The sequence below is a fragment of the Pseudomonas putida genome (assembly GCF_002906855.1).
GTDB classification, from domain to species: Bacteria; Pseudomonadota; Gammaproteobacteria; order Pseudomonadales; family Pseudomonadaceae; genus Aquipseudomonas; species Aquipseudomonas putida_N.
Genome location: NZ_MINI01000028.1, coordinates 111,168 through 168,838 on the forward strand (window position 1 = coordinate 111,168; position 57,671 = coordinate 168,838).

A 57,671-nucleotide genomic window follows, 5' to 3' on the forward strand; every position below is an offset into this window, starting at 1 on the left:
GGTGTTGAAGTTTTTGGATGTCAGGTGTTCCTAGTCGTTCCAGATATTTAAAGAAAGGGTTCAGGGATACAACAAATCGGTGGGCTGAGCTTTCTTGAGCTTTGCGTCGGCTGTCCCGGCCGCGTGTTAAGTAGCAGAATGCAACTTCTTTTATTGTCCCTCGATAAGCTTCAGGATAGATTCCAAATTGAATCGAGGATGAGTATTTTCCTATGTTGGTTGGGGTGTTGTTAAAGTGCCAGGTGTCGTCGCCGAAGCGACTTAAAATAACTAACTCGCCGTCAATCACTACGGTGGATACTATTAGGCGGTTCTGGTAGTCAATCGAGGTTTTGCTGAAGTCTACTGGTTTGGGGGAAAATGTCTCGGCAGGGGGGGTAATAGATTTCATTATGCAATTACCTCTAGGGTGGGGATTGTATCAGCGCTCCAAAATGGATGAGGGTTTTTTTGAGCTAGAGCTTTAGCTTCATCAATCTGGCGCTGCTTGAAAATACCTCGGCGGAGGCCTTCCGCGATTACATAATTATCAATGAGCCTGGGTATGTGGGAGAGTTCCTTTTCCCAGCGGTGCTTTGAGATTTTATTACGCTCACTGTATATTCGAAAGTAAAAGCTGAAAAGTTTGTAGAGATCATTGGCGGTAATTACAAAGTGCCTACATCTTAAACAGTTAAGAAATGAAGTGCAGATCACTTGTTTCTCGTTCGGAGTCGGGGTGTTGCTATCATTGGAGCACTTCGCAACGGGAGTTTGGTGATAGGTGGCTCCAATTGTTTTTGTCAGCAATTCGTTCACCAGGATTTCCCCCATAAACCGCCATTTCTTTTTGCTTTCCAGTGATGCTGCCAAATAGTTAGTATCTGTTACCCTAGCGGTATTTCCTAATGCGCTTGCGACCCCATAAATATCACCGTCTAGAATTTCATAAACCCGGTTCGCAAATGTCTTCCTGAAACGGCTGATATTTAGTCTGAGGGGGTCGCCATTTGCGTCGGTTAGTCCATGCGTTGACACTAGCTTTGTGGTCGCCGAGCTTATTGATTGGGGGGAAAGCCGCTTGGCAGTGCCCACGGTTTGATATTCTTGGCTATGATACAACCAAATGCAGTCATCGAATTCTGGATGCTGATTGCGAAGTAAGGCAGTTCTGAAAATGACTTGCCGTATTAAACGCTCGACACTGAACCTAATTGAAGTCGTTGACTCCGTTCCTCCTTCGCCATCCTTGTTGCTTTGTAGAATCACTTTGCTCGTATTGTGTCCGCGGTTCTTCCAGAGAGATAGAAAATATGTATTATCTTTAGGGTGCGGCTTGAGGCAGTCGGAGGTCATCTCACGTAGCGGTGTCGTGTTTCGCCCTGTGTGAAACGCAACTACCAACAAACAATAGCTAATCAGATCGCTTGTGAGTGGTTGGTGAAGATCCCAAATCGGAAGAATTGCTGCTCGCAGTGCTTTAATGGCTGCTTTTTTTTCTTTGTTGGTGAGTGGTGTCTCGCCCTGCTGAAGTTTGTTGCTGTTCGGGAAGGGGTTTGTTGGAAAGGTCTTGTCTTTTCCATGAGTAACAAGCTCTATGATGCCACGGCGTCCCAGTGGTACCAATAAGCACTTGACATGAGCGTAGTGATTACGGTGAGAGGTGATGGCCCCTCCGTGGCTTGAGAGGTGGCGAATGAACTCATCGAGAAACTGGCGATTGATATCTTGTGGTGTGAGGATGCTGTTTAGGGCTGTTGCTCGTAGCGCCGCAAAATCAAGCATCCTCGTAATTGAGGTGTAGACTGAGCATACTGTATATACTTCCAGTTCCTTGTCTTGTTTGGCAAAAAAACGAAGAATTTGGACGTGGCAGATATAGGTGATTGCATCAATTTTTCCGCCGTACCATTCCGCAAAGCTGAGGCTTGCCCGTTGGAAGGTGTTTGGCGGTATTTCCACAATCGGATTAGCAATGAGTTCCTGAATGCTTGGGTTCTTGAATTTGACGCTACCGTCTATCTCAGGAATGGATATGTCGGTAGTGCTGAATTTCTTTTTTCTACCCATCGGCTGATCCTATTTCATTCAGTTCATCGTCATACTGGAGTACAGCATTGTCGACGTAGTCATTCGCAAGGTGCAAATAGATTCTGGTTGTTTCTATAGAGCTGTGGCCAAGTTGACTGCTCAGATAGATTAGTGGGTCTAGATCCTGTCGGGACCGCTGCAAAGAAATCAACGTGTGGGTGGCGTAAGTGTGTCGCAGCATGTGTGGGTGTACATCCAACCCTATTTTTTTTCCGATGTCACGCACAATTTTTTCTAACCCTTTTCCTTCATTGGCGTAAGGCTGGCCATTTTGGTTCAGAAACAGTCTTCCGCTGTCGCCGGCACTAAGTGAGCATCTTTCGCCGCGATGCTGAGTAATGTATTGGTCAACTTGAACTAGGAATTTTCGACTCACGTATACATTTCTAACTGTACCTCTTTTAGTTTTCATCCCAAGCCCGTCAGATGGATCAAGGCGGAGGAAAATATTTCGAGTTTTTCCCAGGTCGCGCAATGCTTTTTTGATGTAATCAATAGGGATGGTGGCAAGCTCCATCCGGCGGAGACCCGTGCGCAGCGCAAAGCTTACGAGCATTCGGTGGTGTACGTTTTGAATGGAGCTAATGAGTGCTTTGATCTGGTCTATAGTTAAATATTTTGGAAGGGTTTTAATCTTGCGGGGCATCGCATCGTTAGCATTTACCTTGTTGCCGCGCGCGTCAACGTGAGCGAAGAACCCGCTTCCGGTCTTTGCGGATTTAACTTCGAAGTCATGGGGTAGGTTTGAAATCCATTTCCTGTTAAACGCATATTCATAGAATTTACATATGTAGTGCATTCGGTGTCTGACCGTGTTTCTCCCGTGATTGTGCTCAGTGAAGCAATAATCGCGATACGCGCTTAGTAGTGTCTTGGATTCCTCTCTATCGACGTCCCACCAGTCTAGATTGTGGGCCTGTAAAAATGAGAAGAAGTCGTAAAGAGCCTGGCCAGCTGCATTCAATGAATCACCTGAGGTAATTTCTGCTCGTGAAAGATGACTTCTGTAAAAGTCATTTACAGGGGTGCAGCTCTCCATCGTGTCCCATAGGAGAATTGGCATCCCGGCTACGGGACGGCCTGAGAGCTGATAATCCTCGGTTGCCCAGATCAGGTGCATGAGTAGGTCCTTTCGAGAGCAGATTTCGCGGGGGGCGGCTGGGGCTAGCCAGCTGAATGGGTGGGAATGAGGAGATGCTAGCACTTCACCTAACAGATGGTACGCCCCATAACATCATGTATACCTCCGGCACCACCGGCAAACCCAAGGGCATCGTCCGCGAAAATGGTGGCAACGCGGTCGCGCTGTGCTACGCGATGCGTCATATCTACGGCATGCAGGCCGGGGATGTGTGGTGGGGCATTTCCGATGTCGGCTGGGTGGTCGGCCATTCGCTGATCGTCTACGGGCCGCTGATGAACGGCTGCACCACGGTGTTCTATGAGGGCAAGCCAATCCGCACACCGGATGCCTCGGCGTACTGGCGGGTGGTCGCGCAGTACCAGGTCAATGCCTTGTTCTGCGCACCGACCGCCATGCGTGCGATCCGCAAGGAAGACCCGGAGGGCGAACTGATCCGCAAGCATGACTTGAGCTCGCTGCGCCAACTGTTCCTGGCTGGGGAAAAGCTCGATTCCAGCACCCATGAGTGGCTGGAACGGGTCACCGGCAAACCGGTGCACGACCACTGGTGGCAGACTGAGACCGGCTGGCCAGTGACCGCGCCTTGCGTGGGGCTGGAGGGCAGTGCGGCGCGGCCGGGATCGAGTAACCGCGCGGTGCCGGGTTATCACGTGCGCGTGCTGGATGATGAAGGGCATTTGCTGGGCCCTGATCAGCAAGGCTCCATCGTCATCGCCCTGCCGCTGCCGCCCGGGTGCAGCCAGACCCTGTGGGGCGACCATGATCGCTACCTGCAGGCATATCTGCAGACCTACCCGGGTTACTACCACACCGGGGACGGCGGCTACCTGGATGAAGAGGGCTTCGTCTACATCATGGGCCGCACCGACGACGTGATAAATGTCTCCGGGCATCGGCTGTCCACGGGTGAGATGGAAGACCTGGTCGCCCGCCACCCGGCGGTGGCCGAGTGCGCGGTAATCGGTGTGCATGACGAGATCAAGGGCCAGGTGCCGCTGGCGCTGGTGGTGCTCAAGGATGGCGAGGGCATTGCCGAAGCACAGTTGCTGGTGGAGCTGGTGGGCAGCGTACGTGAGGAAATTGGCGCGCTGGCGTGTTTCAACCGGGTACGGCTGGTGAAGCGCTTGCCCAAGACGCGGTCGGGGAAAATCCTGCGGGCGGTGCTGCGCAAGATTGCCGATGGGCAGGCTTATGTGCCGCCTTCGACCCTGGATGACCCGGCGGTGCTGGGGGAGATCGAGGCGGTGCTGGCGGATTTGCCACGGGCTGGCTGATGCGGTGACCTCTCTGGCCTCTTCGCGGGGCAAGCCCGCTCCTACAGGTACAGCACATGCCGTGAGAACGGTGGTGTACTTGTAGGAGCGGGCTTGCCCCGCGAAGAGGCCGGGTCAGGCAATAAAGCTTTCGGGTCCAGCCTGATGCAGTTGCCCTAATCGGCTCCGTGTCCGCATCAGGTCAGCCAGCGGCCCGCCAAGGCTTTCTTCCAGTGGCCGCTTGCCGATCACGGTCACCTGCCGATCCTGGTCATACAGCACATCCACCAGGTTGACGAAGCGCTGCTGCGCCGCCAGCGAACACTCCGACAGATCATCCAGCCCATCGATGATCCACTCGTCGTACTGGCCGGCCAGCACCAGGTAGTCGATGACTGCGGTGGCCTTCTCGCACAAGTCGTCAAAGGCCAGCACCACCCGCCGGCCATCGATGGCCAAGGCGCGCAGCGGGCGTTTGTTCACCTCCAGCATCACCGGTTGCTCCTCCGGCACCTTCAGCGCCTGGCGCTGCGCCGCGTCCCCCGGCCACACATAGTGCCCTTGGGTGAAGCGCTGGTGCTCGCGGTTGGCCGGCAGCCTGCGAAAATCCGTATCGCCACCGACTTCGAGCACTTCCATCGAGCTGTTGATCAGGCGGATCACCGGCAGGAAGCGCTCGTGGTACAGCGGGTTGGGCAGCAGCCCTTCAGGTGCGTAATTGGAGGTCACCAGCAGGAAGATGCCGCGGGCGAACAGGGCATTGAACAGCCGGGTCAGCAGCATGGCATCGCCGATGTCATGCACGTGGAATTCATCGAAACACAGCACCTGGCAGTCGCCCAGCAGCTGGTCCAGAGTGGCGCCCAATGCATCGTCCAGCAGGCGGTGCTGGTGCATACCCTGATGCAGGCGGGCAAAAAAATCGTGGAAGTGCAGGCGCCTTTTGGCCTCGACCGGCAAGGCCTGGAAGAAGCCATCGAGCAGCCAGCTCTTGCCACGGCCGACCGAGCCATGCAGATAGAGGCTGCGAGGTTGGCCTCCCTCCAGCAGCTGCGCAAGTTGCCTGGCCATGCTGTCGATGACCCGGCGTTGGCCATCGCTGAGCTGGTAGCCGCGGCTGGCGGCCTTGTCTTCGAACCAGCTGAGCAGCTCGCTCTGTTGAGGTGCGACAGTGCGCAGGCGCTGGCTGAGCTGGCGCAGCGGGGCAGGGATCCAGGCGGACAAGGCAAAGCCTCCTTGGGCAAATGCGGAGCTGCGCGCAGCTTGCCCGAGGCGAGCGATTTTGACCAATACAAAAAGTGCCAGGCATCTATCGCCTGGCACGATGTTTTCAGGCCTTGCGCTCCAGTTGGCGCTCGATCATGTACTTCACGGTCAAGCGGCGTTCTTTCAGATGGCGCAGGTCTTCGTCGACAAAGTTGCCGGCCGAGATCGATTCGGCGGCCAGCACCTGGTTGTCGATGTCCATGTACTCGTCGAGCAGGCGGTCCAGGGCCTTGTCCTGCTGGCGCCGCTGCTGAACGATTTCGCGCGGATAGTGCAGGTCCTGGTAGAGGTCGTGGGATACGGGCATGGGGTCCTCCTTGGTCAATGCAGTTCGCTTATCTGGTTGGAAGGGAGGAATGCGATTGTGTTGAAGCGAGGCGGTGGAAAAACGACGGGTGGTTGCCCTGCCGGGCCATGAAAACGGCTCGGAAGCACTAACTTGCTGTTTTAAAGCATTTTTTTTCACGTTGGGGGTTTACAGGGAAAATCTATGTGTTAAAGTGCCGCGCATTCCAAGACAACAACCCAGTTGTCACTCAGTTGGAATTGTCAGAGCAGCATCAGCTGCATCCGATACAGGGGCGTCGCCAAGCGGTAAGGCAGCAGGTTTTGATCCTGCCATGCGTTGGTTCGAATCCAGCCGCCCCTGCCATTTTCTCTCTTCATAAATACCTATTCCTGATTCAGTGCAGATGACAATCGGCGCTGGGTTTTGCCGTTTCTGTCTCCTGCACCGGCCTATTCACGGCGGTTCGGCGCGCCGATAAAACCGCTCCCACAGGAGTGGAGCGGGCAAGGGTAGGTCTATCCGGCCACCCGCAGCAGTTCATTCAGCACCCTGGCCAGCTCATCTGCCTGCACGGGCTTCTGCATCACCAGGCTCCCTGGCACTTCCAGCCCTTCCAGCTCCGCATACCCGGTCAGGAACACCACCGGCAACTGCGGGTAGCGGTCGCGCGCCGCCAGGGCCAGTTGCCCGCCGTTGAATTCGGGCATGGCAAAGTCCGTCAGCAGCAGGTCGATGTCGTCGTCCAGCAGGGCCAGCGCCTGCTCCCCGCTGTGCGCCTGGCGCACCTGGTAGCCATACTGGCGCAGCACGTCGCCGAGCATGTCGCGTACCAGGTGATCGTCATCCACCAGCAGCACCGTGTGGTCATGGCCACTGTCATCGCTCGGCAGGGCGGCTGTCGGCGCTACAGGATCGATGGCCATCTCCTGCTTCACCGCCGGCAGATACACCGCCACCTGGGTGCCATGGCCAGGCTCGGTATCGATGCGCACACCGCCGCCGGATTGCTTGGCAAAGCCGAACACCTGGGCCAGGCCCAAGCCGGAGCCTTTGCCGATGTCCTTGGTGGTGAAGAACGGCTCGAATACCTTGGCCAGCACCTCATCGTTCATGCCGCAGCCGGTGTCACGGATGCTCAGCATCACGTACTCGCCGGGCTCGGGATCTTCCGGGCGTTGCGGCCGGGCCTTGATGCGGGTGTTGCGGGTCGACAGGGTCAACTGGCCGCCTTCGGGCATGGCGTCGCGGGCGTTGATGGCCAGGTTGAGGATGATCATCTCGGTCTGGGTCGGATCGGTCAGCGCCTGCCACAGGCCGTGGTCCAGGTCCAGGCGCACCAGGATGTTGCCGCCGAGGGTGCGGCGCAACAGTTCTTCCAGGCCGGTGAGGGTGCGGTTCAGGTTCAGTGGCACCGGCTCCAGGCGCTGGCGGCGGGAGAAGGCGAGCAATTGCGAGGTCAGCTTGGCGCCGCGCTCACCGGCTTCGCGGATATGCGTCAGGCGGCTGCGGGCCTTCTCCAGGTTACCCTTGGCCAGGTCGCGTTCAAGGAAGCTGGCGCCGGTGAGGATGACCGTGAGCAGGTTGTTGAAATCGTGGGCGACTCCGGCGGTGAGCTGGCCGACGGCCTCCAGCCGCTGCATCTGCTGCAGCGCCGCCTCGATGCGTTCGCGCTCGGTGATCTGTTCGCGCAGGCGGGTGTTGGCCTCGGCCAGGCCCAGGGCCGTTTCGCGCTCGCTAGTGATGTCCCGTGCCACCACGTAGAGCAAGGTGTCTTCCGGCACCACCACCCAGGACAACCAGCGCAACTGACCACCGGCATGCTGGATGCGGCCGACGAAGCGGGCGCTGGTACGGCCATGGGCGAGGGCCGCCAGCTCGGTGAGCAACGCCTCCTGATCCACTTCGGGCAGCAGGTGCAGCAGCGAGGTCTGGCTCAGGCGCTCGCGGGAGAAGCCCAGGCTGGCTTCCCAGGCCGGGTTGAGGGCCACCGGGGTCAGGTCCTTGTTGAGCACCGCGAGCAAGTCCTGGGACAGCTCCCAGGCACGGTCCCGCTCACGGGTGCGGCGCTCGACCCGTTCGCCGAGCATTTCGTTGAGCTGCCTGAGCGCCTGGGTCGCCTGGCGCTGGGTATGGATGTCCTGCAGTACCCCGGAAAACCGCGTGCACTGGCCGTCGACGAACTGGCACTGGCCGCTGCTGAGCAGCCAGCGCGGCTCCAGGCCGTTGGGTTGGGCAATGCGGAACTCGACCCGGTACAGCCCGTCGCTGTCCGGGCGCATGGCCTGCTCGACGGCTTCGCGGACCTTGGCCTGGTCGTCGGGGTAGATGCCGGCATAGAACACCTGCAGGCTCATCTCGGTCTCGACCGGCAAGCCGAACAGGGTCTTGCAACGGTCGTCCCAGACCAACTGGCCCTGTTGCGGCCGGAAGTCCCAGGTGCCCATGCCGGCGGCATCGATGGCGATGCGCGCGCGGGCCTCGACATCGGCCAGGGCTTCTTCCGCGCGGCGCCGGCGCTGGCGCTCCTGCACTTCGGTTAGGGCGCGGCGCACGGCCTTGGGCAGCAGCGGCAGGTTTTTCTTCAACACATAATCGGTGGCGCCCAGGCGGACCATTTCCACCGCATGTTCTTCACCGTAGATGCCCGAAAGAAAGATGAATGGCGTGTCGGGCGCCAGGCGCTGGGCAATGGCCAGCACCTCGGTGCCGGAAGAACCCGGCAGCACGCAGTCGCAAAGAATCAGGTCGAAGCTGGCCTGGTGCAGCGCGTGCTCGACGCCGACATGGTCGAACACCAGCCGTGATTGCACCTGCAACCCGCTGCGCTCCAGGCGCATCAGGGTCAGCTCGGCATCCATCGAGCTGTCTTCGACCATCAACAATTTGAGCGGTGTCGGCAACATCTTCGCGGGGGCCTCAGTTGCTGGCGCGACGGTTAAGGCGCAGCGAGCCGGGAGGTGGCTCGTTGAGTACTGCCCAGAATACCCCCAGGTCGGAAATCGCCGCGACGAACTCCTTGAACTCCACGGGCTTGACCACGTAGGCATTGACCCCCAGCTCATAGGCGCGCAGCAGGTCGGGCTCTTCGCGGGAAGAGGTCAGCATCACCGTCGGGATGCTGCGCAGCTCCGCAGTGGCGCGGACTTCCTTGAGCACTTCCAGGCCATCGACCTTGGGCAGTTTCAGGTCCAGCAACAGCACCGCCGGGTTGCCATCGTCGCGATTGGCGTAAGTATTGCGCCGCAGCAGGTAGTCGAGGGCTTCAGCGCCGTCGCGCAGGACGATGACCTCGTTGGCCAGCTGGCTGCGCTCCAGCGCCAGCAGCGTCAGCTCCAGGTCCCGGGGGTTATCTTCGACCAGCAGGATGGGCTTGAGCATGGTGATACGGGTACCTCAGTTGGTTGCGGGTTGACGGGGCAGGGTGAAGTGGAAGCTGGCGCCCTGGTCGACCTGGCCTTCGGCCCAGACTCGCCCATCATGGCGCTCGATGATCCGCCGCACGCTGGCCAGGCCGATGCCGGTGCCTTCGAAGTCTTCCATGCGGTGCAGGCGCTGGAAAACCCCGAACAGCTTGTTGGCGTAGGCCATGTCGAAGCCTACACCATTGTCACGGATATACACTTCGGTCTCACCCCGGTGCTGGCGGGCGCGGATCGCGATGTGGGCGGGTTCACGGCCACGGGTGTATTTGATAGCGTTGGCGATCAGGTTGTGCAAGGCCATGTTGATGAACGCCGGGTCGGCGATCACCTTGGGCAGTGGCGCGATGTCCCAGACGATGTCGCGGCCTTCATAATCGGGGGCCAGTTCTTGGCGAATGCTGTCGACCAATGTGTTCAGGTCGACATCCGACAGGCGCAACGCCGAGCGGCCCATCTGCGAGAAATTGAGCAGGTTGTCGACCAGGCTGCCGGCGAAGTGCGCGGCTTCATCGATGTGCTGCAGGAAGCGCTTGCCGCGTTCGCTAAGGCCCTGGCCCTCGATTTCACCGAGCAGCTCGGTGTAGCCGGCGATATGGCGCAACGGGGCGCGCAGGTCGTGGGACACGCTGTAGGAGAAGGCTTCGAGTTCCTTGTTCGAGCGGCGCAGCTCGTTGGCCAGCTGCGCCAGCTCCTCGGCCTTGCGCAGCACGATCCCCAGCACTGCCGTGCGCAGTTCGAGCACGGCTTCGATCACCAGCGAGTCCCAGGGTTGGCAGTAGCCGCTGATCTGTTCCTGCCAGCGATCGAAGCTGTTTCGCGGGTTGAGCGCACCCTGGGCGCCGATCTGTTTGTCGGGGCGCCCGGCCCAGTCGACCGTGCGCACCTGCTCGGGGCGGAACCACAACAGGTAGTGCGAGTGAATCTGCGAGATGGCCACTGCCAGCACGCCGCCGGCATGGGCAGCCAGCTCTGGCAGCTCATCGATGTCTCGGCGCAGGTTGTCGCTGTGGAACACTGCCTCCTCGCCGCGTTGCTCCAGCCAGTGCACCAGGCCCGTGACTTGCGCCGCAGGCGGGGTCTGGCCGATCAGGTCGCAGCGCTCGGCAGAGATGACCGCCGCGCCACTGGCCCCGGCGAACGCCAGCAGCACCTCGGGCAAGTCGCGCAGGCCCTCGCTGACGCTGTCGTGGTCGGCCATCGACGAGATCATGCGCACGATGTGCTGGCGCAGGTCGAGCAACTGGCGGGTCCTGGCGTGCGACAGGCGGGTCTCGATCTGCAGCGACAGCACGCTGGCCAGCAGTTCGCAGGCGGTGCGGGTGCGGAACTCGACCACGCGCGGCTGGGCGTGGTGGCAGGAGATCAGGCCCCAGAGCTGGCCATCGACCACGATCGACAGCGACATCGACGCCAGGGTGCCCATGTTGCGCATGTACTGCAGGTGCACCGGTGACACGCTGCGCAGGGCGGCGAAACTCATGTCCAGGGGCTTGCCGGTGCGCGGGTTGATGGCGGGCACTAGGGGTGAAGCCTGATAGTTGGCATCTTCGATCACGCGGATGCGGTTGACGCGGTACAAGTCGCGGGCCTGGCGCGGGATGTCCGCAGCGGGAAAGCGCAGGCCGAGGTAGCTCGGGTAACCGACGTCGGCCTGCTCGGCGAGCACTTCGCCATTGCCCTCGGCGTCGAAGCGGTAGGCCTTGACCCGGCCGAAGCCGGTGATGCGCTTGACCTGCACCACGCACTGCTGAAGCAACTCTTCGAGGCTGTCGGCATTGTGCAGGCTGCTGACGAATCCCCGCACCAGCGGGTAATAGTCGCCCTGGTCGGCCAGGTCTGCAGGCTGGCGGAAGGGCTCGAACTCGGCGAACAGCACCTGGTCGTGGCGGTGCGTCAGCAGGCGCAGCGTGTCTGTGCAGGGTGCCCCTTGGCGCAAGCGTAGATCACCGATATGAAACGGGAAGGCCTCGTCGTTGGGCAGCCGTTCGAGCCTGGCGCGCAGGTCGAAGCTTTCGCTGACCACGTCGGCGAAGGTGCAGCCCACCAACTCACGTGCTGGCAGGCCCAGCCACTGCTCGACGTTCTCGCTGGCCTGGAGGATGCGCAGGTCGTGCTCATCCAGCACCAGCAGAAAGCCGTGCGGCCGGATGCCGCCGGGTATCTGGATCGGCTCCTCGGCGCAACGCTCCACGGCGGCGGCGAGCGCGTTGTCTGCAGTCGTCAATGGAAAGGCTCCTGTGATGTTCGTCCATGCGTGCCGCGTTAGCGGCCCATGGCCATTGGAGGCATAGGATGCCCAAGGGTTCGACTTGGCGGGGAAATTTCTGCCCGTTTCGCTAGGGCTTTGTCGTTAACACAAAAGAATGGCACCCCGCCATCACGATTCGGCCACCTGCTGCTACGCTCAAAAGTACGGTAGAAGAACAAGGATCACCCAGTGACGGAACGCTTTCTGGCCGTGCTGTTGGGCCTGTTTTTGAGCGGCATTGCCGGGGCGGCGGACTTCCTCGTGGAAGTGCGGGTCCTGGTAGAGCGTGGCTGCATGCTGACCCACCAACAGCGTGATGCGGATGCACAGGCCCTGGGCGTGATCGACCTGGGCACTGCCGCACGCCTGGATGGGCCCGGCGGGCCATTGAGTGGTGTGCTGATCAACCAGCGCCCACCGCGCCTCGAGTGTAACCCCGACACGCCTTACCAGGTGCGGGTCGACGGCGGCCAGCACGGCGGCGTCGGCGAACTGCGGTTTCTTGGCAGCGACGATGGCAAGGCCAGGCCGATCCCGTATCGGCTGTACCGCGATGCTGCCTGGCGCGAGCCGGTTGTCGTCGGTGTGGCCCATGCCGCACGGGTACCGGACAGCGGTTCGGTTGTGCTGCCCCTTTACGCCCGGATCGACAAACTGGCCTGGGTGCCACGCGCGGGGCAGTACGCCGACCTGCTCAAAATCACGGTCACCTGGTAGCGAGGCCGCCATGCACAAGGACGTCACGCCATGAACCGCACATCGATCCTGTTGCTCAGCCTTGGCCCGCTGCTGCTGCCCAGCGGCGCAGTGCATGGCACCACCACCGGTTTCATCCAGGCGCGCCTGGTGATAAGCGCCGCCTGCCAGATCAACAGCGGCGACCAGCCGCCTGCCACCCTCGGCAACCCTGGCCTGATGGATTTCGGCCAGCGTGGCCCGAACTGGGACACGCCGCTGCGCAGCCGGGTCGACGAGGCGAGTGGCGAGGGTAGTTTGCAGATCAGCTGCACGCCCGAGGTCAGGGCGTTCAATGTGCGCATCAATGGCGGCCTGAATGGCGACGATGGCGTGCGCCGGCTCAGCAACGGCCGTGAAATGATCCCCTACCAACTGGCGGTCGACCCAGGTGGCAATAACCGCTACGGCATCGGCCAGGCCCGAGCCTTCACCATCAGCAGTTCCGAGCAGGTTCCTATTCCCATCTACGGTGTGGTGGTGGCGCAACCGCGTGCGCTGCCGGCCGGGCTGTACCGTGACACCCTGAGAGTGACTTTGGACTGGTAAACGACGCAAGGAGACTCCGATGCGAACGACTTTCACCCGTTGCATGCTCGCCGGCCTCGGCCTGGCCATGGCAGCTCACACCCAGGCCGCCACGGTGACCGGGACCATCACCTCGACCTTGACCCTGACCTCGGCATGCCAGGTCAATGGCGCTGGCGGCACCTCAGGGTTGAACTTCGGTGCCCTGAACTTCGGCACCCAGGAAGCCCTGTTCACCACGGCCAACGCCCAGGTGCTGGGTGGCGGCGGTGGCGCCATGAGCATCCTCTGCTCGGCCGGCACGGTACCGGCGATCCGCGTGCGTGCTGGGTCCCATGACGGCCAGTCGACTGGCGGTACGCGTGCGCTGGCCGACGGCGCCGGCAATTTCGTGCCCTACGACTTCTACACCGATGCCGGGCGCACTACGTTGCTGGCCATCGACGGCACCATCACCTTGCCGACCAGCACCGGCGTGGCGCAGACCGTCAACCTGTATGGCCAGGCGCGCGGCAAGGCCGGCCTGCCGGCAGGGACGTACACCGACACGGTGGCGGTCGAGCTGTCGTTCTGAGCCCGGTTCGCCGCCATGCGCGCCTGGCTCGGTGGTTGCCTGACGGGGCTCGGCCTGTTGCTGGCCACGCCTCTGGATGCGGCGACCAGCAGTACTTTCCAGGTGAGCGCGCAGATCGTTGCCGGTTGCCTGGTGGTGGGTGGGGTGACCAGCTATGGCGTGCTCGATTTCGGCACCCAGTCGGCGCTGTCCACCGGCATTCTCAGTACCTCGCTGGGCGGTACCACGGTGACCTTCCAGTGCACCCCCGGGGTGACCCTGAACATGAGCCTGGACGGTGGCCAGAACAGCGCCAGTGGTACGCGCAACCTCAAACGCACGGGCGGCACGCAGGTGCTGGCCTACCAGTTGTACCAGGACGCAGCTTACAGCCAGGCCCTGGGCATTGGCCAGAGCGTGGCGGTGAGCTACACCGACGCCACGGCCATCAAGTTGCCGGTGTATGGCCGTACCCAGTTGCCCGGCACCTTGCCGGCCGGGACCTACACCGATGTGGTGCAAGTATCGGTGACCTGGTGAACACACCAGCACCCAAGAAAAAGAGACCAAGGAGAGCGGTATGGGGGTAGGCGCGAAGTGGGCGCAAGGTGTGATCGGTTTGTTGCTGTTGGCGAGCCTGCCGGCGGGGGCAGCCACCTCGGTGCTGATCTGGCCGATCGACCCGGTGCTGGAGGCTGACCAGAAGGCCGGTGCGCTGTGGCTGGAGAACCGTGGCACGGCGCCGGCGAGTCTGCAGGTGCGGGTGTTCGCCTGGCGCCAAGGCGACTACCAGGAACAGTTCCAGGCCCAACGCGAAATCATCGGCAGCCCGCCTGTAGCCACCATTCCCCCGGGGCAGAAGCAACTGATCCGCCTGACCCGCACTGGCAGCTCGCCGGTCGGCCAGGAGCAGGCCTACCGCATCATCATCGATGAAATCCCTTCGCCATTGCCGACCGATGCCGCCAGTCAGGGCACCACGGCGGCGATCCGCCTGCAGATGCGCTATTCGGTGCCGCTGTTCGTCTATGGCGAAGGGCTGTGGGGCAAGGCCGACCCGCAAGGCAAGCGCAATGCCGACGGTGTCGGCAAGCCGCAGCTCAGCTGGCGCCCGGTGATGGTGCAAGGCAAGCCCTATGTGGAGATGCGCAATACCGGCCCGGTACATGCACGCCTGACCGATGTGGTGGTGCAGCACGGTGGCCAGGGTAAACCCTTGGCCGAAGGCCTGCTTGGCTATGTGCTGCCCGGTGCCAGCATGCGCTGGCCGGCACCGGTTGCGCCGAACGCTGGCAGCGTGATCAAGGGGAGGGTGAACGGTCAGGAAACGGCCGAAGCGATCCGGCAAGGGCAATGAGCCCGCCGCTGAATGAAGGGCAGGGGCCATGGAGGACCTGGCAATGGTCGGAATCCGTGTGTGAGATGGCTGTCGCGGGCTTCGCGCCGCTGGTGCCTGGGGCTGACCTTGTTCAGCCCCTGCCTGGTGCTGGCCGACGACCTGCCACCACCGCCCAGCGAAACCACTGCCATCGCCGACGCCACGCTGTACCTCGACCTGCTGGTGAACCAGATGCCCAGGGCTGAGCTGGTGCCCGTTCAGCAGCGTGCCGGCCGCCTGTTCCTGGACAGCGACGTGCTGCGTGGCCTGGGTGTCAAGCTGCCGGGCAACCCGCAAGGTGAAGTGGCGCTGGACGCTGTGGCAGGCTTGCACACCGATTACGACAGCCAGAACCAGCGTTTGCTGCTGCAAGTGCCACCAGCCTGGCTGCCGGACCAGCAGGTCGGTGACCGTGGCCTGTACCCGGCCAGCGAGGCGCGCAGCAGCTTCGGCGCCTTGTTCAACTACGACCTGTACCTCAACGACACTGATGATGGCGGTTCCTACCTGGCCGCCTGGAACGAACTGCGCCTGTTCGACAGCTGGGGCACGTTCTCGACCACCGGCCAGTGGCGCCAGTCGTTCAACGGTGCGCAGAGCGATGCCAACCGCCAGGGCTTCCTGCGCTACGACACCACCTGGCGATTTACCGACGAGCAGCGCCTGCTGACCTATGAGGCCGGCGACTTCGTCACCGGGGCATTACCCTGGACCAGCTCGGTGCGGGTCGGAGGCATTCAATTGTCTCGTGACTTTGGCGCGCGTCCGGACCTGGTGACCTATCCCTTGCCGGCCTTTGCCGGCGAAGCGGCAGTGCCAACCTCGCTGGACCTGTTCATCAATGGCTACAAGTCCAGCACCACCGAATTGCAGCCCGGTCCCTACACCCTGACCAACGTGCCGTTCATCAACGGCGCGGGCGAGGCAGTGGTGGTAACCACCGATGCCCTGGGCCGGCAGGTGTCCACTACCTTGCCGTTCTATGTCACCAGCAGCCTGTTGCAAAAAGGCCTGTCGGACTTCTCGGTGGCTGCCGGCAGCCTGCGCCGTGACTATGCCGTGGAAGATTTCGGCTACGGAACCGGCGTCGCCTCGGCCAGCCTGCGCCACGGCGTCAGCGACAGCTTTACCCTGGAAACCCACGTCGAAACCGCCGAGTCGCTGCTGCTCGGCGGCCTGGGCGGCAACATGCGCCTGGGCACTTTCGGCGTGCTCAATGCGGCCTTGGCGCAGAGCCGGTTCGAGGGGGAGCAGGGCCACCAGGTCGCCCTCGGCTACCAGTACAACAGCCAGCGCATCGGCTTCAGCTATCAGCGCCTGCAGCGGTACGGCGAGTACTCGGACCTGACCCGGGTCGACCTCCCCGATATGCAACTGAGCCAGCGCAGCGAGCAGGTGACCCTGAGCGTCAACCTCGACCAGTACGGCAGCCTCGGCGCCGGCTATTTCGATGTGCGCGCTGGCGACGACACGCGCACCCGGTTGATCAACCTGAGCTGGAGCAAGCCGCTGTGGGGCAACAGCAGCCTGTACCTGTCGGCCAACCGCGAGGTCGGCGACAGCAGCTGGGCGGTACAGGCGCAGGTGGTGATTCCGTTCGACTTCGGCAGCACCCTGGCGGTGAGCACCGAACGCAGCAAAGATGGAGAAAGCCTGCAACGGGTCAACTACAGCCGCGCCGTGCCGGTGGGCGGTGGCGTCGGCTACAACCTCGGCTATGCCAGCGGCAGCGACCGCGATGCCTACCACCAGGCCGACGTCACCTGGCGCCTGCAATCGGTGCAGTTGCAGGCCGGGGTGTACGGCAGCAGCGGCGAGATGACCCGCTGGGCCGACGCCAGTGGCTCGTTGGTGTGGATGGACGCCGGGATATTCGCCGCCAACCGCATCGACGATGCCTTCGTGGTGGTCAGCACCAGTGGCTACGCCGACGTGCCGGTGCGTTACGAAAACCAGGAAATCGGCCGCACCGACCGTAGCGGCCACCTGCTGGTGCCGTACAGCAGCGGCTACTACCGCGGCAAGTACGAGATCGACCCGATGAACCTGCCGCCTGATGTGTTGGCTGCCGAGGTGGAGCAACGGGTGGCGGTGCGCCGCGGTAGCGGCTACCTGCTGGAGTTCCCGCTCAAGCGCGTGCTGGCGGCGAGCATCGAGTTGGTCGATAGCCATCAGCAACCGCTGAAGCTCGGCAGTACGGTCACCCACCAGGAAAGCGACAGCCAGGCGGTGGTCGGTTGGGATGGCTTGGTGTACCTGGAGAACCTGTCGCCGCACAACCGCCTGCAGGTGGCGTTGGAGGGGGGCGGGCAGTGCCAGGTCGAATTCGATCTGCCGGAATCGGCAGGCTCGATTCCGCTGATTGGTCCGCTGGTATGCAGATGAAAGGCCTGTTGTGCAGCCTGCTGCTGCTGCCGGCTGGATCGGCCTGGGCGCTGTGCTCGTCGGTGGCAACCCAGCCAGCGGGATTCGGCACGGTCAACTCGACCCTGGTGCGTACCACGGTACAGAGCGCGTCAAGCACCAACGCCGGGTTGCAGTGCACCGGGTCGCTACTGAGCCTGCTCAGCTCCACCGACCACTTCTACGCCACCATCACGCCCGCCACTGGTGGACTGGTCGGCCCTACCGGCGACGTCATTCCGTACACCCTGTACGCCGACAACAGCACCAGCTATCCGATCACCCGCGGCGTTGCCTTTGACTTCGCCCGTAATGGCATCCTCGATCTGCTGGGGTTGCTAAATGGCACCACACCCAAGTCCGTGCCGCTGTACATGAGGACCCAGGTCGGCAGCAACGTCGCCGCAGGTTTGTACCAGGAGACCCTGACCATCGCCTGGAGCTGGAACTACTGCTCGGGGATCGGCGTTGGCAGCATCTGCCTGGGGCGCGACATAGGTTCGGGCAGCCAGACCCTGAGCGTAAGCCTGACGGTCAGCAACGATTGCCAGATCACCACGCCCAACATCAGCTTCGGCAGCGCGCCGGTAGTGGCGGGGTTCGGTACCGTGAGCCAAAGCGTGAGTCTGTCGTGCACCAAGGGGAGTGCCTACACAGTGGGCTTGAACGATGGGGAGAATGTGTCGGGCGGGCGGCGGCGGATGAAGTCCACGGCCGGCAACTACCTGGCCTATGACATCTTCAAGAGCGCCGGTACCGTGCGCTGGGGCTCGCTGACCACGGCCAGGCGCTCCAGCAGCGATGCCGATGTGAACCCCGGAAACGGGACCGGGACGGGGAGCCAGGTGTTCAACTACAACGCCAAGGTCTATACCGACCAGGCGACACCGCCAGCGGCGAGTTACCTCGACAATGTGATTCTTGATGTGCAGTTCTGAGGGGGCAGTCCTGTGCTGGCCTCTTCGCGGGACAAGCCCGCTCCTGCACGAGCCGCGTCGCCCTCAAGCGCTGCGCGGTCCCTGTAGGAGCGGGCTTGCCCCGCGAAGAGGCCGAACCTGCTCAGCGCAGGTCGTCGACCATCTTCAGCAAGGTCTCCAGCACCGCCCCGGCCAACGCCTTGGACCGCGCCCCTGACCACTGGGCCACCGGCTCCGGCGCATCGTCATGGTCCTTGAACGGCATCTCCAGGGTCAGCGACAGGCAGTCATAGGCCATCCCCACCGCATTGCACGCCAGCGTGGTATTCGCCTGGCCCGGCTCGTCCCGGGTATAGCCATGCACCGTCTGGAAGTCCTGGGTCACGCTGCACAAGGTCGTGCGGAACTGCTCTTCCAGCTTGGCCAGCCGCGGCGTGTACCCTGGGTTGCCCTCACAGGCCGCCGTGAACACATGGGGGATTTCCTCGTCCCCATGCACATCGATGAACGCATCCACGCCGTACTGCTTCATCTGCGCCTGGGCGAAGAACACCTCCGGGCTGAACTCGACACTGGCATCCTGCCACGCCCGGTTCAGGTCCTTGCCCTTGAAATTGGTGCGCAGGTGGCCGAGGAAGGCGCCGTCCGGGTTCATGTTCGGGATCAGGTACAGGTCGGCCTTTTCCAGCAGTTTCTGAACGGTTGGGTCATTGGCTTGCAGCCGGTCGATCACCCCTTCCATGAACCACTCGGCCATGTGCTCGCCCGGGTGCTGCTGGGCAATCAGCCACAGCTTGCGCTTGCCCGCCGCGCCGTCGCCTGCGCGCAGCAGCGGGATATCCCGCCCTTGCACGCTTCGGCCGTGGGCCAGCAGCTCGACGCCAGAGATCTGCTGGGCACGTTCGATCAGCTGGTTGTGGCGGGCACGCTGGTAGGGCTCGAAGTAGGCGAACCAGACCTGCTCCTGCTCGGCCTTGAGCTCGAACGACAGCGCCTTGCCATCGAACTGGCTCGGCACGCGGAACCAGGTCTGCTGGTCGTAGGAGGCCACGGCGTTGTAGCCGCTCCAGGCGTTCTTGTAGGAAGACTCGCTGGCGTTGTCCAGGCTGAAGCGATGGACCTGACCCGGGGTGAGGCCGCTGACCTTGAAGTGGAACCACTGGAAGTGGCCGCTGTTCGTGTCCGGGCGGATGGCCAGGTGCACCTGGGCCGGGTTGCTGGCATCCAGGACCTGGATGTTGCCGGAATCGAAATCGCAGTCGATTTGCAGGGGGGACAGCGTCACGGTCATGGGCGGGCTCCTTGGGATTTGTTGTGGGGGTACTGTACACCGCTTGAGAGGGACGTGTGGGGGTGAGTATTAGGCTCACGAAACTAGGGTGGTAGAAGTTTCCTACAGATATTTAGGGATATTCGCTCTGTATTTTGCCTTGTGCATCTTGCTCGAATACATCCTAGTTACTCCATTTGAAACTGAGGGTTGGCTATATGAATAGGCGAGGCGCTTCGCAGTCCACTAGGGATTATGCTTTATTGCTCCTCCTCATCACTCTTCTGGGTGTATTCCCGCTAGATGTCATTTTGCCCTCTGTCCCTTTGTTGGCCCAGCACTTTGGTGTCGATGCAGGATACATTGCGTATTCGATCAGCCTGTTCGCTATCGGTGTGGCCATTTCTCAAACCATCATCGGCCCGCTTTCTGACCGGGTGGGGCGAAAGCGACTACTGATTGCTGGTCTGGTGGTTTCCGTTGCAGGTGCGGTGGGGTGCATCCTCACATCCAGTTACGAAGGCTTCATGGCTTTTCGTTTACTACAGGCGGTGGGATGCGGGTGCTTCGTACTTAGCCAGGCGCTAGTGCAGGATAAGTTCAGTGGCCATCAGCGCAATGCGATGCGTATTTTGATGACCAGCGCAAGTGGCTTGTTTATTTCTTTGTCGCCGCTTGCAGGCAGCGTGCTCCAGCAGTATTTCGGGTGGGCAGGCAGCTTTCAGGTCTTTGTGGTGCTAGCCGTTGTTATGCTGGTGCTTGTCTTGAAGTTACTGCAAGAGAAGCCGATATCACCTGGCGGTGCAGGCGTATTGAGGAGTTATCAGGTTTTGCTCGAGGATCGCGCGTTTCTCGTAAGCTCGCTATTTTCGTGCATGGCATTCGCCTGCCATTTTTCATTTGTGGTCGTCTCCCCATTGCTACTCATCGAGCAACTTGGCCTGGCGGAGTTCGCCTTCTCCATGGTCTTTCTCGGATATGGGTTGGCCTACCTGATTGGCGGCTTCATTGCCAGCTGGCTGAACGGCCGCATCGCGATGCATGCGCAGGTGGGTTGGGGATTCGCACTCATCGGTCTGGCTGGGCTTGCGCTCTGCCTGGTTATCACCCTGCATGACCTTGGGGTTTTCAGCCTTCTGCTTCCTTTGGTGCTCTGTACCATCGGTACAACCGTCGTGCGGCCATCGGCAACGAGCCATGCGCTGGGGTTACACCCGGAGCGTGCAGGTGCTGCGGCCTCGCTCAGGCCCAATACCCGAATAACAGTAGGGCAGCCAAGCCCAAACCAACCGCCACCGAACACCCACCCACCGAAATCGCTGCACGCCCTTGCTGATACCAGCCATCCTGCCCAAGCTCCCGCGCCGGGGCGAGCAGGCTGCGCCAGCGCAGTTCGGTGTCATGAAACGCTTGCAGGTGCGCAGGTGCCGCATCCAGCCAGCGGCGAAAATCGATGCGCTCGCACGATGTCACGTCTGGGCTCTGCAACCGCACATACCATTGCCCGGCCACACTGGCCAACGCATCCCCGCGTGGTTGCGCCACTTGCAGGGCCTGGTTCATGTTGCGTTCGATGCTGAGCATCGGGAGGTCGAGGCGCTCGGCAATGCTGGCAAAGTCCAGCTGATCGAGGCGGTTGAGCAGGAACACTTGCTGCACGCGCCGGGGCAGGCGCTTGAGTGCGAACAGCAGCGCAGTCTCGGCAGCCTGCTCGCTGGAAGGCGTGGGGTGCTCAAGGGGCAGCAGCAGACGGCTCATGGACAGCTCCTTGCTCGGGGTAGGGGTGGGGGCATCGTCCTTGATGCAGAAACAGCGTAGTCAAAACGAGATTGATTCTCAAGTGCTGGTTCCGCAAAGATTTGTAATGAGCATTCACGCTCTGAAACACTTTTGCTATCATGCGCGCCATCAACGATCTTCATTAGCCTGAAGAGCCAAAAAAAAATGACCCGGCAAAAAGCCGGGTCAAAAACCGTGATTAGCCTGATGAGGAGATAATCTGGAGCGACCTAAGCTCCGGATTATCCAGCAGATCTTGCGATCAGCTGAGTGCAATAATAATCGTTATCATTTGCCAGTCAAATGAATTTTCATTTATCCGGTAAAAAAGTTTTACCGGTGCGCTTCCTGTCCCGGCAATCGGGGCCTCTCGCCGGTGCCTTTCCTGGCTAGCTGGCTATCACGTTTCTCCCTTCTTCTTGTACCTACAGCCCGTTCTGCAGGGCGCGTTTGTGCTCCAGCAGGGCCCTGGCCATATCGATCATGTGCATCAGCGCGAACGTCAGCTCGCGGGTGCTGCCTTCCTGATGGGTTGCGGTTTCGTGGGCGGTGGCGGCGGCACAGCGGAGTAATTCGATGGCGTGGTCCTGAGCCTGCTCGGCGGTGACGCCGGCGTGCAGGGTCCAGATCTGGTTGTGCGCGCTGGGGCGCGTGGGGTTGGGGTTCAGGTAGTAATCGAGGGCGCGGCGGGCCGCTTCGCTGTCGAGATCTGTTACGTCGTTTTTCGTTGGTTTCATCGCGATACCTGCTGAGTTCCTTTCCAACACAATGAATCCACAGGGTAGGTCAATCTGTACTATTTATCTTGATTGAGATAATTCAGGATGTGTATTGAAGCGGCTAATACAGTCCGTATTGTTTGCGCTCATGGAAAACTGGAACGCATTTCTCAAGCGCTACAAGCGCGAACACAACCTCAGCCAGCTAAAGCTCGCGGAGCGCCTGGCCATGACTCAAGGCGGCGTCGGCCACTGGCTGCGTGGAACCCGACGGCCGACGCTGGCGACCATCAATGAAAAGCTGGACAAGCTCGGGCTGGTGTACCTGGAGGCCCAGGTGATGGTGGTGGAGCGCGACATGGTGCGCGAACCTCAGGCTACCTATGCTGCCGAGAGGCCTTTGTCAGCTGAGGCGTTGCGCTATGCGAGCTTTCGTTTCCCGGTGCTGACGTGGGCAGATCTGCAGGGGCCATTACCAGAGACCAGCGAAATCAGCGAGCAGACCGACTATATGCCGGCGGGTAATGCTTTCTGGCTGGCGGTGGAAAACGATTCGATGAATGCGGCCAGTGGCAAGAGTGTGCCGGAGGGTATGCGCATTCTGGTTGATACCGGGCTGCCAGCGGAGCCGGGCAGGTTGGTCATTGCTCGACAGCCTGGGCGCTCGGCGGTTCTGAGGCAATTGATCGAGGAGGGCGGGGAGCGCATGTTGAAGCCGCTCAATACCCGTTATCCGACGGTGTTGTGCGAGGAGAGCTGCGAGTTTCTCGGGGTGGTGGTGCGGGTGCACGGGGCCTTCTAGAGGGTCGAGTAGGGCGTTGTGTTCAATTGGGGCTGGCAGGTGCATGCCAACAGATTTTCAGCGCCTGTGAGATCGAGCGCCGCCCGCGCGGCGCATCGCGAGCTGCGCTTGCTTCTACGTTTGTTTTTGGCCAGTAACGCCTGTGACAGCCACGCGCGACCGCCTTGTTTGTACGACGCGATATCGCGCCATGCGCCAAAGCGTTCGCGCGCAAATCCCCCAGCAATAATTGGCCCGAAACAATCGTAGGAGCGAGCGCAGCTCGCGATGCGCCGCGCGGGCGGCGCTCGATCTCACAGGCGCTACAGAAACCGCGACAGGCCCCCTCGGCCGTCACCCAACGCACCGCCTTACTCTGTCAATTCGACCAATACCGTCCCTTCGCTGACCATATCCCCTTCCTCACAGAACAGCGCCTTCACGGTCCCGCCATGGGGCGCGCGAATACTGTGCTCCATCTTCATCGCCTCCAGCACCACCAGTGCCGTTCCCGCCTCAACCACCTGCCCAGGCTCCACCAGCACCCGCACAATGCTGCCGTTCATGGGAGCCCCAAGCCCGCCCTGATGGCTGTGGCTGGCCTCGGCCTCGGCAATCGGGTCGAAGGCTTCGACGCCATGCACCTCGCCATCCCAGCGCAGGAACAGCGTGCCACCGCGACGTACCGCCAGATAGCGGCGACGGACACCGTCCTGGTCATGGCCCAGCTGTTCGCCATCCAACTGCCAGGCCGAAGCGGCGCTGCGCTCCAGGGCAACCGACTGGCTTTCGCCACCACTCACCAGATGCAGGCTGCTGCGCGCCGGCAGCCCCAGGCGCAGGCCATTGCGCTCAGCCCATGGTGAGCGTGCATCGTCAGCCCGTTGATGCGGCGCCTGGCCTTGTAGCCAGGCTTCTGCTGCGGCCTCCCAGAAGCCCGCAGGCAATGCCTGAGGTGTTGGCAGCAGTACGTCCTGATGGCGGGGAATGAAGCCAGTGTCCAGTTCCGCCGCTGCAAACGCAGGGTGGGCGAGGATGCGGCGCAGGAAGGCAATGTTGGTCTTCAGCCCACCAATGGCGAATTCATCAAGCATCGCCAGCAAACGCAGGCGCGCCTGCTCGCGGTCCCGGCCCCAGGCGATCAGCTTGCCCAGCATCGGGTCGTAGAACGGCGACACCATATCGCCCTCGCTGACCCCGCTGTCCACCCGACGGCCTTCGCCCGCTGCCGACTCGCGATACAGCGTGAGCGTGCCAGTGGCCGGCAGGAAATCGTTGGCCGGGTCTTCGGCATACAGCCGCACCTCGATGGCATGGCCGATCAGCGGCACTTGGTCCTGGGTGATCGGCAGCGGCTCGCCGCAAGCCACGCGAATCTGCCAGGCCACCAGGTCGAGGCCGGTGATGGCTTCGGTGACCGGGTGCTCGACCTGCAGGCGGGTGTTCATCTCCATGAAGAAGAACTCGCCACGGGCATCAAGCAGGAACTCGACGGTGCCAGCACCGACGTAACCGATGGCCTGGGCCGCGCGGACCGCTGCCTGGCCCATGGCCTGGCGCAGCTCGGCGGACAGACCCGGCGCGGGCGCTTCCTCAACCACCTTCTGGTGTCGGCGCTGGATCGAGCAGTCACGCTCGTTGAGGTACAGGCAGTTGCCGTGCTGGTCGGCGAACACCTGGATTTCCACATGGCGTGGCTTGAGCACGTACTTTTCCACCAGCATGCGCGCATCGCCGAACGACGACTGTGCTTCACGCTGTGCCGAGGCCAGGGCGTCGGCCAGTTGGCTTTCGTCCTCGACCACTTTCATGCCCTTGCCACCACCCCCGGCGCTGGCCTTGAGCAGTACCGGATAGCCAATGCGCTCGGCGGCGGCGCGGAAAGTATCCAGATCTTGCGCTTCACCGTGGTAGCCGGGCACCAGCGGCACCCCGGCGTCTTCCATCAAAGCCTTGGCCGCCGACTTGCTGCCCATGGCATCGATGGCGCTGGCCGGTGGCCCGAGGAAGATCAGCCCGGCCTGTTCGATGGCGCGGGCAAAACCCGCGTTCTCGGACAGGAAACCGTAGCCAGGGTGGATGGCTTGGGCGCCGCTGGCCTTGGCTGCGGCGAGAATCTTGTCGACCACCAGGTAGCTGTCGGCGGCCTTGCTCCCGCCCAGGTCGACGCGAATATCCGCTTCGCGGCTGTGGCGGGCATCACGGTCGGTGGCGCTGTGCACGGCGACGGTGGTCAGGCCCATGGCCTTGGCGGTGCGCATTACCCGGCAGGCGATTTCGCCACGGTTGGCGACCAGCAGGGTGGTCAAAGCGGGGCGGCTCATGGGCGCGGCTCCTTCTTGTCGTCGGTTTGCCAGGCCGGGCGGCGTTTTTCCAGGAAGGCGCGCAAGCCCTCCTGGCCTTCGGCGCTGACCCGGATGCGGGCGATGGTGTTTTCACAGTAGCGGCGCAGGGCCGGGCTGAGTTCGCCATCGTCCACTTCGCGCAGCAGGTCCTTGGTGGCGCGCAGTGCTTGCGGGCTGTTCTGCAGCATATTGTTCACCCAGGCTTCGACCTGTGCGTCCAGCTCAATGGCCGGGTACACCTCGGCCAGCAGGCCCAGCTCGCGGGCCCGCGCACCGCTGAAACGCTCGGCGGTCAGGGCATAGCGGCGCGCGGCGCGTTCGCCGATGGCTTTGACCACGAACGGGCTTATCACTGCCGGGGCCAGGCCGATGCGCACTTCCGACAGGCACAGCTGGGCGTCTTCGGCGCCAATGGCCATGTCACAGCAACTGATCAGGCCCAGCGCGCCGCCGAAGGCCGCGCCTTGTACCACGGCCAGGGTCGGCGCCTTGAGGCGGTGCAGGGCATACATCAGCTCGCCGAGCTCGCGGGCATCATCCAGGTTGGTGTTGAAGTCCAGTTGCGCCGATTGCTGCATCCAGGCCAGGTCGGCACCGGCGCTGAAGTGCCGGCCGCGGCCGCGCAGCAGCAGGAAGCGCAGGCCGGCGTCTTCGGCCAGCTGGTCGAGGGCAACGATCAGCTCGCGGATCATCAGCGCGTTGAAGGCGTTGTTCTTGTCCTCGCGGCTCAGCCACAGGGTGGCGAAGCCGCGGGGGTCGCGAATCACTTCGAGGGTGCTGAAAGCGCTCATGGGTCACATCCGGAAAATGCCGAAGCGGCTCTGTTCGATCGGTGCGTTCAGCGCGGCGGACAACGCCAGGCCAAGAACGTCGCGGGTTTGCGCCGGGTCGATGACACCGTCGTCCCACAGCCGGGCGCTGGAGTAGTAGGGGTGGCCCTGGTGCTCGTACTGGTCGAGGATAGGCTGCTTGAGCTTGGCCTCGTCCTCGGCGCTGAAGGCCTGGCCGCTGCGTTCGCTTTGCTCACGTTTGACCTGCGCCAGCACCCCGGCGGCCTGTTCGGCGCCCATCACGCCGATGCGCGCATTGGGCCACATCCACAGGAAGCGTGGGTCGTAGGCGCGGCCGCACATGCCGTAGTTGCCGGCGCCAAAGCTGCCGCCGATGATCACCGTGAACTTAGGCACCTGGGCGCAGGCCACGGCGGTGACCAGCTTGGCGCCGTGCTTGGCGATGCCGCCTTCTTCGTACTTCTTGCCGACCATGAAACCGGTGATGTTCTGCAGGAACAGCAGTGGGATGCCGCGCTGGCAGGCCAGTTCGATGAAGTGCGCGCCTTTTTGCGCGGCCTCGGCGAAGAGGATCCCGTTGTTGGCCAGGATTGCCACCGGGTAGCCGTGCAGGTGGGCGAAGCCGCACACCAAGGTGGTACCGAACAGCGCCTTGAATTCATCGAATGCCGAACCGTCGACCAGCCGCGCGATCACTTCGCGCACGTCGAACGGCTGCTTGGCATCGGCCGGCACCACGCCATACAGCTCGTCGGCGTTGTACAGCGGTGCAACCGGCGCCTGGCGCTGCAGCTTGCCGAGCTTGTGCCAGTTGAGGTTGGCCACGCTGCGCCGGGCGATGGCCAAGGCGTGTTCGTCGTTGTCGGCGTAGTGGTCGGCGACGCCGCTGGTGCGGCAGTGCACATCGGCGCCGCCGAGGTCCTCGGCGCTCACCACCTCACCGGTTGCCGCCTTCACCAGCGGCGGCCCGGCGAGGAAGATGGTCGCCTGCTCGCGCACCATGATCGCTTCGTCGGCCATGGCCGGCACATAGGCGCCGCCTGCGGTGCACGAGCCCATCACCACGGCGATCTGCGGGATGCCCAGCGCGCTCATGTTGGCCTGGTTGAAGAAGATCCGCCCGAAGTGCTCGCGGTCGGGGAACACTTCGTCCTGGCGCGGCAGGTTGGCGCCGCCGGAGTCCACCAGGTAGATGCACGGCAGGCGGTTCTGCAGGGCGATGGTCTGTGCGCGCAGGTGCTTCTTCACCGTCAGCGGGTAGTAGGAGCCGCCTTTGACCGTAGCGTCGTTAGCCACGATCATGCATTCCACGCCTTCGACGCGGCCGATGCCGGCGATCACGCCCGCAGCCGGTACGTCTTCGCCGTACACCTCATGGGCGGCCAACTGGCCGATCTCGAGGAACGGCGAGCCCGGGTCGAGCAGGCGGTCGATGCGCTCGCGCGGCAGCAGCTTGCCACGCGAGGTGTGCCGCTCTTGGGCCTTGGGCCCGCCGCCCTGGGCCACCTGGGCGAGCAGACCGCGCAGGGCTTGGACTTGTTCGAGCATGGCCGCGCTATTGCCGGCGAACTCCGCCGAACGCGGGTTGATCTGGGTGTGCAAGGTAGCCATGTGCGCCCGTCCCTCGTGCTCAGCGGGTTTCGTTGAACAGTTCGCGGCCGATCAGCATCCGGCGAATTTCGCTGGTGCCGGCACCGATTTCGTACAGCTTGGCGTCGCGCAGCAGGCGGCCAGCCGGGAATTCGTTGATGTAGCCGTTGCCGCCGAGGATCTGGATCGCTTCCAGGGCCATTTGTGTGGCGCGTTCGGCGGTGTAGAGGATAACCCCGGCGGCGTCCTTGCGGGTGGTCTCGCCACGGTCACAGGCCTGGGCCACGGCATACAGGTAGGCGCGGCTGGCATTGAGCTGGGTGTACATGTCGGCGATCTTGCCCTGGATCAGCTGGAATTCGCCGATGCTCTGGCCAAACTGCTTGCGGTCGTGGATGTACGGCACCACCAGGTCCATGCAGCTTTGCATGATGCCGGTCGGGCCGCCGGAGAGCACCACGCGCTCGTAGTCCAGGCCGCTCATCAGCACGCGCACGCCGCCGTTGAGCTGGCCGAGGATGTTCTCTGCCGGCACTTCGACGCCGTCGAAGAACAGCTCGCAGGTGTTGGAGCCGCGCATGCCCAGCTTGTCGAACTTGTTGCTGCGGCTGAAGCCTTTCCAGTCACGTTCGACGATGAACGCGGTGATGCCGTGGGGGCCCTTGTCCAGGTCGGTCTTGGCGTAGATCACGTAGGTGTTGGCGTCGGGGCCGTTGGTGATCCAGGTCTTGCTGCCATTGAGCACGTAGTGGTCGCCGCGTTTTTCAGCGCGCAGTTTCATCGACACCACGTCGGAACCGGCGTTTGGCTCGCTCATGGCCAGTGCGCCGATGTGCTCGCCGCTGATCAGCTTGGGCAGGTACTTGAGCTTCTGCTCGTGGGTGCCGTTGCGGTTGATCTGGTTGACGCAGAGGTTGGAGTGGGCGCCGTAGGACAGTGCGACAGAGGCCGAGCCGCGGCTGATCTCTTCCATCGACACCACGTGGGCCAGGTAGCCCAGGCCGGCGCCGCCGTATTCTTCCGACACGGTGATACCCAGCAGCCCCATGTCGCCGAACTTGCGCCACATGTCGGCGGGGAACAGGTTGTCATGGTCGATCTGTGCGGCGCGCGGGGCCAGTTCGGCGGCAACGAAGGTGCGCACCTGGTCGCGGAGCATGTCGATGGTTTCGCCCAAGGCGAAGTTCAGGGTGGGGTAATGCATGCTGGGCACCTTGTTGTTCTTGAAATATGGGTAACACCGTAGCTCGCGGATCTGGCGCCGGTGTCATTGATCACCTTTACGTTAACGTAAACCTGCCTTCCGTCACTGTCAATCGGCTCATCACCTTTACGTAAACGTAAATCTGCGCCAGAGTATTCCCAGCTCGCTTCAGCCGTGCCCAGAACAACCACAAGAAGGGACACCCATGAGTCAACCAAGCTATACCTGCGGTCGCCAGGACCAACCGCTGCTGACCCTGACCATCGGCCAGGCCTTCGATGCCACCGTGGCCCGTTGCGCCGACGGCGAAGCGCTGGTGGTGCGCCACCAGGGCCTGCGCTATAGCTGGCGGCAGCTGGCCGAACAGGTCGATGTACATGCCCGTGCCCTGATGGCTCTGGGCGTGAACACCGGCGACCGGGTCGGCATCTGGTCGCCCAACTGCGCCCAGTGGTGCATCCTGCAACTGGCCAGCGCCAAGGTCGGTGCGATCCTGGTCAACATCAACCCGGCCTATCGCGTGGGTGAACTGGAGTACGTGCTACGCCAGTCCGGCTGCCTCTGGCTGGTGTGTGCCGATGCATTCAAGACCTCCGATTACCACGCCATGGTTCAGGAACTGGTACCGGAACTGGCGACCAGCCACCTGGGTGGGCTGGCCAGCGAACGCCTGCCCGAATTGCGTGGGGTGATCAGCCTGGCGGCCAACCCGCCCAGCGGCTTCCTGCCCTGGCCGGCATTGGCCGAGCGGGCAGGGCAGACCTCGACCGAAGCCTATGCGGCGCGTCAGCAAAGCCTGCAGTTCGACCAGCCGGTGAATATCCAGTACACCTCCGGCACCACCGGCGCGCCCAAGGGCGCCACGCTCAGCCACTACAACATCCTCAACAACGGCTTCATGGTCGGCGAGAGCCTGGGCCTGAGCGAACGTGACCGCATGGTGATCCCGGTGCCGCTGTATCACTGCTTCGGCATGGTCATGGCCAACCTCGGCTGCATCACCCACGGCAGCACCATGGTCTACCCCAACGATGCCTTCGACGCCGAACTGACCCTGCGCGCTGTAGCCGAGGAGCGCGCCAGCATCCTCTATGGCGTACCGACCATGTTCATCGCCATGCTCGATCATCCGTCGCGCACGCAACTGGACCTGTCGACCTTGCGTAGCGGCATCATGGCCGGCGCCACGTGCCCGATCGAGGTGATGCGCCGGGTGATCGACCAGATGCACATGGCCGAGGTGCAGATCGCCTATGGCATGACCGAGACTAGCCCGGTGTCGCTGCAGACCGGCCCGGAGGATGAACTGGAACTGCGCGTGACCACCGTCGGCCGTACTCAGCCACAGCTGGAGACCAAGCTGGTGGACGCCGATGGCTGCATCGTCGGCCGTGGCGAGATTGGCGAGCTGTGCACCCGTGGCTACAGCGTGATGCTCGGCTACTGGGACAACCCCCAGGCCACGGCGGACGCCATTGACCCGGCCGGCTGGATGCATTCGGGCGATCTGGCAGTGATGGATGAGCAGGGTCATGTGCGCATCGTCGGGCGCAACAAGGACATGATCATTCGCGGCGGCGAGAACATCTATCCGCGGGAGCTGGAAGAGTTTTTCTACACTCATCCGGCGGTGGCCGATGCGCAGGTAGTCGGCATCCCATGCAGCCGTTATGGCGAGGAGATCGTCGCCTGGATCAAGCTGCATCCGGGGCATAGCGCCACGGTCGAGGAATTGCAGGGCTGGTGCAAGGCGCGCATTGCGCACTTCAAGGTGCCACGGCATTTCCGCTTCGTTGACGAGTTCCCGATGACGGTGACCGGCAAGGTGCAGAAGTTCAGGATGCGCGAGATCAGTGTGGCGGAGGTAGCAGCTTTGGTCGGCTGAGGCCGGAAGTGGTTGGTCGTGGCATTTTTCCTGGTTTCGAGATCGAGCGCCGCCCGCGCGGCGCTCGGTGGCACAGGCGAGATTTTTATACGGCGAACCCACCGCGCGCGCCCTCAATCCATCTCACGCCACCATCTCCCAACAACGGGGCTACCCTTAAGCCTTCACCGGTGGTTCATCACTCGGCGGATCACCCACCGTCGGCGGCATGGTCGGCTTGATCGGCAGCTCGTCCGGGTCTTCTTCCGGTACGGGCGGCGGCAAACTCGGGTCGTCGATGTTGGGATCGGGAGTTTCCGGTGGAATCGGAATGTTCATGGCCTGACCTCGCGTGGATGAATTGAAGAGGTGCTGCAGGCTCTGACCGCTGGCAGTTGCCGTTCGCTCAATTTTTTTGAACCCCACGCCTGTACCCGGCTCTGAACCCTTACCGCCACCAGCCTGAGGGAGCAAGGTCGATGTCACGAAACGAGCCCTTTGAAAGCGTGCCCATGGCGAACGATCACCCGGACCAGGCCATCAGCCTGTCCCAGGCGCTGCTGGCGCCGCGCATCGTGATCGAAGACACCCAACCCGTGCTCGATGCCGGCACCTTCGCCGCCAAGGCCGTCAGCGGCCAGCCGGTCGCCGTCAGCAGCAAGGTCTACGGCGACGGCCACGACCGCCTGGCGGTGGTGCTCAACTGGCGCCAGGCCCACAGCCGCCGCTGGCACTGCGTACCGATGCAGTCGCCGGGCAACGACCTGTGGCTGGCCGAGTTCACCCCCACTGAACTGGGCCCGCACCTGTTCAGCATCGAGGCGTGGATTGACCCGTTCGCCACCTACTGCCACGACCTGGAGAAGAAGTACCACGCCGGGGTCGAGGTCAAGCTGGAGCTGGAAGAGGGCCGGCTGATGCTCGGCCAGGGTATTGACCTCAGCGAAGGCGCGTTGCGCGAGGAGCTCAGCGCCTTGCAGCAGCGGCTGGTTTCGCTCAAGGCCGATGACCAGGTGGCGTTGCTGCTGCACCCTGACACCGCACGGCTGATGGCCGAAGCCGAGCACCGCAGTTACCTGACTCGCAGCGGCGAATTCCCCATCGATGTCGATCGTCCGGCAGCATTGTTCGCCAGCTGGTACGAGCTGTTCCCGCGCTCGATCACCGACAGCCGCGAGCGCCACGGCACCTTCAACGACGTGCACGAACGCCTGCCGATGATCCGCGACATGGGCTTCGATGTGCTGTACTTCCCGCCGATCCACCCGATCGGCACCCAGCACCGCAAGGGCCGCAACAACGCCCTGCGCGCCGAGCCCGGCGACCCCGGCAGCCCCTATGCGATCGGCAGCCCGGAGGGCGGCCATGAGGCCATCCACCCGCAGCTGGGCACCCGTGAGGACTTCCGTCGGCTGGTGGCCGCTGCGGCCGAGCACGGCCTGGAAATCGCCCTGGACTTCGCCATCCAATGCTCCCAGGACCACCCCTGGCTGAAGGAGCACCCCGGCTGGTTCAGCTGGCGCCCCGACGGCACCATTCGCTACGCCGAGAACCCACCGAAGAAGTACCAGGACATCGTCAACGTCGACTTCTACGCCGCCGACGCCGTACCGAGCCTGTGGCTGGCCCTGCGTGACGTGGTGGTCGGCTGGGTCGAGGAGGGCGTGAAGACCTTCCGCGTCGACAACCCGCACACCAAGCCGCTGCCGTTCTGGCAATGGCTGATCGCCAATGTGCGCAGCCAGTACCCCGAGGTGATCTTCCTCGCCGAGGCCTTCACCAAGCCTGCAATGATGGCGCGCCTGGGCAAGGTGGGCTATGCGCAGAGCTACACCTACTTCACCTGGCGCAACAGCAAGCAGGAGCTGCGCGAGTACTTCGAGGAACTCAACCAGCCGCCGTGGTGCCACTGCTACCGGCCGAACTTCTTCGTCAACACGCCGGACATCAACCCCTACTTCCTGCACACCTCGGGCCGTGCCGGGTTCCTCATCCGTGCCGCGCTGGCGACCATGGGCTCGGGTTTGTGGGGCATGTATTCGGGCTTTGAGCTGTGCGAAGGCACGCCGCTGCCGGGCAAGGAGGAGTACCTGGATTCGGAGAAATACGAGATCCGTCCGCGCGACTTCAACCAGCCCGGCAACATCGTCGCCGAGATTGCCCAGCTCAATCGCATCCGTCGGCAGAACCGGGCGTTGCAGACGCACTTGGGTGTGGCGTTCTTCAACTGCTGGAACGACAACATCCTGTATTTCGCCAAGCGCACACCCGAGCGCGACAACTACATCCTGGTGGCAATCAGCCTCGACCCGCACAACGCCCAGGAGGCCAGTTTCGAGCTGCCGTTGTGGGAACTGGGGCTGGATGACAACGCCGACACCCTGGGCGAGGACCTGATGAACGGCCACCGCTGGACCTGGCATGGCAAGACCCAGTGGATGCGCATCGAGCCCTGGCACCAGCCGTTTGGCATCTGGCGCATCGAAAAGGCCCGCTAGCACGGCGCACATCATCCCCTGTGGGAACCTTAGAGAGATCTGAAAGGAGTCACCCATGGCCAAGCGTTCCCGCCCGGCAGCCTTCATCGATGACCCGCTGTGGTACAAGGACGCCGTGATCTACCAGCTGCACATCAAGTCGTTCTTCGATGCCAACAACGACGGCATCGGCGATTTCGCCGGCCTGATCAGCAAGCTCGACTACATCGCCGAGCTTGGCGTCAACACCCTGTGGCTGCTGCCGTTCTACCCCTCGCCACGGCGCGACGACGGCTACGACATCGCCGAATACAAGGCCGTGCACCCGGACTACGGCAGCATGGCCGACGCCCGCCGTTTTATCGCCGAGGCGCACAAGCGCGGACTGCGGGTGATCACCGAGCTGGTCATCAACCACACCAGCGACCAGCACCCGTGGTTCCAGCGTGCCCGCCATGCCAAGCGCGGCAGCAAAGCGCGGGACTTCTATGTGTGGTCGGATGATGACCAGAAGTACGACGGCACGCGGATCATCTTCCTCGACACCGAGAAGTCCAACTGGACCTGGGACCCGGTCGCCGGCCAGTACTTCTGGCACCGCTTCTATTCGCACCAGCCGGACCTCAACTTCGATAACCCACAGGTGCTCAAGGCGGTGATCGGGGTGATGCGCTTCTGGCTCGACCTGGGTGTCGACGGCCTGCGCCTGGACGCCATCCCGTACCTGATCGAGCGCGACGGCACCAACAACGAAAACCTCCCTGAAACCCACACGGTGCTCAAGGCGATCCGCGCCGAGATCGACGCCAACTACCCCGACCGCATGCTGCTGGCGGAGGCCAACCAGTGGCCCGAAGACACCCGACCGTATTTTGGCGAAGGCGATGGCGACGAATGCCACATGGCCTTCCACTTTCCACTGATGCCACGCATGTACATGGCCCTGGCCATGGAAGACCGCTTCCCGATCACCGACATCCTGCGCCAGACCCCGGAAATCCCGGGCAACTGCCAGTGGGCGATCTTCCTGCGTAACCACGATGAACTGACCCTGGAAATGGTCACCGACCGCGAGCGCGACTACCTGTGGAACTACTACGCCGAAGACCGCCGCGCACGTATCAACCTTGGCATCCGCCGGCGCCTGGCGCCGCTGCTGCAGCGTGACCGGCGGCGCATCGAGCTGCTCACCAGCCTGCTGCTGTCCATGCCCGGCACGCCGACGCTGTACTACGGCGATGAACTGGGCATGGGCGACAACATCTACCTCGGCGACCGCGACGGCGTACGCACCCCTATGCAGTGGTCACCGGACCGCAACGGCGGCTTCTCCCGGGCCGACCCGCAGCGCCTGGTGTTGCCGCCGATCATGGACCCGTTGTACGGCTATCAGACCGTCAACGTCGAAGCCCAGGCTCACGACCCGCACTCGCTGCTGAACTGGAACCGCCGCCTGCTGGCCGTGCGCAAGCAGCAGAAGGCCTTTGGCCGCGGCAGCCTGCGCACGCTGACGCCGAGCAACCGGCGCATCCTGGCGTATATCCGCGAGTACACCGACGAAGGCGGCAACACCGAAGTGGTCCTCTGCGTCGCCAACGTCTCGCGTGCCGCCCAGGCTGCCGAACTCGAACTGTCGCAATACGCTGACAAAGTGCCTGTGGAGATGCTCGGTGGCAGTGCCTTCCCGCCGATTGGCCAACTGCCGTTCCTGCTGACCTTGCCACCTTATGCCTTCTACTGGTTCCTGCTGGCTGCCCACGACCGCATGCCCAGCTGGCACATCCAAGCTACCGAGGGGTTGCCGGAATTGACCACGTTAGTACTGCGCAAACGCATGGAAGAACTGCTCGAATCCCCCTCCAGCGACACTCTGAACGACACAGTCCTGCCGCAATACCTGCCCAAGCGCCGCTGGTTCGCCGGCAAGGAAGGCCCGATCGACCAGGTGCGCTTGCGTTACGGCGTACGCTTCGGCACTGCCACCACGCCAGTGCTGCTCAGCGAGATCGAAGTGCTCAGCAATGGCGTGGCCACCCGTTACCTGCTGCCGTTCGGCCTGCTGCCGGAAGAGCAGATCAACACGGCGTTGCCGCAGCAGCTGGCGCTGTCGCGGGTACGCCGTGGCCGTCAGGTGGGCCTGATCACCGACGCCTTCGTCCTCGAACCGTTCATCCGAGCCGTGCTGCGCGCCTGTCAGGACGGCATGCACCTGCCTTGCGGCAATGGCCAGGGCGAGCTGCGCTTCGCCTGCACAGCCCAGCTGGCCGGCCTTGAGCTAAACGAAGAAAGCGAGGTGCGCTACCTCAGCGCCGAGCAGTCCAACAGCTCGGTGGTGATTGGCGACCGAGTGGTGCTCAAGCTGATTCGCCGGGTTAACCCGGGCATTCACCCTGAGCTGGAAATGAGCGCCTACCTCACCGCCGCCGGCTTCGCCAACATCTCGCCGTTGCTGGCCTGGGTCAGCCGCGTTGATGAGCAGGGCGCGCCGCACCTGTTGATGATTGCCCAGGGTTACTTGAGCAACCAAGGCGATGCCTGGGCCTGGACCCAGAACACCCTGGAGCGGGCCATCCGCGATGAGATGGAACCGACCAGCGTCGACGCCGAAGCGCACACCGACGCGTTGGCCGAGCTCAACGGCTTCGCCGCCTTGCTCGGCCAGCGCCTGGGCGAGATGCACCTGTTGCTGGCGGCACCGACCACCGATGAAGCCTTCCAGCCACGCCCAAGCGACGCCGAAGACGGTCAACGCTGGAGTGCGCAGATCAGTGCCGAACTGAACCACGCCCTCGATCTGCTGGCCCAGCACCGCGAACACCTCGACGCCGACAGCCAGGCCCTGGTCGATGACCTACAACAGCAGCGTGACGGCCTCGCCCAGCACATCGCCAAACTCGCCGAACAGGCCCAGGGCGGCCTGCTGATGCGCGTGCATGGCGACCTGCACCTGGGGCAGGTGCTGGTAGTGCAGGGCGATGCCTACCTGATTGATTTCGAAGGCGAACCGGCCCGTCCACTGGACGACCGCCGAGCCAAGCACAGCCCGTACAAGGATGTCAGCGGCGTGTTGCGATCCTTCGACTATGCTGCTGCGATGATCTTGCGCAGCGCGTCTGCCGTGGACCTTTCCGACCCGGCGCGGCAAGCCCGGCAACGGGTTGCCCGGCAGTACCTGCACCAGTCGCGGCATGCCTTCGTCGAAGCTTATGGCCTGGCCACCGCTGCCATGCCCCACGCCTGGCAACAGGCCGAGGGCGAGCGCGCCGCACTGGAGTTGTTCTGCCTGGAAAAAGCCGCCTACGAAATCACATACGAAGCCGAGAACCGTCCGAGTTGGCTGGCCGTGCCCTTGCATGGCCTGCATGGACTGATCAGTACCTGGGGAGAGTCATAGATGAATGCAACCACGCGTGAAAACGGCGGCCTTCGGCAACGGGACCTGGATGCCCTGGCCCGCGCCGAGCACGCCGATCCCTTTGCAGTGCTGGGCCCCCACGCTGACGGGCAGGGCGGCCTGCTGGTCCGTGCCTTCCTGCCCAATGCCCTGAACGTGCGGGTGCTGGCGCGCCATGATGGGCGCCTCCTCGCCGAAATGGTGCAGGGCAGCCTGCCTGGCCTGTTCAGCGCGCACCTCGATGAGGCACAGCCGTACCTGCTGCACATCGGCTGGGCCGGTGGCGAGCAGCTGACCGAAGACCCCTACAGCTTCGGCCCGCAACTGGGCGACATGGACCTCTACCTGTTCGCCGAAGGCAACCACCGCGACCTGTCCGGGCGTTTCGGCGCCCAGCCGATCCAGGTCGATGGCATCGACGGCGTGTGCTTCTCGGTGTGGGCGCCGAATGCGCGGCGGGTGTCGGTGGTGGGTGACTTCAACAACTGGGACGGCCGCCGCCACCCCATGCGCCTACGCCACAGCGCTGGCGTATGGGAGTTGTTCGTGCCACGCCTGGGTGTGGGTGAAACCTACAAGTTCGAAGTGCTCGGCAAGGACGGCATACTGCCACTGAAGGCTGACCCGCTGGCCCGCGCCACCGAGCTGCCACCGAGCACCGCGTCGAAGGTGGCCGCCGAACTGAGCCACGACTGGCAGGACCACGACTGGATGGAGCATCGCGCCCAGCGCCACGCCTACAGCGCACCTTTGTCGATCTACGAGCTGCACCCGGGTTCCTGGCAGTGCGAACTCGACGATCTGGGTGAAGTGTCGCGCTACTACAACTGGCGTGAACTGGCCGAGCGCCTGGTGCCTTACGTGCAGCAGTTGGGCTTCACCCATATCGAGCTGCTGCCGATCATGGAACACCCGTTCGGTGGCTCGTGGGGCTACCAGCCGCTGTCGATGTTCGCACCGACCTCGCGCTATGGCAGCCCTGAAGACTTCGCTGCCTTCATCGATGCCTGTCATCAAGGCGGCATCGGCGTGATCCTCGACTGGGTGCCGGCACATTTCCCCACCGACGAACACGGCCTGGCCCGGTTCGACGGTACCGCGCTTTACGAGTACGACAACCCGCTGGAAGGCTTCCACCAGGACTGGAACACGCTGATCTACAACCTCGGCCGCAACGAGGTGCGTGGCTTCATGATGGCGTCGGCCTTGCACTGGCTCAAGCACTTCCACATCGACGGGTTGCGTGTGGATGCGGTGGCCTCGATGCTGTACCGCGACTACTCGCGCAAGGCCGGCGAATGGGTGCCCAACCGCCACGGCGGGCGTGAGAACCTCGAGGCAATCGACTTCATCCGCCACCTCAATGGCGTCGCCGCCCACGAGGCACCGGGCGCACTGATCATCGCCGAGGAGTCCACCGCCTGGCCGGGCGTAAGCCAGCCGACCCAACAGGGCGGCCTGGGCTTTGCCTACAAGTGGAACATGGGCTGGATGCACGACACCTTGCACTACATCCAGAACGACCCGGTGCACCGCACCTATCACCACAACGAGATGAGCTTCGGCCTGATCTACGCCTATTCCGAGCATTTCATCCTGCCGATCTCCCACGACGAGGTGGTGCATGGCAAGCACTCGCTGATCGACAAGATGCCCGGTGATCGGTGGCAGAAGTTTGCCAACCTGCGCGCCTACCTGACCTTCATGTGGACCCACCCGGGCAAAAAACTGCTGTTCATGGGTTGCGAGTTTGGCCAGTGGCGCGAGTGGAACCACGATCATCAGCTGGACTGGTACCTGCTGCAATACCCCGAGCACCAGGGTGTGCAGCGCCTGGTCGGTGACCTCAACCGCCTGTACCGCGAACTGCCGGCGCTGCACGAGCAGGACTGCCAGCCTCAGGGCTTCCAGTGGCTGATCGGCGATGATGCGCACAACAGCGTGTATGCCTGGTTGCGCTGGAGCAGCCAGGGCGAGCCGCTGCTGGTGGTGGCCAACTTCACCCCGGTGCCGCGTGAGGGCTACCGGATTGGCGTGCCGTTCGGTGAGCGTTGGCAGGAGCTGCTCAACAGCGATGCCGAGCTGTATGCCGGGTCGAATGTCGGCAACCTGGGGGCGGTGGCGAGTGATGAGGTGGCCAGCCATGGGCAGCCGTTGTCATTGGCCCTTAACCTGCCGCCGTTGGGTGTGCTGGTGATGAAGCCAGCCTGAAGGGTTGCCTGAGCTGGCCTCTTCGCGGGGCAAGCCCGCTCCTGCAAGGGTTTCGTAACCTCTGAAGGAACGGGCTTGTCCCGCGAAGAGGCCAGGCCTGCCTACCACCGCATCCGCACCCCAAGGCTGCCAATCAGCCCGTTGATGTCATTGCCATCCACATCACTGCTGTAATCGGCACTGACAAACAGCGCCACCTTAGGTGTCACCCGTGCCACCAACCCCAAGCCCAATTCCACCGTGGTCGAATAGCGCGAGCTGGAGATCTTGTCGACCTGGTCCAGCTTCACCTCGCTGGTATCGTTGAAGTCATACCAGACGTTGGTCCGCACATAGGGCTCGATCGGCATGCCTTTCACCTCGTAGCGCCCGGACAATTTGGCACCGACCCGGCCGCTCCAGCTGGGCTGGCTGTCGAACGCCTTCAAGGTCTCTGCCTGCACCTGGTTGCCTGGGAAGAACTGCTGGTTGATCAACTGCGCCTGCGGCTCGATGACCCAGCCGCCACCCAGGCCGATCGGGTAACCACCTTCCACCGAAAAGGTCATCGCATGGCCGCTGTCATCCAGGCGCTGGCCGCTGTCGTCACGGCCCATCACCTCGATGCGCGAGCCCATGGCCACGGCATCCACGTGCCAACCGTGTTCATGGGTCATGCTCCAGTACACCCCCAGGCTCCTGCCACTGAGGTTGACCGCGTTGCGCTGCTTGTCCCCCAGCAATGGCCGTGCACCGCTGAGGCTGCTCTGCAGGTTGTTGTGCCCAACGAAAATCCCCGCACGGTGGACGTTGCCATCGGCGGTTTCACGCACGAACAGGTCCGGGCCGATCATCAGTTGCTGGCTGGGCGCTTCCAGTTGATCTGGCGCCCGCGCACCCGGTTGTGGTGTGGCGCCAGGGAAGAACTGCGCCCACTGGCCGCCCGCCAGGTCGGGGGCTGGCAGGCTGTGCCGTTCGCCCATCTTCTCGCTGAAGGCGTTCAGCGTACCCATGTTAAGGCCACTGGCGCTGACCGGTTCGAGCGACAACGTCGGAACCGTCGCTTGTTGCAGGTAGCTGGGGGAGATCGGATCTTCCTGCAGTTCGAACGCGAAAGTTTCCACCGGGGTTGCCAGAAGCATCGACGTGGAAACCGCGTAGAAAATACGATCGAAGCGCAAGGGATTCGAGGTTGTTTTCATGGCGGATCTCCTCTGTTTTATTGTTGTACAGCCCAAGGACCTGGCCTGCGTGTCACGAGCTGTACGACAAAAACAGAGGGCGACCCAAACCAGCGCGCCAGCTTTCGCAGGCGCGAGCAAAGGCGCGAGCTAGAGGCCCGGCGCGAGTTTTTACGTCTAGTGATTACTGTTCAGCTAAGGAGAGACCGGCGCTTGCGTCAAGAAAGCGTGAAAGATCTGTTCAAGGGCCGTGGTTGTTTTTAAGTCGCTGATTAGCCTAGTTAATTTTTCAGGTATAGCGGTGATCGCTATTTCTGCGGCACTGGCTATGCCGAATCATTGTTACAACCTGACCTCCACGGCCAGTGGCAGATGGTCGGAAAGGTGCGTCCAAGGTTTGTGCCCCAGAATCTGCGGCGCATGGCTATCGGCGTTGCGCAGGTAGATGCGGTCCAGGCGCAGCAGCGGCAGGCGAGCGGGGTAGGTGCGGGCGAGCAGGCCGTGATGACGCTCGAAGGCCTCGTGCAGGTCGCGCTGCAGGCGCAGGGTGCGGTTGCCGTGTTGCTGCCAGTCGTTGAAGTCGCCGGCGATTATCACCGGTGCATCGGCAGGCAGCCCATCGAGCAACTGGCGCAGCAGCTGCAGTTGCTTCTGCCGATGGCTTTCCAGTAGCGACAGGTGCACGCAGATGGCATGCACCTTGTGCTGGCCGGGGACGTCGAGGATGCAGTGCAACAGGCCGCGACGCTCGGGGCCGGTGATCGACACGTCGAGGTTGCGGTGCTCGATGATCGGGTACTTGGACAGCAGTGCATTGCCGTGGTGGCCGTCGGGGTACACCGCATTGCGGCCGTAGGCGAAGTCGCTCCACATGCTGTCGGCGAGGAATTCGTATTGCGAGGTCTGTGGCCAGCCAGGGTAGCGCGCGGCATGGCGGTCGTGGCTGCCGAGCACTTCCTGGAGGAACACGATATCGGCCTGGGTGCTGCGCACCGCCTCGCGCAGCTCAGGCAGGATGAAGCGCCGGTTGAAGGCGGTGAAGCCCTTGTGGGTGTTCACCGTCAGCACCCTCAGCCGGTTGACCGGCGTGGCCTGACGAGTACTGGCGAAACCTGGGCTGCCGGCTTCGAGGTTCACGGTGGCTCCTCAATGGCTGCTGCTAGGGTTGCTGCTCCTACAAGGGACAGGCACTGGTAAGTGAGGTTCAGTCTGGCTCGCGCGGACTGCTTTGTGTGTCTACGCTTGCCATAAGGGAGGCGTATGGCTGATGTGTCGTAGAGCTTGTATTGATGCTTACCGGGTAGATCAAAGCATCCGCACCAGCGAAATGGAATTCAGCCATGGCTATTTTCAATTCCTCTGCTTTACATGCAGGCACTCCTAGCCTGGCAGTGCTCTGCCCTCGTGGTTTCCCGGTGGGTGAACTCGCGTGCTATCGGGAGCAGGCAACACAAGCCGTTGAGCTGCGCATCACCCGCCATTGGCACGATGCCCGCGGCAACCTTGTGCAAAGCCTTGACCCGCGTCTTGCCGAAACGGCTACCCCAAACTTTCGCTGGCACAGCGACCTGGCTGGGCGAACTCTGTACACCGAAAGTGTCGATGCCGGGCCGAGCGTGGTCCTGCCTGACGTGGCCGGGCGTCCGCTGCTGGCGGTCAGTGCTACCGGCGTCAGCCAAGCGTGCTTCCATGAAGTACCTTCGCTACCCGGCCGGCTGCTGGCCGTGACGGAGCAGGGCGTTGGCGAAGCGCTGCCGCGTGTCGCAGAGCGCTATCGCTGGGCAGGCCTGAGCCCGGCGGAAAAGAACCGTAACCTTGCCGGTCAGTGCGTGCGCCATTACGACACTGCAGGCCTCATCGAACTGCAAAACCTCGCGCTCAGCGGCGCAGCGCTGGCCCAGTCTCGGTGCGTGCTTGCAGGCGAAGACGAGGCGGACTGGGCGGGTGAAGACGAGCAAGCATGGCAGAGCACCCTGGAGCCAGAGCGCTACGTGACGTTGCGTACGCTCGATGCCACGGGAATCCAGTTGACCCAGACGGATGCGCGGGGTCACCAGCAGCGCCAGGCCTATGACGTTGCCGGGCAGTTGCGAGGCAGTTGGCTGACCCTGCAAGGCCAGGCCGAGCAGGCGATCGTTGCTTCATTGTGTTATTCGCCATCGGGCCACAAGCAGCAGGCAGTCCATGGTAATGGGGTAATCACGGACTACGGCCTCGACCCAATGACGCAAAGGCTGACAGGCATTCGTGTGCAGCGCCCGGGCACGCAGATCTCCGCTGCCACGACGCTGCAGGACCTGCACTACCATTACGACCCGGTGGGCAATGTGCAGAGTGTGCGCAATGACGCCGAAGCTACCCGCTTCTGGCGCAATCAGAAGGTAACGGCAGAGAGTACCTTCACCTACGACAGCCTGTACCAGCTGGTGCAGGCAACGGGGCGGGAGATGGTCGGACGTGGTGCTCAGGGCCCACAATTGCCTGATGTACTGGTTCCCTTGCCAACCGACGATAGCGCCCTCACAAATTATACGCGCCGCTACAGCTATGACCGCGCGGGCAACCTCATCCAGCTGCAACACAGCGCTCCGGCCAGCAACAACGCCTACACCACACAAATGACCGTCTCCAACCGCAGCAACCGTGCGGTGCTGGCGCGTGAGGGCCTGTTGCCTGAGCAGGTGGATGAATTGTTCGATGCCGGTGGCCATCAACTGGAGCTGCTGGCCGGGCAGGACCTGCGCTGGAATGCGCGAGGTGAGTTGGCGCAGGTGCAACCGATCAAGCGTGAGGCGGGCGCGAATGATCGCGAGTGGTACCGCTATGGCAATGACGGGATGCGCCTGCTCAAGAGGAGCGAGCAGCAGGCAGCAGATGTCACTCAAGCTCAGCGGGTGCTGTACCTGGATGGCCTGGAATTGCGCGACACCCATGAAGATACCCGCCTGCATGTCATCAAAGTCGCGGCAGGGGGCGGTGCGCAAGTGCAAGTTCTGCACTGGGCCAGTGGTTTGCCGGCAGGGCTGGACAATGATCAAGTTCGATACAGCTATCACAACCTGATTGGCAGCAACGGTATGGAATTGGATGCGCAAGGGCAAGTGATTTCACTCGAAGAGTACTATGCGTTCGGAGGTACGGCGGTTTGGACTGTCCGTAACGACATGGAAGCGAGCTTCAAAACGCTCCGATTTTCCGCCAAAGAATGCGATAAAACCGGGCTTTATTACTATGGAGCCCGATATTATCAGCCGTGGAGCGGGCGCTGGCTAAGTGTGGACCCCATGGGTGCGTTGGAAGGATTGAATCTTTTTCGGATGGTCCGGAATAACCCGAGCACCTTGCATGATCCCAATGGTAATAGTTCTAAAGATGGCTATATTTACGCCCCGTTGGTGGAGGGAGACGTTGTAAGGCAGATCCTGAATGAAAATTTGGTTCGATATCGTAAGGGCAAGCCTCCATATACAATTATCGTTGATAACGAGTCCTCTAGGTCGGTATTTGAGCTTCTTGTAAAGTTCAACAGAAGGCAAATAGGCATAGAAATGCAGTCTCGTGAAAGGAAAGCGGCCGAGAAGCAGATGCGTACAGCCAAGCACAATGTTCTGCAGTCCGCAGCTGGTGCAACCCTCGGTGGTACGTTCAGTAGTGCAGCATTCGGTACCCAATGGGCTATGGCGGGAGCTGTTGGTGGCGCAGTACTTGTAGCGGGCAGCGCCCTCATAGCCTCGGTGATCGATCGGGATTTGCATGCGGATAAATTGCAATCACGAAGGCATCATGCCAATCAATACCAGAGTGTCCTTGATGCTTTAAATGTCATAATTGGCAATTCGCCGAACGGCTTCGCATCGCTCGATAGCAATAATGCCAAACTCTATATTACCGGGCACGGGGCCCCTGGAGACCCTACGCTGGGCGCGGACGATGTTGAGGGATCAACGGAGATCGATGCAGGAGAAATCGCTACCCGCCTGCGGGAGGGTGGGCTCCCTAAGGATTTTGTCGATATCCGGGTCAGTTCATGCAACAGCGGAGATAGTCGCAGTCCCACCTCGTTTGAGCTTGAAGAACTGGCGGACGCTTCTGCCGTGGATTTTGATGCGGATCCTATTCGGCAACCTTTCGCACGCACTTTACGTAATGCCTTGAGGGGAATGGGGTTTTCAAACGTGAAAGTGACCGGTTATCACGGGGTAGTATGGAGTAGTCAGTATGGGAAGATGAGTGAGATTGGTAGTGTAAGCCTTCGCCGCTCACGTTGTTCTAGAGTGTTCTAGGGCTCGAAGGAGTTAAGGGAAAGGAATTGAGCATGCCCGCGATGTTCAAACGGGGGCCGTGCCTAAAATCACTTGAGCGATCTTGGCCATGGCCTCTTTGAATGCCCCAGCTTTGCACGCTGGCACTCCCAGGTTGGTGGTACTTTGCGTGCGCGGTTTACCCGTACGCGAGGTCGACAGTTATCGTAACGATGCCGCAGACGTCGTTGAATTGCACATCACCCGGCATCAGTACAATGCCCGTGGTCATCTTGCACTAAGCCGTGACCCGCGCCTTGCCGAAACGGCTACCCCGAACTTTCGCTGGCACAGCGACTTGTCTGGGCGACCTCTTTACACCGAAAGTGTCGATGCCGGCTCGAGCGTGGCCCTGCCTGACGTGGCCGGGCGTCCGCTGCTGGCGGTCAGTGCTACCGGCGTCAGCCAAGCGTGCTTCCATGAAGTACCTTCGCTACCCGGCAGGCTGCTGGCCGTGACGGAGCAGGGCGCTGGCGAAGCGCTGCCGCGTGTCGCAGAGCTCTATCGCTGGGCAGGCCTGAGCCCAGGCGAAAAGAACCGCAACCTTGCGGGTCAGTGCGTTCGCCATTACGACACCGCAGGCCTCATCGAACTGCAAAACCTCGCGCTCACCGGTGCAGCGCTGGCCCAGTCTCGCCGCGTGCTTGCAGGCGAAGACGAGGCGGACTGGGCGGGTGACGACGAGCAAGCATGGCAGGCCACACTGGAGCCAGAGCGCTATGTGACGTTGCGTACGCTAGATACCACGGGAATCCAGTTGACCCAGACTGATGCGCGGGGCCACCAGCAACGACAGGCCTATGATGTTGCCGGGCAGCTGCAGGGCAGTTGGTTGACCCTGCAAGGTCAGGCCGCGCAGGTGATCGTTGCTTCCTTGCGTTACTCGCCATCGGGCCACAAGCAGCAGGAAGTCCATGGTAATGGAGTAGTCACGGACTACGGCCTCGATCCACTGACTCAATGGCTGACTGGCATCTGTGTGCAGCGCCCAGGCACGCGGACCTCCGCTGCCACGACACTGCAGGATTTACGCTACCGCTACGACCCAGTAGGGAATGTGCAGAGTGTGCGCAATGACGCCGAAGCCACCCGCTTCTGGCGCAATCAGAAGGTAACGGCAGAAAGTACCTTCAGCTACGACAGCCTGTACCAGCTGGTGCAGGCAACGGGGCGGGAGATGGTCGGGCGTGGTGCTCAAGGTCCACAGTTGCCTGATGTACTGGTTCCCTTGCCAACCGACGAAAGCGCCCTCACAAATTACACGCGCCGCTACAGCTACGACCGCGCGGGCAACCTCACCCAGATGCAACACAGCGCTCCGGCCAGCAACAACACCTACACCACTCGAATGACCGTCTCCAACCGCAGCAACCGTGCAGTGCTGGCGCGTGAGGGCCTGTTGCCTGAGCAGGTGGATGAATTGTTCGATGCCGGTGGCCATCAACTGGAGCTGCTGGCCGGACAGGACCTGCGCTGGAATGCGCGGGGTGAGTTGGCGCAGGTGAAACCGATCGAACGTGAGGCGGGCGCGGATGATCGCGAGTGGTACCGCTATGGGGGTGACGGGATGCGCCTGCTCAAGGTGAACGAGCAGCAGGCAGTGGGTGTCACTCAATCTCAGCGAGTGCTGTATCTGGATGGCCTGGAATTGCGCGACACCGATGAAGATACCCGCCTGCATGTAATCAAGGTTGCAGCAGGGGGCGGTGCGCAAGTACAAGTCCTGCACTGGGCCAGTGGCTTGCCGGCAGGCCTGAACAATGATCAGGTCCGCTACAGCTATCAAAACCTGATTGGCAGCAGCGGGCTGGAGCTGGATGGGCAAGGATCGGTCATTAGCCAAGAGGAATACTACCCGTTCGGCGGCACGTCCGTATGGACGGCGCGCAGCCAGATCGAAGCCGAATACAAAACCATTCGTTACTCCGGGAAAGAGGGCGATGCGACAGGACTGTATTACTACGGTTATCGCTATTACCAGCCGTGGGCTGGCCGCTGGCTGAATGCTGACCCAGCCAAAACGGTAGATGGGCTCAATCTTTATCGGATGGTGCGTAACAATCCCGCGACGCTGCATGACCCCAATGGAATTGAATCACAGAAAGAAGGGTATATCCTTATCCCGTTTGTGAAGGGCAACCTCCGAGAGATTGCATATGAACTTAATTTTCAGCGAGCAAGTAAGCGGAAAACACTCAGGACTATTCTTGTCGCCGATGACGAGCTGAAGAATCACTTAGAGGTTCGGAGGAAAGCTGACGAACGAAAAGCCAAAGCTGACGTCGACAGGCACCTTGTGACGCTTGCTGATTTCGAACGCAAGGTCTCTACAGCATCGGATGAGATACTTAGACAAACCGCTCGCAGCAAAGTCAAATTCAGTCGAGAAGTACTTGAGGTACTTGAGCTTGATCATAGTGTGATCAGGGATACAAGATTTGAGTCTGTAGCGTCGACGCTGGCCGGCCTTGATCCAGAAAAGAGTAAACTCTACCTGTGGGGGCACGGGCTAGCGGGTGATAATCGCCTTACGCATGAGACTGAAACCTTTACGACGAATCAGCTTGTAACATTTCTTATTGAAAGCGGGCTGCGTACTGACTTCAAAGATGTTCGCTCCCTTTCGTGCTACGGCGCTGATGCAGTCACGCCCAATTCATTTGCCTTTGAGGAGGTCAGCGGCGTACAGCATTCGTTTGGCCAAGCTCTCCTCAACTCTTTTAGAGACAGAGGCTTCCCCGATGTGGTGGTAAGCGCCTATCACGGTTTAGTGATACGTGAGGAGATCGGGGTTAATCAGGTTCGTATTGGTGACGAGAAACGACGTCGTTCTGCAGCAAGAAGAGAGTTCGCGGAAAAGGCGTAAACAATCGAGCATTGGCGAGTGTGATGAATACCTTTCAGATGAGTGACTGTGCTCATGTCTTCGGCTCTCTTTCGGCTATGTAGCAATGGGCAGCGTGCTTAGGATCGTGTTTTTAGCTGCCCAACATTAGGTATCGAATTTCCAGAGCAAGCTCAGGCAGGCTGAATCACTACTCCTCCTCGCGCTGTAATACCATCAAAAGCAACGACCGGCCTTTGACTTCGAAGGTGCTGTCGAACTGCAGGTGTTGCGGCTTGCGCATCTCTGGCCGGTCGGTATCAATCAGGCAGCTCCAGTACTCGCCTTCGGGCACTGCCGGCAGCAGGAACGGCACCACATCATGGTGCGCATTGACGATCAACAGCATGGTCGCCTCCGACCCCGGTCGCGCGATGCCACTGACCTGCGCGCGGCCATCGATCAGCATGCCCAGGCAGCGGCCGTGCGGGTCTTCCCACTGCTCCACGCTCATCTCGCTGCCATCCGGCGCCAGCCAGGTCACATCCTTGACCCCGATCGCTTCGTTGTAATCGCCGACCAGGAAGCGCGAGCGGCGTAGCACCGGGTATGCCAGGCGCAGGCGAGTCAGGCGCTTGACGAAGGCCAGCAGTTCCTTGCCTTCATCGTCCAGGTCCCAGTTGACCCAGCCGATCTCGCTGTCCTGGCAGTAGGCGTTGTTGTTGCCATGTTGGGTGCGGCTGAATTCATCGCCGGCGACAATCATCGGCGTGCCCTGAGCCAGTAACAGCGTGGCAAAGAAGTTGCGCATCTGGCGCATGCGCAGGGCGTTGATTTCAGGGTCGTCGGTGGGGCCTTCAGCACCACAGTTCCATGACAGGTTGTTGTCGGTGCCGTCCTGGTTGTTCTCGTCGTTGTCTTCGTTGTGCTTGCTGTTGTACGACACCAGGTCACGCAGGGTGAAGCCATCGTGGGCGGTGATGAAGTTGACCGAGGAATACGGCCGGCGCCCGCGGTTGTTGAACATGTCTCCCGAAGCGGTGATCCGTGCGGCGAAATCGGCCAGTTGGCCTTCGTCGCCTTTCCAGAAGGCCCGTGCGGTATCGCGGAAGCGGTCGTTCCACTCGGCCCAGCCGGGCGCGAAGTTGCCCACCTGGTAGCCGCCAGGGCCGCAGTCCCAGGGTTCGGCGATCAGCTTGACCTGGCTGAGCATCGGGTCCTGGCGGCAGGCGACGAGGAATCCGTGGCGCTCGCTATAGCCATCGTGGTAGCGGCCGAGGATGGTCGCCAGGTCGAAGCGGAAACCGTCCACGCGCATTTCCCCGGCCCAGTAGCGCAGCGAGTCGGTGACCAGTTGCAGCACCCGCGGGTGGCTGAGGTCGAGGGTGTTGCCGGTGCCGGAGTCGTTGATGTAGAAGCGCTTGTCGTCAGGCATCAGGCGGTAGTACGAGGCATTGTCGATGCCGCGCATCGACAGGGTCGGGCCGCGTTCGTTGCCTTCGGCGGTGTGGTTGTAGACCACGTCGAGGATCACCTCCAGGCCGGCGTCGTGCAGGTGCGCGACCATCTCCTTGAACTCGGCAATCTTGCCGCTGGCCAGGTAGCGCGGGTGCGGCGCGAAGAAGGCGATGCTGTTGTAGCCCCAGTAGTTGTTCAGGCCTTTTTCCAGCAGGTGCTGGTCGTTGACGAAGGCGTGGATCGGCAGCAGCTCGATGCTCGACACACCCAGGTCCTTGATGTGCTTGAGCAGCTCGTCGTTGGCAAGGCCCGCGAAGGTGCCGCGGAGTTCTTCTGGCACCGCCGGGTGGCGCATGCTGATGCCGCGGGTGTGGGCTTCGTAGATGATCGTGCGTTCCCAGGGCACCTGCACGGGTTGGTCGCGGCCCCAGGTGAAGGCCGGGTCGATGACCTTGCACTTGGGCACGAAGGGCGCGCTGTCGCGTTCGTCGAACGACAGGTCACCGTCGGGGTGGCCGATGGTGTAGCCGAACAGCGCCTCGGACCATTTCAAGCTGCCGACCAGTTGCTTGGCATAGGGGTCGATCAGCAATTTGTTGGGGTTGAAACGATGGCCGTTTTCCGGCTCGTAAGGGCCGTACACGCGGTAACCGTAGACCAGCCCGGGATGAGCATCGGGCAGGTAGCCGTGGTAGATCTCGTCAGTGTACTCGGGCAGTTCGATGCGCTCGATTTCCTGCTCGCCGGTGGAGTCGAACAGACACAGTTCGACCTTGGTGGCGTTGGCCGAGAACAGGGCAAAGTTGACCCCCAGGCCGTCCCAGGTAGCGCCCAGGGGGAAGGGCAGGCCTTCGCGGATACGCGACGGGGCGACGGAGCGGGTTTTCTTCGGGGTACGGGGGCTCATGGCGGTCCTCGATTGGCCGTGGTGATGGGGGGACTGCGGGGACCTGTGAGGGCCGCTTCGCGGGGCAAGCGCGCTCCTAAAGGATATTGCGTCCCCCTGTAGGAGCGGGCTTGCCCCGCGAAGAGGCCCGCACAGGCTTAACCTGCGGTGGGCTTCTTCACTGCGCGAGGCTTCTTGGCGGCAGGCGTTTTTGCCGCAGGCAGGGCAGTGACCTTGGGCTCGGCAGGCGCCTTGGGCTTGGCCGGTGCCCGCTTGCGCGGTTCTGCCTTGGGTGCCAGCGCCTCGGCTTCGGCAAGCTTGCGGGCCATCTCCCAATGGCGCTCCTCTTGCCCCTCCGGCTTACCTTCCGATTCCCAGATCTGGTAAGCAAATTCGCGTACTCGTTTTTCTTCGACACTCATCACGACGCTCCTGAATGCTATGCATGTTCAATCAACAGGTTGAGCGGAAATTGCGACAGAACCGCGCTCAACATCAGCTCCTTTGTAGGGCTGACAGCGGCTGTACCGAAAAGTCCAGTCCAAGTGGCAGGCGACAAGGCAAACGGCAGGATCACCCGGGTGTCGTCCCAGTTCTGTGCCGGGATCAACGGTGTAGTGGCGCCGCCGAGCAGGCCGCTGGCCAGGCGCGGGGCGATAACGATGGCGCGTTGGCTTTCACCCAGGCGGGCGAAGGCGATGACCTGCTCGGCATGCCGGCCCTGCACGTTCAGCGGCAGATAGGCGCCGCGGCGGAACAGCTCGGCATTGGCCTGGCGGCAGTCCAGCACCCGGGCGATCAGGGCCTGCTTGATGCGGCCGTCGCGCCATTGCGCCAGTAGCTCGGCGGGCGCGGTGGCATCGTCCAGGGTGCGGCGCCTGCAAGCGTAGTCCACGGCGCGGCGGTTGTCCGGGTCGACCAGGCTGAAATCCCAGTACTCGTTGCCCTGGTACAGATCGGGCACACCCGGCACGGTCATGCGCAGCAGGCTCTGGACCAGGCCGTTGAGGGCGCCGGGGCAGGCGATCAGTTGTGCAGCATCCGCCAGCGACTGGCGCAGCTGCTGGTTTTCCCGATCCAGCAGCAGTCCGTCGACATAGGCGGCGCAGGCCGCTTCATAGGCCTCGTTCGGCGCGCTCCAGCTGCTGCGCAGCTTGGCTTCGCGCAGGGCCTTCTGTTGCCATTGGCGGATGCGTTCGGCGTACTGGCGCAGCGCGTTGTCGTCGTGCAGGTCGAGGGTCAGTGGCCAGCTGCCCAGCAACGTCTGCAACAGCAGCAGTTCGTCGCCGGGGCTGGGTGCCACACCGTCGTCCAGTTGCTCGCGCAGCGGTGCAGCCAGCTCGCGCCAGTGCTCGACACGACTGGCCAACCATGGGCCGCGCTCGCTCAGTACAGCCAGGCGCGCGCGGCTGTCTTCGCCACGCTTGTGGTCGTGGGTGGCGGTGGCGAGCAGGTTGTCGGGGAAGTCGCGCAGGCGACGCTGGGCCTCGTTATGGAAATGCTCGGTGCCGGCGCTGAAGCGCTCGGCCTCGAAGCCGACATCGTTGCGCGACAACAGCCGCGCCGAACGATAGAAGGCGGTGTCCTCCACGGCCTTGGCGGCACTGGGGGCGGTGAGCTGCTGGAAGCGCACACAGGCATGGCGCAGGTGCTTGCGCGGCCGGCCCGGGGCCATCTGGCGCCAAGGCTGGCCACCAAGCCATTGCTCAAGCTGGTCGAGCAGTGGCCAGTCGGCTTCACCCAGGTCCCTGCGGGCATTGGCCAGGGCCTGTTGGAAGAAGCGTTCGTCCTCTGCCGGGCGTCCGCAGGCGTTGAAGTAGGTGCGATAGACAGGGTAATGCGCAACCAGCGCCTGCAGTGCGCGGCGGATCGCGCCGAGGGTCAGGTCGCGGGTCATCAGGTCGTCGCGGGCGACCTGCAGCAGGGCCTGGGCCACGGATTCGCAGTCGCCGGCCAGGCTGGCGTTGAGCACCAGGTGGCGCGCCAGGCGCACTTCCTCGGCGAAGTCGGGGCGTTCGCTGACGGTGGCCCACAGCTCGGTCAGCGGCGTTTCGCCGGCCGGGTCGTGCTGCAGCAGCGAGACCTGGTTCATGAACTCGTAGCCGGTGGTGCCGTCGGTAAGCCAGTCGCGGTGCAGGTGTTCGTCGGTGCCGAGGATCTTTTCCACGTAGATCGGGAAGTGCTCCAGCGCGGCCTGCAACGGGCGCCTGGCAAGCAGGCTGTCGACCCGGCGACGCAGCTTGCGGCAGTACCCGCGCGGGTCGGCCAGGCCGTCGATATGGTCGATGCGCAGGCCGTCCACCAGGCCGCGCTCGATCAGTTCGAACAGCTTGGCGTGGGTCGCCTCGAACACCACGGCACGCTCCACCCGCAGGCCGCCGAGTTCGTTGATGTCGAAGAAGCGCCGCCAGTTGATGTCATCGGCGGCGGTGCGCCAACTGGCCAGGCGGTAGGTCTGGCGTTCGAGCAGCAAGTGCAGGCGCTTGAAGCCGTTTTCGCTGCGGCTGTCGAAGGCGATCAGGGCCGATTCCAGGTCCGCGCCTTCGCGCACCAGGCGTGCCAGTTCGGCGTGCAGGGGCAGGGCGTCTGCCAGTGGCTCAGGCGCATCGCGCAGCGCGGTGAAATGCTCGGCCAGGGCCTTTAGTGCAGGCTCGGGGCTCTGCGCCAGTATCCAGCCATAGTCCAGCGGGCAGATGGGGAAGCGGTGCTGGTAGTGGGCGATCTGCAGCAGGCCCGATGGCTTGTCGAATTGCAGCGGGATTTCACCGTTCTTCAGCGCCGCGCCATAGTCGCTGCCAAGGAACGGCAGCAGCAACTGCCCGGCCAGCAGTGGGTCGCTGGAGTGCCACTGGATGTCGAAGAACTCCGCGTAGGGGCTGCGCCGGCCCCAGGCCAGCAGGCTCTGCCACCAGGGGTTGTCGGCGCCGCCCACGGCCATGTGGTTGGACACCGTGTCGAGGATCAGCCCCATGCCGTGCTGGCGCAGCGCAGCCACCAGCCGTTGCAACGCGGCCTCGCCACCCAGCTCGGGGTTGACGCAGGTCGGGTCGACCACGTCGTAACCGTGGCGCGAGCCGGCGCGGGCCTTGAGGATGGGCGAGGCATACAGGTGGCTGATGCCCAGCTGGGCAAAATACGGCACCAGTGGCACGGCGTCATCGAGGGTGAAGTCGCTGTGAAATTGCAGGCGCAGGGTCGCGGTCAATGGCTTCATCGGTCGCGCTCCCAGGCTTGCTCACGGGCCTGGGCCAGCAGCTCCAGGCGCCGTGCGGCATCTTCGTCGTCGAGCAGCTCGCGCACCGGCGCGGCGAAGCGCCGACGCCAGTTGGGGTGGCCGCTGGTAGTCCCGGGCAAGTTAGGTTGCTCGTCGCTGCCGAGCAGGTCTTCCAGCGGGATCAGCACCAACGGCGCGCGGGTGTGGCCTACGTAGCGGATGGCGGCATCGATCAAGGCGTCATTGTCCTCTTGCGGGCCATAGTTGGCTTCCAGGGTGCGGCGCAGGCCTTCGCATTCCTTCTGCCTTGTATGGCGCCAGTGCAGTTCGGTGGCGGCGTCGATCAGATGCAGGCGCTGGCTCCAGTCGATGTCGCGGCTTTGCAGCCAGCCGGCCAGCGGCGCCAGGTCGTGAGTGCCGGTGGTGGCCAGGGCGTCGTCCGGCCAGTCGAGAATCGGCTTGAAGTGGCCGGGCTGGGTCTGCTCGAAAGGCAGCACGCGCATGCCCAGCACGGCCTTGGCCGCCAGCTGTTCGCGCAGGCCCTCGGGCACGGTGCCGAGGTCTTCGCCGAGGATGATCGCCTGGTGGCGCACCGACTCCAGGGCCAGCAGGCGCAGCAGGTCTTCCTGCGGGTAGTTGAGGTAGGCGCCCTCGGCAGGCTTGCAGCCCCGGGGAATCAGCCACAGACGGCGCAGGCCCATGACATGGTCGATGCGCAGGCCGCCGGCATGGGCCAGGTTGGCCCGCAGCATCTCGATGAAGGCGCGGTAGCCGTTGCGCTTGAGGCCCTCGGGGGAGAAAGCGCAGATGCCCCAGTCCTGGCCCGAGCGATTGAGGATGTCGGGCGGCGCGCCGACCTTGAGGTTGGCCAGCAGCTCGTCCTGGCGGCTCCAGGCCTGGCTGCCGGCACCATCGGCTCCAACGGCCAGGTCGGCGATCAGGCCGACCGCCATGCCGTTGCTACGTGCGGCGTGCTGGGCGCGTTGCAGGCTGCGCTCGGTCAGCCACTGACAGAAGGCATGGAACTCGACCTTGGCCGGGTAGGCGTTGGCGAAGGCCTCGACTTCCGGGTGGTACGGGTCGTGCCAGGCGCTGGGCCAGTTGCGCCAGTCGGCGCCCAGGCCATGCTCGACGGCTTGCGCCTGCAGCACTTCAAAGCGGCAGTGATGTTCCAGGGCCTGGCCACGTGCCTTACGGAAGCTGTCGAAGTCCTTGCGCAGCGGGTGGTCGGCCTGGCTGAAATCCTGGTACAGCGCTTCGAGCAGGCGCAGGCGAGCGTCGGCGGCTCGGGGCCAGTCCACCAGCGGGCGCTGCTCCAGGTCTTCGAGCACTTGCTCCAGGCCACAGGCCTCGATCGCCATGCGCACGGCACGCTCGCCCAGCAGCGCGGAGGGGCTGGCGTACAGGGTGTTGAGCAACAGGCGGCTGGACGGCGAGTAGGGGCTGTAGTATTGCTGATCGACGGCCGAAAGCGCGTGGATCGGGCTGATCGCCAGGGCATCGGCACCGCGCTCGGCGGCGCTGCGCGCCAGTTGTTCCAGGGCCAGGCAGTCGCCGTAGCCACCATCGCCGCTGCGTCGCAGGCTGTAGAGCTGCACCGCCAGGCCCCAGCAGCGCGGCGACGGTTCGGCGACCGCGTCTGCCAGGCTGTGGCAGCGCGGCGGTGCCACGGCCAGGGTGAAGCTGCGTTCGTTGATCTGCAGCAGGTGATAGCCGACCGGCAGGCCGCCGGGCAGGTTGCCTTGGGCATCGAGGGTCAGGTACTGCAGGCGGTTGCTTTCCAGGGTACAGCGCACGGCGCTGCCCGGCGGGAAGTAGCGGCGCAAGGGCAGCGGCTGGTCAAGTTCGGCGGTGATCAGCGGGGGCAGGTGTTCGGCGTCTTCGGCGGCTTCCACGGCGCGCAGGCTGGCCTGGATGGCAGGCTCGTCGCCGGCGGGGTGGCCCAGGCCGTCGAGGACCTTGCGCAGCACCTCGTCGCTGACCTGTTGTGGCCGGTTGTTGGCGTCGATCCAGTCGCGGGCCAGCCCGACGCGGGCGGCCAGTCGGTGCAAGGCGGTTTCGCTCATGGGCGCTCCTGGCCAGGTGATAGCAGGCTGACCACACAGCTGTGGGCGGACAGCGCAGTGTCGGGGTGAGTGGTGTCGCTGCTGTCGAACAGGCGCCGCTCGACGGCGGGCAGGGCGACCGCCTGGGGCGCGGCGGCCAGGTTCAGGTCGATGCGCAGGGTGCTGCCATCGCCTAGCTGCCAGCGCGCAGTGAGCGCCTTGTCGCCCAGCACCTCGGCGCCCAGGGCGCGGCTGCCGGGCAGGTGGGGGATGACATGGCGCCGGCGCAGGTCGAGCAGCTGCTGATAAAGGCCGTGCCAGCCGGCGATGACTTCCTTGTTTTGCGGCCGCGATGCCTCAAAGGTCTGTTCGGCATTGGGGTCGGGTATGTGTTCGCGTTGCTCGTGGTCGGCGAATGCCTTGAAGTGGGCGAATTCGCCGCGCCGGCCCTCGCGCACGGCGTCGGCCAGGTCGTCGTGGAAGTCGGTGAAGAACAGGAACGGCCGGCAACTGCCATCGTCATCGCCCATGAACAGCAACGGGATCATCGGCGCCAGCAGCAACAGGCCGGTGGCCGCACGCAGGGCCGCAGGCGGGCACAGGCGCGTCAGGCGTTCGCCCAGGGCACGGTTGCCGACCTGGTCATGGTTCTGCAGGAACAGCACGAAGGCACTTGGCGCCAGGTGCCCGCTGGGTTCGCCGCGTGGCGTGCCGTGGCGGTTGGCCTGGCCCTGGAACACGAAGCCTTCGGACAGGCAGCGGGCCAGTTTGTCGATGGGTTTTTCCTGGTAGTCGGCGTAGTACCCTTCGGTTTCCCCGGTCAGCAGCACATGCAGGGCGTTGTGGCCATCGTCGTTCCACTGGGCATCGAAACCCTGTTCGAGCAGCGTGGCCTGGTTGTGCTCATTCTCCAGCACCAGCCACACATGCCGGCCGGGCTCGACGGCGGCGCGCACCCGCTGCGCCAGTTCGATGAGGAAGTCGGGTTGGTCGATGGCGTGCACGGCATCCAGGCGAAGGCCGTCGCAGCGGTAGTCGCACAGCCACATCAGGGCGTTCTGGATGAAGTAATCGCGCACCTCGCGGCGGCGAAAATCGATGGCCGCGCCCCAAGGCGTCTGGCGGTCTTCGCGGAAGAACGGGCTGGCGTACTGGTGCAGGTAGTTGCCGTCCGGGCCGAAGTGGTTGTAGACCACATCTACCAGCACCATCAGCCCCAGGCCGTGGGCGCGGTCCACCAGTGCGCACAGTTGCTCGGGGCTGCCATAGGTGTGCTGCGGCGCATAGGGCAGCACACCGTCATAGCCCCAGTTGCGCTCGCCGGGGAACTGGCCCAGGGGCATCAGCTCGATGGCACTGATGCCCAGTTCGGCCAGCCGCGGCAACTGCCGGGCGACACCTGGATAGCCTTCGAGCACGCCGACGTGCAGCTCCATGATTACCGCTTCATGCCACGGCCGCCCTTGCCAGGGGTGCTGCCAGGCGTAGGCGCCGGTGTCCACGACCTGGCTCGGCCCGTGCACCCCTTCGGGCTGGTAGCGCGACGCCGGGTCGGCTACCTGCAGCTTGCCGTCGATACGGTAGTGGTAGCGGTCACCGGCCTGGCACGGGGCAACTCCCGTGTACCAGCCGTCGCCATCGGGCAGCAGCTCGATGGCCGGCTGCTGCTCCAGTTCCAGGCTCACGCTGCGCGCATCGGGCGCCCATAGGGCGAAGCGCGCCGACGTGGCGTCGAGCAGGTGTGCGCCATGCCTGTGCATCTTCGACCCCCGCTCAGTAGTGGCTCAGGTGTGCCTGCTTGACCAGGTCCTCGTAGAGGCGCGCGTAGGGCTCCACTGCCTGGCACCAGTTGAACGGCTGGGTCATCGACAGGCAGCGCATGGCATTGAGCAGGTCCTTCTTGCTGTAGATGTAGAACGCCCGGCTCAGGGCTTCGCGGTAGCTGTCGACAGTCGACTCATCGAACAGGAAACCAGTGACGCCGTTCTCGATGGTGTCGGCCAGGCCACCGGTGTTGCGTGCCACCGGCAGCGAACCAAAGCGCTGGGCGTACATCTGGCTCAGGCCGCAGGGCTCGTAGCGCGAGGGCATCAGCAAGAAGTCGCTGCCGGCGAACATGCGCCGGGCGTCGGTTTCGTTGAAGCCGATGCGCACGCCGATGCGGCCTGGGTGACGCAGGGCCAGTTCACGCATGGCCTGCTCTTCTTCCGGCTCACCGCGGCCGATGATCGCGATCTGCCCACCTTGCCCGACGATGTAGTCGGCAACGCCAAGGGTCAGGTCCAGGCCTTTCTGGTAGACCAGCCGCGAGACCACGGCGAACAGCGGCCCTTCGGACGGCTCCAGTTCGAACAGTTTGCGCACTTCGGCGCTATTGCGAGCTTTGCCGTCCCAGTCATTGATGCTGAAGTTGTGTTGCAAGTGCTGGTCGGTGGCCGAGTCCCAGCTTTCGTCGATGCCGTTGGGGATGCCGCCGAGCAGGCCTTGCTGGGCCTTGCTGGCCAGGAAACCATCGAGCCCGCAGCCAAATTCCGGGGTGGTGATTTCCTGGGCGTAGGTGGCGCTGACCGTGGTGATGTGGCTGGAGTAGGCAAGGCCGGCCTTGAGGAACGACAGCTTGCCGTAGAACTCCATGCCTTCCTGTTGCATGGCATGGTCGGGGATCGCCAGCTCTGGGCTGCAGCCGCGGCTGTAGACGCCCTGATAGGCCAGGTTGTGAATGGTGAACAAGGTCGGCGTGTTCAGCCCGCGCCAGTGCATGTAGGCCGGCGCCAGGCCGGCGGGCCAGTCATGCGCATGGACCACTTCGGGCTTCCAGTGGATCTTGCCTTCGCCGGCCGCGATCTCGGCTGCGGCCAGGCCCAGGCGGGCGAAACGGATATGGTTGTCGGGCCAGTCGCGGCCATTGTTGGCACCATAGGGGGTGCCGTCGCGTTGGTACAGCTCGGGGCAGATCAGCACGTAGATGACCAGCCCGTCGGCCATGTCCATGCGGCCGATCTTGCACGGTGGCAGGGCCGCGTGGCCGCCGAGTTCGCCGACGATATGAATCGGGTTATCGCTTTCCATCACTTGGCGGTAGCCGGGGATCAGCACCCGCACATCGTGCAGGTGCGCCAGCGCGCGGGGCAGCGCCGCAGACACGTCGCCGA

General features: G+C 62.8%; 38 protein-coding genes, 1 tRNA gene and 2 pseudogenes (2 of these 41 cut by a window edge). 17 read left to right on the forward strand and 24 right to left on the reverse strand.

Annotated features, from left to right (window positions below; all coding sequences use genetic code 11):
* The 3 genes in view from BGP85_RS28625 to BGP85_RS00845 are tightly spaced (each overlapping or abutting the next) and all read right to left on the reverse strand, a layout consistent with a single transcriptional unit that may run on beyond the window.
* Positions 1-391 carry the beginning of an integrase gene (locus tag BGP85_RS28625; RefSeq protein ID WP_131812210.1) on the reverse strand. The gene continues 1,499 nt to the left of window position 1, outside the view, so only the first 391 of its 1,890 coding nucleotides appear in the window; it begins with the start codon at positions 389-391; its stop codon lies beyond the left edge, outside the window.
* On the reverse strand, positions 391-2,049 hold the full coding sequence (locus BGP85_RS00840; RefSeq protein WP_049275255.1) for a hypothetical protein: 1,659 nt from the start codon (positions 2,047-2,049) through the stop codon (positions 391-393). Before BGP85_RS00840 ends, BGP85_RS28625 begins: the two co-directional genes overlap by 1 nt.
* Positions 2,042-3,190: a tyrosine-type recombinase/integrase gene (locus BGP85_RS00845; RefSeq protein WP_028700088.1), complete on the reverse strand. Its 1,149-nt coding sequence runs from the start codon at positions 3,188-3,190 to the stop codon at positions 2,042-2,044. Before BGP85_RS00845 ends, BGP85_RS00840 begins: the two co-directional genes overlap by 8 nt.
* Before the next feature lie 104 nt (positions 3,191-3,294).
* On the opposite strand from BGP85_RS00845, the pseudogene BGP85_RS00850 reads away from it, so the two are divergent.
* Positions 3,295-4,488 (forward strand): annotated as a pseudogene (locus BGP85_RS00850) (AMP-binding protein); the annotation flags it as partial.
* A gap of 114 nt (positions 4,489-4,602) precedes the next feature.
* On the opposite strand, the gene zapE reads toward BGP85_RS00850, so the two are convergent.
* Both zapE and BGP85_RS00860 read right to left on the reverse strand, forming a co-directional pair.
* A complete protein-coding gene (gene zapE / locus BGP85_RS00855) occupies positions 4,603-5,691 on the reverse strand; it encodes a cell division protein ZapE (protein WP_103448129.1) in 1,089 nt (362 codons plus the stop codon).
* Between the two features lie 106 nt (positions 5,692-5,797).
* Positions 5,798-6,040: a hypothetical protein gene (locus BGP85_RS00860; protein WP_027593905.1), complete on the reverse strand. Its 243-nt coding sequence runs from the start codon at positions 6,038-6,040 to the stop codon at positions 5,798-5,800.
* Between the two features lie 270 nt (positions 6,041-6,310).
* Between BGP85_RS00860 and BGP85_RS00865 the strand changes: the two genes are divergently transcribed.
* A tRNA-Gln gene (locus BGP85_RS00865) sits at positions 6,311-6,385 on the forward strand.
* A gap of 152 nt (positions 6,386-6,537) precedes the next feature.
* On the opposite strand, the gene BGP85_RS00870 is transcribed toward BGP85_RS00865, so the two are convergent.
* Genes BGP85_RS00870 through BGP85_RS00880 form a run of 3 tightly spaced genes read right to left on the reverse strand, consistent with a single transcriptional unit; the run spans position 6,538 to position 11,686 of the window.
* Positions 6,538-8,925: a hybrid sensor histidine kinase/response regulator gene (locus BGP85_RS00870; protein ID WP_103448128.1), complete on the reverse strand. Its 2,388-nt coding sequence runs from the start codon at positions 8,923-8,925 to the stop codon at positions 6,538-6,540.
* Between the two features lie 13 nt (positions 8,926-8,938).
* Entirely contained in the window at positions 8,939-9,400 is a 462-nt protein-coding gene (locus tag BGP85_RS00875) for a response regulator (RefSeq protein WP_103448127.1), read from the reverse strand.
* A 15-nt stretch (positions 9,401-9,415) separates the two neighbouring features.
* Positions 9,416-11,686, reverse strand: coding sequence for an ATP-binding protein (locus BGP85_RS00880; protein WP_103448126.1), 2,271 nt, complete (start codon positions 11,684-11,686; stop codon positions 9,416-9,418).
* Between the two features lie 195 nt (positions 11,687-11,881).
* On the opposite strand from BGP85_RS00880, the gene BGP85_RS00885 reads away from it, so the two are divergent.
* The 7 genes from BGP85_RS00885 (at position 11,882) to BGP85_RS00915 (ending at position 18,227) form a co-directional block, all read left to right on the forward strand.
* On the forward strand, positions 11,882-12,409 hold the full coding sequence (locus BGP85_RS00885) for a Csu type fimbrial protein (protein WP_103448125.1): 528 nt from the start codon (positions 11,882-11,884) through the stop codon (positions 12,407-12,409).
* 30 nt (positions 12,410-12,439) lie between these two features.
* The gene (locus tag BGP85_RS00890) at positions 12,440-12,976 is read left to right on the forward strand and encodes a Csu type fimbrial protein (protein ID WP_103448124.1); all 537 of its coding nucleotides are present in this window, start codon (positions 12,440-12,442) and stop codon (positions 12,974-12,976) included.
* 19 nt (positions 12,977-12,995) lie between these two features.
* Positions 12,996-13,529, forward strand: a complete 534-nt coding sequence (locus BGP85_RS00895) for a Csu type fimbrial protein (protein WP_103448123.1) — start codon at positions 12,996-12,998, stop codon at positions 13,527-13,529.
* 15 nt (positions 13,530-13,544) lie between these two features.
* Positions 13,545-14,048 carry a Csu type fimbrial protein gene (locus BGP85_RS00900; RefSeq protein WP_103448122.1) on the forward strand — a complete coding sequence of 168 codons (504 nt, stop codon included), beginning with the start codon at positions 13,545-13,547 and terminating at the stop codon, positions 14,046-14,048.
* A 40-nt stretch (positions 14,049-14,088) separates the two neighbouring features.
* The gene (locus tag BGP85_RS00905) at positions 14,089-14,865 is read left to right on the forward strand and encodes a fimbrial biogenesis chaperone (RefSeq protein ID WP_103448121.1); all 777 of its coding nucleotides are present in this window, start codon (positions 14,089-14,091) and stop codon (positions 14,863-14,865) included.
* Between the two features lie 108 nt (positions 14,866-14,973).
* Positions 14,974-17,271 (forward strand): fimbria/pilus outer membrane usher protein, encoded by a 2,298-nt coding sequence (locus BGP85_RS00910; protein WP_219811531.1) that lies wholly within the window; start codon positions 14,974-14,976, stop codon positions 17,269-17,271.
* Positions 17,262-18,227, forward strand: coding sequence for a Csu type fimbrial protein (locus BGP85_RS00915; protein ID WP_103448119.1), 966 nt, complete (start codon positions 17,262-17,264; stop codon positions 18,225-18,227). The genes BGP85_RS00910 and BGP85_RS00915 overlap by 10 nt, the downstream gene beginning before the upstream one ends.
* Before the next feature lie 121 nt (positions 18,228-18,348).
* Here BGP85_RS00915 and BGP85_RS00920 read toward each other — a convergent pair whose 3' ends face one another.
* A complete protein-coding gene (locus BGP85_RS00920; protein ID WP_103448118.1) occupies positions 18,349-19,497 on the reverse strand; it encodes a M14 family metallopeptidase in 1,149 nt (382 codons plus the stop codon).
* A gap of 197 nt (positions 19,498-19,694) precedes the next feature.
* Here BGP85_RS00920 and BGP85_RS00925 point away from each other — a divergent pair.
* Positions 19,695-20,708 (forward strand): annotated as a pseudogene (locus BGP85_RS00925) (MFS transporter); the annotation flags it as partial.
* A gap of 10 nt (positions 20,709-20,718) precedes the next feature.
* Here BGP85_RS00925 and BGP85_RS00930 read toward each other — a convergent pair.
* Both BGP85_RS00930 and BGP85_RS00935 read right to left on the reverse strand, forming a co-directional pair.
* Positions 20,719-21,234, reverse strand: coding sequence for a DUF4880 domain-containing protein (locus BGP85_RS00930; protein WP_103448117.1), 516 nt, complete (start codon positions 21,232-21,234; stop codon positions 20,719-20,721).
* 446 nt (positions 21,235-21,680) lie between these two features.
* Positions 21,681-21,992, reverse strand: coding sequence for a DUF6124 family protein (locus tag BGP85_RS00935; RefSeq protein WP_103448116.1), 312 nt, complete (start codon positions 21,990-21,992; stop codon positions 21,681-21,683).
* Between the two features lie 130 nt (positions 21,993-22,122).
* Here BGP85_RS00935 and BGP85_RS00940 point away from each other — a divergent pair, with 130 nt between their 5' ends.
* Positions 22,123-22,776, forward strand: coding sequence for a LexA family protein (locus BGP85_RS00940; protein WP_103448115.1), 654 nt, complete (start codon positions 22,123-22,125; stop codon positions 22,774-22,776).
* A 350-nt stretch (positions 22,777-23,126) separates the two neighbouring features.
* On the opposite strand, the gene BGP85_RS00945 is transcribed toward BGP85_RS00940, so the two are convergent.
* The 4 genes from BGP85_RS00945 to BGP85_RS00960 are packed head-to-tail and all read right to left on the reverse strand — an operon-like array spanning position 23,127 to position 28,685.
* The gene (locus BGP85_RS00945) at positions 23,127-25,079 is read right to left on the reverse strand and encodes an acetyl/propionyl/methylcrotonyl-CoA carboxylase subunit alpha (protein ID WP_103448114.1); all 1,953 of its coding nucleotides are present in this window, start codon (positions 25,077-25,079) and stop codon (positions 23,127-23,129) included.
* The gene (locus tag BGP85_RS00950; protein WP_103448113.1) at positions 25,076-25,891 is read right to left on the reverse strand and encodes a gamma-carboxygeranoyl-CoA hydratase; all 816 of its coding nucleotides are present in this window, start codon (positions 25,889-25,891) and stop codon (positions 25,076-25,078) included. The genes BGP85_RS00945 and BGP85_RS00950 overlap by 4 nt, the downstream gene beginning before the upstream one ends.
* A 3-nt stretch (positions 25,892-25,894) precedes the next feature.
* Positions 25,895-27,502 carry a carboxyl transferase domain-containing protein gene (locus BGP85_RS00955; RefSeq protein ID WP_103448112.1) on the reverse strand — a complete coding sequence of 536 codons (1,608 nt, stop codon included), beginning with the start codon at positions 27,500-27,502 and terminating at the stop codon, positions 25,895-25,897.
* 19 nt (positions 27,503-27,521) lie between these two features.
* Positions 27,522-28,685 carry an isovaleryl-CoA dehydrogenase gene (locus BGP85_RS00960; RefSeq protein ID WP_103448111.1) on the reverse strand — a complete coding sequence of 388 codons (1,164 nt, stop codon included), beginning with the start codon at positions 28,683-28,685 and terminating at the stop codon, positions 27,522-27,524.
* A gap of 205 nt (positions 28,686-28,890) precedes the next feature.
* Here BGP85_RS00960 and BGP85_RS00965 point away from each other — a divergent pair, with 205 nt between their 5' ends.
* The gene (locus BGP85_RS00965; protein WP_103448110.1) at positions 28,891-30,570 is read left to right on the forward strand and encodes an AMP-binding protein; all 1,680 of its coding nucleotides are present in this window, start codon (positions 28,891-28,893) and stop codon (positions 30,568-30,570) included.
* Between the two features lie 156 nt (positions 30,571-30,726).
* Here the strand turns inward: BGP85_RS00965 and BGP85_RS28805 are convergent, their stop codons facing one another.
* Positions 30,727-30,888 carry a hypothetical protein gene (locus BGP85_RS28805; RefSeq protein WP_181004509.1) on the reverse strand — a complete coding sequence of 54 codons (162 nt, stop codon included), beginning with the start codon at positions 30,886-30,888 and terminating at the stop codon, positions 30,727-30,729.
* Positions 30,889-31,028: 140 nt separating this feature from the next.
* On the opposite strand from BGP85_RS28805, the gene BGP85_RS00970 reads away from it, so the two are divergent.
* Genes BGP85_RS00970 through glgB form a run of 3 tightly spaced genes read left to right on the forward strand, consistent with a single transcriptional unit; the run spans position 31,029 to position 38,631 of the window.
* Positions 31,029-33,047, forward strand: coding sequence for an alpha-1,4-glucan--maltose-1-phosphate maltosyltransferase (locus tag BGP85_RS00970; RefSeq protein ID WP_103448109.1), 2,019 nt, complete (start codon positions 31,029-31,031; stop codon positions 33,045-33,047).
* Between the two features lie 55 nt (positions 33,048-33,102).
* On the forward strand, positions 33,103-36,420 hold the full coding sequence (treS, locus tag BGP85_RS00975; protein WP_103448108.1) for a maltose alpha-D-glucosyltransferase: 3,318 nt from the start codon (positions 33,103-33,105) through the stop codon (positions 36,418-36,420).
* Positions 36,421-38,631 (forward strand): 1,4-alpha-glucan branching protein GlgB, encoded by a 2,211-nt coding sequence (gene glgB, locus BGP85_RS00980; protein WP_103448107.1) that lies wholly within the window; start codon positions 36,421-36,423, stop codon positions 38,629-38,631. It abuts the gene before it with no gap.
* Positions 38,632-38,732: 101 nt separating this feature from the next.
* Here glgB and BGP85_RS00985 read toward each other — a convergent pair whose 3' ends face one another.
* Positions 38,733-39,812 (reverse strand): autotransporter domain-containing protein, encoded by a 1,080-nt coding sequence (locus BGP85_RS00985; RefSeq protein WP_103448106.1) that lies wholly within the window; start codon positions 39,810-39,812, stop codon positions 38,733-38,735.
* Positions 39,813-40,133: 321 nt separating this feature from the next.
* Positions 40,134-40,928 carry an endonuclease/exonuclease/phosphatase family protein gene (locus BGP85_RS00990; RefSeq protein ID WP_103448105.1) on the reverse strand — a complete coding sequence of 265 codons (795 nt, stop codon included), beginning with the start codon at positions 40,926-40,928 and terminating at the stop codon, positions 40,134-40,136.
* Between the two features lie 203 nt (positions 40,929-41,131).
* Here BGP85_RS00990 and BGP85_RS00995 point away from each other — a divergent pair, with 203 nt between their 5' ends.
* Both BGP85_RS00995 and BGP85_RS01000 read left to right on the forward strand, forming a co-directional pair.
* On the forward strand, positions 41,132-44,074 hold the full coding sequence (locus BGP85_RS00995; protein WP_103448104.1) for an RHS repeat domain-containing protein: 2,943 nt from the start codon (positions 41,132-41,134) through the stop codon (positions 44,072-44,074).
* 148 nt (positions 44,075-44,222) lie between these two features.
* Complete coding sequence (locus BGP85_RS01000) at positions 44,223-46,958, forward strand: RHS repeat domain-containing protein (protein WP_219811527.1); 2,736 nt, start codon at positions 44,223-44,225, stop codon at positions 46,956-46,958.
* A gap of 169 nt (positions 46,959-47,127) precedes the next feature.
* Here the strand turns inward: BGP85_RS01000 and glgX are convergent, their stop codons facing one another.
* From glgX to glgA, 6 genes are all read right to left on the reverse strand, one after another.
* Positions 47,128-49,281: a glycogen debranching protein GlgX gene (gene glgX / locus BGP85_RS01005; RefSeq protein ID WP_103448102.1), complete on the reverse strand. Its 2,154-nt coding sequence runs from the start codon at positions 49,279-49,281 to the stop codon at positions 47,128-47,130.
* A 137-nt stretch (positions 49,282-49,418) separates the two neighbouring features.
* Complete coding sequence (locus BGP85_RS01010; RefSeq protein WP_103448101.1) at positions 49,419-49,685, reverse strand: DUF2934 domain-containing protein; 267 nt, start codon at positions 49,683-49,685, stop codon at positions 49,419-49,421.
* A 14-nt stretch (positions 49,686-49,699) separates the two neighbouring features.
* Positions 49,700-52,474, reverse strand: coding sequence for a malto-oligosyltrehalose synthase (locus BGP85_RS01015; RefSeq protein ID WP_103448100.1), 2,775 nt, complete (start codon positions 52,472-52,474; stop codon positions 49,700-49,702).
* The gene (gene malQ, locus BGP85_RS01020; protein ID WP_103448099.1) at positions 52,471-54,540 is read right to left on the reverse strand and encodes a 4-alpha-glucanotransferase; all 2,070 of its coding nucleotides are present in this window, start codon (positions 54,538-54,540) and stop codon (positions 52,471-52,473) included. Before malQ ends, BGP85_RS01015 begins: the two co-directional genes overlap by 4 nt.
* The gene (gene treZ, locus BGP85_RS01025; protein WP_103448098.1) at positions 54,537-56,279 is read right to left on the reverse strand and encodes a malto-oligosyltrehalose trehalohydrolase; all 1,743 of its coding nucleotides are present in this window, start codon (positions 56,277-56,279) and stop codon (positions 54,537-54,539) included. The genes malQ and treZ overlap by 4 nt, the downstream gene beginning before the upstream one ends.
* Before the next feature lie 13 nt (positions 56,280-56,292).
* Positions 56,293-57,671: the 3' portion of a glycogen synthase GlgA gene (glgA, locus tag BGP85_RS01030; RefSeq protein ID WP_103448097.1), read on the reverse strand. It continues 181 nt past the right edge of the window; 1,379 of the gene's 1,560 nt are visible here — the last part of the coding sequence; its start codon lies beyond the right edge, outside the window — the gene reads right to left on this strand; it ends in the stop codon at positions 56,293-56,295.

Excerpts from the sequence above, each read along its gene's own strand:
- BGP85_RS00840 (WP_049275255.1), bottom strand. The coding sequence starts at position 2,049 with ATGGGTAGAAAAAAGAAATTCAGCACTACCGACATATCCATTCCTGAG.
- BGP85_RS00845 (WP_028700088.1), bottom strand. The coding sequence starts at position 3,190 with ATGCACCTGATCTGGGCAACCGAGGATTATCAGCTCTCAGGCCGTCCC.
- BGP85_RS00860 (WP_027593905.1), bottom strand. The coding sequence starts at position 6,040 with ATGCCCGTATCCCACGACCTCTACCAGGACCTGCACTATCCGCGCGAA.
- BGP85_RS00870 (WP_103448128.1), bottom strand. The coding sequence starts at position 8,925 with ATGTTGCCGACACCGCTCAAATTGTTGATGGTCGAAGACAGCTCGATG.
- BGP85_RS00875 (WP_103448127.1), bottom strand. The coding sequence starts at position 9,400 with ATGCTCAAGCCCATCCTGCTGGTCGAAGATAACCCCCGGGACCTGGAG.
- BGP85_RS00890 (WP_103448124.1), top strand. The coding sequence starts at position 12,440 with ATGAACCGCACATCGATCCTGTTGCTCAGCCTTGGCCCGCTGCTGCTG.
- BGP85_RS00895 (WP_103448123.1), top strand. The coding sequence starts at position 12,996 with ATGCGAACGACTTTCACCCGTTGCATGCTCGCCGGCCTCGGCCTGGCC.
- BGP85_RS00900 (WP_103448122.1), top strand. The coding sequence starts at position 13,545 with ATGCGCGCCTGGCTCGGTGGTTGCCTGACGGGGCTCGGCCTGTTGCTG.
- BGP85_RS00905 (WP_103448121.1), top strand. The coding sequence starts at position 14,089 with ATGGGGGTAGGCGCGAAGTGGGCGCAAGGTGTGATCGGTTTGTTGCTG.
- BGP85_RS00915 (WP_103448119.1), top strand. The coding sequence starts at position 17,262 with ATGCAGATGAAAGGCCTGTTGTGCAGCCTGCTGCTGCTGCCGGCTGGA.
- BGP85_RS00920 (WP_103448118.1), bottom strand. The coding sequence starts at position 19,497 with ATGACCGTGACGCTGTCCCCCCTGCAAATCGACTGCGATTTCGATTCC.
- BGP85_RS00930 (WP_103448117.1), bottom strand. The coding sequence starts at position 21,234 with ATGAGCCGTCTGCTGCTGCCCCTTGAGCACCCCACGCCTTCCAGCGAG.
- BGP85_RS00935 (WP_103448116.1), bottom strand. The coding sequence starts at position 21,992 with ATGAAACCAACGAAAAACGACGTAACAGATCTCGACAGCGAAGCGGCC.
- BGP85_RS00940 (WP_103448115.1), top strand. The coding sequence starts at position 22,123 with ATGGAAAACTGGAACGCATTTCTCAAGCGCTACAAGCGCGAACACAAC.
- BGP85_RS00945 (WP_103448114.1), bottom strand. The coding sequence starts at position 25,079 with ATGAGCCGCCCCGCTTTGACCACCCTGCTGGTCGCCAACCGTGGCGAA.
- BGP85_RS00950 (WP_103448113.1), bottom strand. The coding sequence starts at position 25,891 with ATGAGCGCTTTCAGCACCCTCGAAGTGATTCGCGACCCCCGCGGCTTC.
- BGP85_RS00955 (WP_103448112.1), bottom strand. The coding sequence starts at position 27,502 with ATGGCTACCTTGCACACCCAGATCAACCCGCGTTCGGCGGAGTTCGCC.
- BGP85_RS00960 (WP_103448111.1), bottom strand. The coding sequence starts at position 28,685 with ATGCATTACCCCACCCTGAACTTCGCCTTGGGCGAAACCATCGACATG.
- BGP85_RS00965 (WP_103448110.1), top strand. The coding sequence starts at position 28,891 with ATGAGTCAACCAAGCTATACCTGCGGTCGCCAGGACCAACCGCTGCTG.
- BGP85_RS28805 (WP_181004509.1), bottom strand. The coding sequence starts at position 30,888 with ATGAACATTCCGATTCCACCGGAAACTCCCGATCCCAACATCGACGAC.
- BGP85_RS00970 (WP_103448109.1), top strand. The coding sequence starts at position 31,029 with ATGTCACGAAACGAGCCCTTTGAAAGCGTGCCCATGGCGAACGATCAC.
- treS (WP_103448108.1), top strand. The coding sequence starts at position 33,103 with ATGGCCAAGCGTTCCCGCCCGGCAGCCTTCATCGATGACCCGCTGTGG.
- glgB (WP_103448107.1), top strand. The coding sequence starts at position 36,421 with ATGAATGCAACCACGCGTGAAAACGGCGGCCTTCGGCAACGGGACCTG.
- BGP85_RS00985 (WP_103448106.1), bottom strand. The coding sequence starts at position 39,812 with ATGAAAACAACCTCGAATCCCTTGCGCTTCGATCGTATTTTCTACGCG.
- BGP85_RS00995 (WP_103448104.1), top strand. The coding sequence starts at position 41,132 with ATGGCTATTTTCAATTCCTCTGCTTTACATGCAGGCACTCCTAGCCTG.
- glgX (WP_103448102.1), bottom strand. The coding sequence starts at position 49,281 with ATGAGCCCCCGTACCCCGAAGAAAACCCGCTCCGTCGCCCCGTCGCGT.
- BGP85_RS01015 (WP_103448100.1), bottom strand. The coding sequence starts at position 52,474 with ATGAAGCCATTGACCGCGACCCTGCGCCTGCAATTTCACAGCGACTTC.
- malQ (WP_103448099.1), bottom strand. The coding sequence starts at position 54,540 with ATGAGCGAAACCGCCTTGCACCGACTGGCCGCCCGCGTCGGGCTGGCC.
- treZ (WP_103448098.1), bottom strand. The coding sequence starts at position 56,279 with ATGCACAGGCATGGCGCACACCTGCTCGACGCCACGTCGGCGCGCTTC.